The 57,671-nt window shown below is 41.3% G+C and carries 40 protein-coding genes (1 of these 40 running past the window's edge); 5 read left to right on the top strand and 35 right to left on the bottom strand.

Annotation, left to right across the window (positions count from 1 at the left end; translation table 11 throughout):
• Positions 1-73 precede the first annotated feature (73 nt).
• From RE317_RS13725 to RE317_RS13820, 20 genes are all read right to left on the bottom strand, one after another.
• Positions 74-946 (bottom strand): YjbH domain-containing protein, encoded by an 873-nt coding sequence (locus RE317_RS13725; protein ID WP_032945074.1) that lies wholly within the window; start codon positions 944-946, stop codon positions 74-76.
• A gap of 11 nt (positions 947-957) precedes the next feature.
• Entirely contained in the window at positions 958-2,085 is a 1,128-nt protein-coding gene (locus RE317_RS13730; protein ID WP_032945033.1) for a glycosyltransferase, read from the bottom strand.
• A 243-nt stretch (positions 2,086-2,328) separates the two neighbouring features.
• Positions 2,329-2,919 carry a hypothetical protein gene (locus RE317_RS13735; protein WP_165859761.1) on the bottom strand — a complete coding sequence of 197 codons (591 nt, stop codon included), beginning with the start codon at positions 2,917-2,919 and terminating at the stop codon, positions 2,329-2,331.
• A 121-nt stretch (positions 2,920-3,040) separates the two neighbouring features.
• The gene (locus RE317_RS13740) at positions 3,041-4,243 is read right to left on the bottom strand and encodes a glycosyltransferase family 4 protein (RefSeq protein WP_032945030.1); all 1,203 of its coding nucleotides are present in this window, start codon (positions 4,241-4,243) and stop codon (positions 3,041-3,043) included.
• Entirely contained in the window at positions 4,233-4,985 is a 753-nt protein-coding gene (locus RE317_RS13745) for a glycosyltransferase family 2 protein (protein ID WP_050484596.1), read from the bottom strand. The genes RE317_RS13740 and RE317_RS13745 overlap by 11 nt, the downstream gene beginning before the upstream one ends.
• A 16-nt stretch (positions 4,986-5,001) precedes the next feature.
• Positions 5,002-6,090, bottom strand: a complete 1,089-nt coding sequence (locus tag RE317_RS13750; protein ID WP_032945027.1) for an EpsG family protein — start codon at positions 6,088-6,090, stop codon at positions 5,002-5,004.
• Positions 6,091-6,174: 84 nt separating this feature from the next.
• The gene (locus RE317_RS13755; protein WP_117874034.1) at positions 6,175-7,389 is read right to left on the bottom strand and encodes a glycosyltransferase; all 1,215 of its coding nucleotides are present in this window, start codon (positions 7,387-7,389) and stop codon (positions 6,175-6,177) included.
• Positions 7,386-8,540: a polysaccharide pyruvyl transferase family protein gene (locus RE317_RS13760; protein ID WP_080704544.1), complete on the bottom strand. Its 1,155-nt coding sequence runs from the start codon at positions 8,538-8,540 to the stop codon at positions 7,386-7,388. The genes RE317_RS13755 and RE317_RS13760 overlap by 4 nt, the downstream gene beginning before the upstream one ends.
• 6 nt (positions 8,541-8,546) lie before the next feature.
• Positions 8,547-10,271, bottom strand: a complete 1,725-nt coding sequence (locus RE317_RS13765) for a thiamine pyrophosphate-binding protein (RefSeq protein ID WP_032945024.1) — start codon at positions 10,269-10,271, stop codon at positions 8,547-8,549.
• Positions 10,272-10,280: 9 nt separating this feature from the next.
• Positions 10,281-11,147, bottom strand: a complete 867-nt coding sequence (locus tag RE317_RS13770; RefSeq protein ID WP_032945021.1) for an SDR family NAD(P)-dependent oxidoreductase — start codon at positions 11,145-11,147, stop codon at positions 10,281-10,283.
• On the bottom strand, positions 11,144-12,067 hold the full coding sequence (locus RE317_RS13775; protein ID WP_050484593.1) for a glycosyltransferase family A protein: 924 nt from the start codon (positions 12,065-12,067) through the stop codon (positions 11,144-11,146). Before RE317_RS13775 ends, RE317_RS13770 begins: the two co-directional genes overlap by 4 nt.
• Positions 12,064-13,569 carry a lipopolysaccharide biosynthesis protein gene (locus RE317_RS13780; protein WP_050484592.1) on the bottom strand — a complete coding sequence of 502 codons (1,506 nt, stop codon included), beginning with the start codon at positions 13,567-13,569 and terminating at the stop codon, positions 12,064-12,066. The genes RE317_RS13775 and RE317_RS13780 overlap by 4 nt, the downstream gene beginning before the upstream one ends.
• Positions 13,570-13,800: 231 nt before the next feature.
• A complete protein-coding gene (locus RE317_RS13785; RefSeq protein WP_007844007.1) occupies positions 13,801-14,634 on the bottom strand; it encodes a transcriptional regulator in 834 nt (277 codons plus the stop codon).
• A 479-nt stretch (positions 14,635-15,113) separates the two neighbouring features.
• Positions 15,114-16,316: a site-specific integrase gene (locus RE317_RS13790; RefSeq protein ID WP_032945019.1), complete on the bottom strand. Its 1,203-nt coding sequence runs from the start codon at positions 16,314-16,316 to the stop codon at positions 15,114-15,116.
• A gap of 83 nt (positions 16,317-16,399) precedes the next feature.
• Positions 16,400-18,265, bottom strand: coding sequence for an ABC-F family ATP-binding cassette domain-containing protein (locus tag RE317_RS13795; RefSeq protein WP_008652200.1), 1,866 nt, complete (start codon positions 18,263-18,265; stop codon positions 16,400-16,402).
• Between the two features lie 7 nt (positions 18,266-18,272).
• Positions 18,273-19,106, bottom strand: coding sequence for a DUF3805 domain-containing protein (locus RE317_RS13800; RefSeq protein ID WP_005840339.1), 834 nt, complete (start codon positions 19,104-19,106; stop codon positions 18,273-18,275).
• Positions 19,107-19,148: 42 nt separating this feature from the next.
• Positions 19,149-19,526 (bottom strand): VOC family protein, encoded by a 378-nt coding sequence (locus tag RE317_RS13805; protein ID WP_005840337.1) that lies wholly within the window; start codon positions 19,524-19,526, stop codon positions 19,149-19,151.
• Positions 19,527-19,543: 17 nt separating this feature from the next.
• The gene (locus RE317_RS13810; RefSeq protein ID WP_005840331.1) at positions 19,544-20,335 is read right to left on the bottom strand and encodes an MBL fold metallo-hydrolase; all 792 of its coding nucleotides are present in this window, start codon (positions 20,333-20,335) and stop codon (positions 19,544-19,546) included.
• Positions 20,336-20,344: 9 nt separating this feature from the next.
• Positions 20,345-21,535, bottom strand: coding sequence for a hypothetical protein (locus tag RE317_RS13815; RefSeq protein ID WP_005840329.1), 1,191 nt, complete (start codon positions 21,533-21,535; stop codon positions 20,345-20,347).
• A gap of 162 nt (positions 21,536-21,697) precedes the next feature.
• On the bottom strand, positions 21,698-22,075 hold the full coding sequence (locus RE317_RS13820; RefSeq protein WP_005840327.1) for a RidA family protein: 378 nt from the start codon (positions 22,073-22,075) through the stop codon (positions 21,698-21,700).
• Positions 22,076-22,502: 427 nt separating this feature from the next.
• Here RE317_RS13820 and rho point away from each other — a divergent pair, with 427 nt between their 5' ends.
• From rho to RE317_RS13845, 5 genes are all read left to right on the top strand, one after another.
• Positions 22,503-24,512: a transcription termination factor Rho gene (rho, locus tag RE317_RS13825; RefSeq protein WP_032945017.1), complete on the top strand. Its 2,010-nt coding sequence runs from the start codon at positions 22,503-22,505 to the stop codon at positions 24,510-24,512.
• Between the two features lie 223 nt (positions 24,513-24,735).
• Positions 24,736-26,616, top strand: a complete 1,881-nt coding sequence (locus RE317_RS13830) for a right-handed parallel beta-helix repeat-containing protein (RefSeq protein ID WP_117892553.1) — start codon at positions 24,736-24,738, stop codon at positions 26,614-26,616.
• A gap of 10 nt (positions 26,617-26,626) precedes the next feature.
• Positions 26,627-28,873, top strand: a complete 2,247-nt coding sequence (locus RE317_RS13835; RefSeq protein ID WP_032945015.1) for an alpha-xylosidase — start codon at positions 26,627-26,629, stop codon at positions 28,871-28,873.
• A 5-nt stretch (positions 28,874-28,878) separates the two neighbouring features.
• Positions 28,879-30,681: a corrinoid protein gene (locus RE317_RS13840; RefSeq protein WP_005840318.1), complete on the top strand. Its 1,803-nt coding sequence runs from the start codon at positions 28,879-28,881 to the stop codon at positions 30,679-30,681.
• 33 nt (positions 30,682-30,714) lie between these two features.
• Positions 30,715-32,286, top strand: coding sequence for a sodium:solute symporter (locus RE317_RS13845; protein WP_032945013.1), 1,572 nt, complete (start codon positions 30,715-30,717; stop codon positions 32,284-32,286).
• Positions 32,287-32,577: 291 nt separating this feature from the next.
• Here the strand turns inward: RE317_RS13845 and RE317_RS13850 are convergent, their stop codons facing one another.
• The 15 genes from RE317_RS13850 to RE317_RS13920 all read right to left on the bottom strand — a co-directional run.
• The gene (locus RE317_RS13850) at positions 32,578-33,264 is read right to left on the bottom strand and encodes a vitamin B12 dependent-methionine synthase activation domain-containing protein (protein WP_032945011.1); all 687 of its coding nucleotides are present in this window, start codon (positions 33,262-33,264) and stop codon (positions 32,578-32,580) included.
• Positions 33,257-34,267: a methylcobamide--CoM methyltransferase gene (locus tag RE317_RS13855; protein ID WP_032945008.1), complete on the bottom strand. Its 1,011-nt coding sequence runs from the start codon at positions 34,265-34,267 to the stop codon at positions 33,257-33,259. The genes RE317_RS13850 and RE317_RS13855 overlap by 8 nt, the downstream gene beginning before the upstream one ends.
• Before the next feature lie 149 nt (positions 34,268-34,416).
• On the bottom strand, positions 34,417-35,697 hold the full coding sequence (locus RE317_RS13860) for a histidine-type phosphatase (protein ID WP_080704547.1): 1,281 nt from the start codon (positions 35,695-35,697) through the stop codon (positions 34,417-34,419).
• 14 nt (positions 35,698-35,711) lie between these two features.
• Positions 35,712-37,487 carry a RagB/SusD family nutrient uptake outer membrane protein gene (locus RE317_RS13865; RefSeq protein WP_032945002.1) on the bottom strand — a complete coding sequence of 592 codons (1,776 nt, stop codon included), beginning with the start codon at positions 37,485-37,487 and terminating at the stop codon, positions 35,712-35,714.
• A gap of 23 nt (positions 37,488-37,510) precedes the next feature.
• Positions 37,511-40,660 carry a TonB-dependent receptor gene (locus tag RE317_RS13870; RefSeq protein WP_154577220.1) on the bottom strand — a complete coding sequence of 1,050 codons (3,150 nt, stop codon included), beginning with the start codon at positions 40,658-40,660 and terminating at the stop codon, positions 37,511-37,513.
• 554 nt (positions 40,661-41,214) lie between these two features.
• Complete coding sequence (locus RE317_RS13875; RefSeq protein WP_008652217.1) at positions 41,215-43,011, bottom strand: RagB/SusD family nutrient uptake outer membrane protein; 1,797 nt, start codon at positions 43,009-43,011, stop codon at positions 41,215-41,217.
• Positions 43,012-43,034: 23 nt separating this feature from the next.
• Positions 43,035-46,148 carry a TonB-dependent receptor gene (locus RE317_RS13880; RefSeq protein ID WP_258968747.1) on the bottom strand — a complete coding sequence of 1,038 codons (3,114 nt, stop codon included), beginning with the start codon at positions 46,146-46,148 and terminating at the stop codon, positions 43,035-43,037.
• A gap of 22 nt (positions 46,149-46,170) precedes the next feature.
• Positions 46,171-46,455 (bottom strand): hypothetical protein, encoded by a 285-nt coding sequence (locus tag RE317_RS13885; protein WP_032938975.1) that lies wholly within the window; start codon positions 46,453-46,455, stop codon positions 46,171-46,173.
• Positions 46,456-46,503: 48 nt separating this feature from the next.
• Positions 46,504-47,058 (bottom strand): RNA polymerase sigma factor, encoded by a 555-nt coding sequence (locus RE317_RS13890; protein ID WP_005844675.1) that lies wholly within the window; start codon positions 47,056-47,058, stop codon positions 46,504-46,506.
• Positions 47,059-47,244: 186 nt separating this feature from the next.
• On the bottom strand, positions 47,245-50,331 hold the full coding sequence (locus RE317_RS13895) for a DUF6298 domain-containing protein (RefSeq protein ID WP_005844678.1): 3,087 nt from the start codon (positions 50,329-50,331) through the stop codon (positions 47,245-47,247).
• 1 nt (position 50,332) lies between these two features.
• On the bottom strand, positions 50,333-52,015 hold the full coding sequence (locus tag RE317_RS13900; RefSeq protein ID WP_016270407.1) for a hypothetical protein: 1,683 nt from the start codon (positions 52,013-52,015) through the stop codon (positions 50,333-50,335).
• A 199-nt stretch (positions 52,016-52,214) separates the two neighbouring features.
• Complete coding sequence (locus tag RE317_RS13905; RefSeq protein WP_005844681.1) at positions 52,215-52,883, bottom strand: DUF3826 domain-containing protein; 669 nt, start codon at positions 52,881-52,883, stop codon at positions 52,215-52,217.
• Between the two features lie 24 nt (positions 52,884-52,907).
• A complete protein-coding gene (locus RE317_RS13910) occupies positions 52,908-54,641 on the bottom strand; it encodes a polysaccharide lyase (protein ID WP_032945000.1) in 1,734 nt (577 codons plus the stop codon).
• A gap of 168 nt (positions 54,642-54,809) precedes the next feature.
• The gene (locus tag RE317_RS13915; RefSeq protein WP_008667374.1) at positions 54,810-56,819 is read right to left on the bottom strand and encodes a RagB/SusD family nutrient uptake outer membrane protein; all 2,010 of its coding nucleotides are present in this window, start codon (positions 56,817-56,819) and stop codon (positions 54,810-54,812) included.
• Positions 56,820-56,839: 20 nt separating this feature from the next.
• Positions 56,840-57,671: the 3' end of a TonB-dependent receptor gene (locus tag RE317_RS13920; protein WP_303266275.1), read on the bottom strand. 2,624 nt of this gene lie beyond the right edge of the window; the window shows 832 of its 3,456 coding nt (coding positions 2,625-3,456); the start codon falls outside the window, past its right edge; its stop codon occupies positions 56,840-56,842.

Consider the following 57,671-nt stretch of genomic DNA (forward strand, 5'->3'; position numbering starts at 1 on the left):
AAGATGATTTTATGGTTTCTGACCGCAAAGAAACGAATTCTATCTGGAAATTCCTATGAATGAGCGCTTTTTATTATTTTAAATGGATTTTGAAGACTAAGCCACCGGAAAAGTACTTGCAACGGTTCAGTTCTACTACGGCGTTGATGTAGTCTTTCCAGAAGCTGTACTCCATACCAAGATTTACCTGGTACTTCGCCCCGTCAGGGTCAAAAGTCAAATCCTCCTTCACATCCGTATAACCGGGAACCACTTCTGCCATTAAATTAACACCATTAATGGCTTTATGCACCCAAGAATCACTGTCCTTCAAATGAAACCGGAAATTCGCACCCATAGCCGGATTATTCAACTTGTTATCAAAACGGTTGCTGTATATCCATGACAGGTGTGCACCTAATGTACCCACATTCTCAAAATAAAAATGTTTGGTTATGGCCAGATAATAGCGGTTAAGAAAACCATTACCATAATTTAATTCTGAAGGTTTGGACAGCGATCCTCCATTCCATGAATCACCTATCACATCATTCGCCCCGAGAACTATCTGGGGGGTCCATTCTTTCCACCAGCCTTCTTTCCACACTCTAAGCCGAAAATGAAAGGAACGGTCCTGATTAATAAATTTACCATACGTAGAAGGAACCCAATAGCCCGAACGATTACCATAGTCCGTGGGTACTGCCTTATGCCCCATACATAAGTACCCGGCTTCCAACCAAGGGAAAATAGTTATGTTTATGTAGTAATTCCATGTATCATACCACCAACGGGGAACGGTAGCGTGATGGTTCAGCCAGTTACCACCTGCCATAAAGGTTTTGTCACGCTGCATGTCGGCAGTGGGCATATTCATCAGACCTGTGGTGCCGTAGTTGATTTGCGCATCTGCATATACTGTCCCGATGAATATAAACAGGCTTAATAAGAATCCACTTTTAATCATTGTTTTTATCATCATAATTCTTGATACACTTTTTCCATAGCATCCACCATATGTCCTATTAAAAAATTTTCTGCAACACGCTTATGTGCAGCCCTAGAATATTCTTTTTGCAAACTTGTATCTCTTACCAATTTATCTAGAGCTTCCGCATAAACTTGATTCAAGTTCCCCTTTTGCGAAACTTCTATACCAGTAATTCCATTAAGATTAACCCAATTTACGCCACTCCCCTCAATTGTAAAAGTAACAGCTGGAGTATAACAATACATAGCCTCGGCCAATGCTACACCAAATGCTTCATTCTTTGTGACAGAAGGAAAAGCAAACACACTGGCCGCATACAGATAACAACGCAAATCATCCTCAGACAACCTACCAACAAAATGAATACGTGCCGAGTTACGTTTCTTAGCTAATGCTTTCAATCTCTTTGTCAAAGGACCTTTACCACCGATAACAATGACACAATCGGATTTCATATATCGTTCCGCCTCTATCAAATGCGGCAAACCTTTATATTTAGTATGCCTGCCCATAAAGAAAACAATAGGTTTACCATTATATAGGGCCCTTATTTCCTGAATACGTTCCTTATCTCCTATTCGAAGTTCAAATAACTTTTCATCAATTGCATTCGGTACTATACGTATTTTTTCTTTCACTTTTTGTAAAGGCTTAGAACCATCCCTATACTGCGGACTCGTCACTACAATACAATCCGCTCGTTTAATAATCCATTTTTCCCAAGGACGTACCGCCCAGTATAGATACCACTGACGTATAATATCCATATGCCAATGCAACACCAACTTAACATCCTTCGGCATTACTAATCGCAACAATATAGCTGGGAAAGGATTCGCCCAATGAAATTGTATTACATCTGGTTTTTCTGTTAAAATAGCCCATCGCAATCCATTTTTATACGACAATGACAATGCCTGACGAGCAATGTTTACAAAAGTTGCAATACGATATATACGATGACCATTTATTTCATCTACAGCATTCTCCCGTTGATTATTAAAACAGACCACGCTTGTAATGTGTTTTGGCATCCTTTCCACAAGATATTTACAGATACCCTCTACGCCTCCTAAATAAGGAAAGTAATATTTTGAAATATGTAGTATATGCATAACTCTATTTCTTAGAAACTTAAGTATATATAAGATGTAACATACTAATGATCTATAGCATTTTCAAAGCCAATAATAAAAATAGTCTTAACGCGTCTTTACCCTTATTCCATGCTTCTAGGAAAAATGTACAAACATTACTTTTACATTTCCCAATAAAGCCTTTTTAACTACAAAAGATAAAACCCACATCCCCAAAAAGAGACCTGATATATACGTTTTAAAAACAATATGGCAAAACCATTAAGTAATCTGCTTTTTATAAATTCTCGACATCATTTCTCTCCCTTTCAGTTTTAATACTGCTTCATCAAACGAATAGTCTAAATGAATTACAGGTGGAGAAACATAAGCCCCTTTGTTTTTTAATGACTTAGATACACAAGTAGCAGCACCAACTGTTATAGCATTACCTATAAAAACATTAGGCAGGATAGTACATCGTGCACCAATATAACAGTTTGAACCAATATGTACTTCTCCATCCACTCTCACATACCCCATACCCGTTTCTTCGAAATAAAAGCTATGTGTCCATATTTGAGTATCGGCACCTGCCAGCATGGAGTTTTCTCCTATCGTAATGCTACTTGTTAAATCCAATAAATGAGAGACTCCTATCCTAGCATTCCTTCTTAAATGAAGGCAAACTGATTCATATAAAACTGCAATACTAGATATCTTATTGAGATTATGAATACTGGATTTTTCATCCATCAAAACATCAAATCCTCCTTTAATAAAATTCAAATGACCTATTCGGCTTTCCTTCTTCATTACTAGTGAATCAACAATAATCAAGTTAAAATGACCAATTGTAGCTTCTACATCCATATCTATATAACGACATAAAACAAGAGAAAAACCTACCCTTTTCATCTTAATATGAAGAATTTTAAAAATAAAAAAGGGAAACAACAAGAAAAACAAGCACCTAAAAACTCTCATACTTTTATTAATCTCCATAAATATCAATCAACCCTTTAATATGACTTTCCATCGAATAATCATTTAGATGAAACGTATTTATAATATTCTTTTGCATTTCATTCAAATCAATTTCTTCCAATCTTTTAATAGCAGTAACAAACGAATCATAATCACCTGTTTTAAAAACAAATCCTGTTTTCCCATTTTCTATTTGTTCAGAAGCGGCACAGCGATCTGGAACAATACAAGGAATACCATATGATTTCATTTCTATAATAGTCAAAGGAGCACCTTCATACCAAAATGAAGGAAATAGCAAGCATTTTGACTGAAGAATGTATTTTTTCTTTTCCTCCCCTGACGCCCATCCTACAAAATCAATTTGTGGATATTCTGCCTGATACTTTTCCTTCAAATAACCATCACCAACCACCAGTCCTTTTAAATGCAAATCAACCATTGCTTTACAAAACAGATCCAATCCCTTTTCAGAAGACAAACGTCCCATAAAAAGATACGCTGCATCTTTCTTCAATTCGCATTTCGTATCAGACAATTCTAATGGATTATTCAAACGTGTAACTGGATAAATCTTTTTTTTCGGCATATGACATAAACATAATTCATGGGTCAAGGCTGAAATAGATATGAAATGTATATCATTCTTCCAAAAATAGAAATTCTGAATTTTCTGCCGACATACTCTCCACATTTTCTGTGAAAAAGAACGAGCATCACAATTACACAAAACACATCTCCAAGAAAGAGGGTTTCTTTCACAAATAGAGCGCTGGGGATAAACAAAAAAACCACCATTAGGACAAAAGGAAAAATAATCATGCATAGTAACTACTATCTTAGCATGATGTTTCCTTGTCACCGCAAATAATGATGCAGAAAGAACTTTCGTCCATGAATGAAAATGAATAATAGTCTTCTGTAAATCCAAAGATGACAATAATTTATCAAACTCCTTATACGCTTTTTGGTTCCAAAGACCTTGAATTATCGCCTCAAGCCGATTCGAATTATTCAATATATCGTACTGATTCAAACAAAACACTTTCACACCCGTCGCTTCTAAGCAAGCATCAACAGGAGCAACACCAGCAAAAAAGAATACCCGTTTACCTCTGCGAGACAATTCACAAGCAGTCCGAATTGCCACACTACCAGCACCACCATTTATAAAGGCAAAGTCATTAACTATTATAATATTACTTACCATAAAAAAACTTCAGATAAAATACCTTTATTATTTTCTTGATGCCAATAAGTCCCATAACCAATCTAGGAAAAAGAACTGCATGATTATCTCTTAAAATAGACAAGTGTTCTTTATCCATAATTCTGTAAGAAGTCCCCGTAGCACCTTCCATTGAAAAATAAGCAATATAAGAGTCAATCTTCCGAAAACGGTACCCTGACAAATAGGCCTTCTGAACCAAAGAAAAGTCAGCTTTCAAAGGATACTTTAAATTAAATCCTTTTAAATCCAAAATCATTTTCCGCTTCATTATCATCCCTTGATGACAACCCAACATTTCATACCTTACTCGAGAACAACATTTTGATTTTGTGTACCGGAGTATTCCATCAAAGTACCGATCTATTGTATTACCATAAATAATATCATATTCAAAATCATTCTCACCTAAAAAGAAAGAACGTAGTCCATCGGGCAACAATTCATCATCCGCCCCTAACACATAAATCCATTCACCCTTTGCTATAAGAACTCCTTTGTTCAAGGCATCATAAATACCCAAATCTTGCTCCGATATATACACAATATTTTTGCATACATATTCACGGACTATGTCCAATGTATTATCTTTTGAGCATCCATCAACTACAATACATTCCACGTTTGTATAGCTTTGACTATAAACACTATCTAACGCTCTGCGAAGATATTTTCCTGCATTATATGTTGCTATAATGACAGATACTAACGGATAATAACCCATGATTTTATCAAAAAAATTAAATTCCTACTATAATAGATTTATAAGGAATAGTGTCAACAGCACCATGCTGACATTCCACATAATAAAAGTAAAAAAACAACAAAACATATATTGACATACAAATTCTCCTTCCATTATTTTTCTTAGACTGTCTAAATATCCATGGCATAAGTACCATTATAACAATCATTTGATAATAAGCTATACGAAAGGCAACTTCAAAGAAAGCTGACATTATAAAAAAAAACAAACAATATAAGAGGGTCAAACGGAGCATCTTTACTACACTATCCCATTCTCCTTCTTTTTTTGATTTACATACATACAAACACCCGAAACAGAAGAACAGCAAAAAGAGACTTGTCCGAGGAATATCCACTCCTGAATTGATATATAAGTCCGCTAATTCCATTTTTACTAATCCTGTTTGACTCAAATAAAGGAGTATAGAAATAGAATTCGTCAAAAGAAATAAGATAGCAGCTATATTAATCAAAAATGAAAACCTAATGTCTTTTATCCAATACATCACCCCCACCCCCAAAAAGACAAAAGCAGAATTATGGAAAAGATAAGCAATTAAACACAACAATAAAAACTGCCAGTATTTTGCATCAAAAAAATAAGTCATAGAATACAAGCATATACAAAGAGCAATAGACTGCCGCATCATAGACAGTCCTAACCAATAGAAATAGAGCATATACGAAAAGACTAACAATGGTGCAATAATTTTTTTACGAAAATGAATCGCAGTCATCCCTAACAATACCATCTTCAATAATTCTGTTATAAAAAAGAAAAAGTTTATATTAGAAGTTATACTGCCACATACATAATTCAACAATAAATAACCATACTCCGGATTGGAAACAGACTCTATATACAAAGGAAAAGAACGTGAATAAACCGCTTTATAAAACCACTCTATTCCATAAGTCTGCAAATCCCTACCTACCGTTTCATCACGTAATCCCCCCACTAACGAAGGAAACAAAACAAACAACAAGAACAATACAGCAAATAGATATTTATTCTTGACAGAAAGATTTGCAAGATAAAATAATAAAGTAGTTATTAAAGCTACCGATAAATAGAATATCATGTCTATAGCTTATTATTATCAAACAAGTGATTTAGCATAATCATTTTTAGACAATCCATTATATATCAACCAACCATACCTTCATCACTTATATCTTTCATAAGACGCTACATCACGAACAAAATCAAACGCCTTCTTCTGCATATTCTGATATTCTTCTACAGAAGATTCACAAACATACCGAATACCTTCCGCTAAAGAACCCGAATCCTTCAATTCAGCCAGATAACCATTCTCCTTGTGCCGAATCTGTTCTGGTACCCCTCCCACATTAAAACCGACACAGGGTAGTCCGCAAGCCATTGCTTCCATAATGACATTAGGGTAATTATCAGCAAGGGAGGCAGAAACAAAAACATCAGCCGCATTATATACAAGAATCAAAGAATATTCATCATGCAAAAAACCAGTAAACCGACAAGATATTTTCAAATCTTCCTTTACATGCGAATTTTCCTCACCAAAAATCAGAGCTTCATAAGATGCAGAAGATAATTGATTTAATGCTTCTCGCATATATCTCCATCCCTTGTACTCATCATCCACACCAGCAGCTCCGAAAAGAACTAATTTATGTTCCTTCCCCACACCTAAGAATTCTCGTGCTGCTTGTCGATTACCTGGATGAAACTTTTTCAGATCGAACACATTAGGAAAAACCGTTACTTTATGATTTTTCCATAAAGCACTTTCCATCACGCACTTACCCAACCATGCAGAAGGAGTATAAGCTTCTAAATTGGCATATACCGACCAACGTTTCATTCGAACCTTAAATTGACGAAAAGCTAAATCAAGACCCAACGGATGAGTCCGAAGGAAAGGACAATTCTTACATTCCGTCTTATATTGCTCACAATCCATTGCATGATGACAACCTCCTGTTACAGGATTCATATCATGCATATACCACCGAACTGGTTTCCCTAGTTTCAAAACTCGTTCTATCTCACGAGTAGAGAGCATAGACCCCGCAACCCAATGAATATAAATCAAGTCTGCCTCTTTTATCAGAGGATGTTTAGCTACTGACACAGATAAAAAAGGAAAGCTAAACACGGCCCATGGATGAAATGGCATTAAAAGAAACCTCATTATTTGATTAATAAGCACTGATTTAATTTTAGCCCACTTACCATTTGCTATGATGCTATGAACATAAGGTACGGACTTTTTCTCATGAACTAATACTAGCATCTCTGCATCCAACCCTGCCTCACGCATCGCCTCACAATGTCGAAAAGCAGCTATTGCCGCCCCCCCTCGAGAATCTGTAGCATTTATATGTACAATTTTCATTTTGTCTGTTCATTCATAATTTTGGAAAAAAGTTCTTTTAGCCCGTCATAATATTTCGTCTTGAAATATGGAAGAATATGATAACTCAATTTCTTTGCAAGCACTTTCTGGCAAAGACTATAAGCATCATCCAAATCTTTTGCTACGTATACGTAGTCATCATAAACTCCCTTGAACCAATCAGCGCCAGTTGTCACCTTATGATCCGTCGTTTTCAAAATAATAACAGGTGTACCTGCACAAAGAGAAAAAATAGTACCATGATAACGGTCAGTAATAGTAACCTCATAATTCGAATAAGACTCAATTTCCGCCCAAACATATCTTTCCAAATCGCTACGAATTTTCATAAAATTTTCCTTGATAGTCGTATCCTTTTGGATGACACGAGTTATCATCCTAATTTTGTCACGAAATGTATCCAAATCTTCATAGCTATAAAGTTTTTCATCATCATTACGAGTACAAAGGCATACCCCAGAACGAGGATTGTCATACTGTCTTAGTCCTATAAGTGTAGTCACAATATCAGGAAATATCTTCACTGAAACTTTCGAGAATAATTCCTTTGCCTTCTCATATGACACTAAATCACGAGCCAAAAATAGCATACGACTAGCTTTATTATGATTCTCAGAGAAACGAAATGCATTTTCTTCATGCTGAAAAAAAACTGTCTGAGGCATCATCAGAATCTTAGCATCAGGCATAGCATCAATAACCAAAAAATGCATCAAAGGATGATTACCACCTAAATCCTGTGTGCAATAACCACTTTGAAAAATAATGATATCCCTATCTTTCACAAAGTATCTCTTCAAAAAATCAAAAAATTCCACTCTCTTATCACAAACTGCATCAGATTCCACTTTAAAAAGATAATACTCAGGATAATTTTCTTTAATCCATTTCAAAATACAATAATGCTGTGCTAAATCCCCCAAATTTGAATGAGCAGTAATCCCCAAATAATAAATACAAGGAAGATTAGGATTCTCGCCTTTACAGGAAATAACAGTTTCTCTGAAATTTTGAAAATCAACCAACATATGCTTATGTTTCCGTAAATATATAATTTTACTCTTTATTGGCCGAACAAACCATCCCAAATATCTTTTAAGGAAAAGATAATACGCACTTCTTTTATTCATATTTTTTTAAGTGATAATTATTTTCTTCAAAACGTCAGTCCCTTTTTCACCCAGAACATTTTTTATCAATGCTTTAATATTGTCTGTCTTAGAGCTAATTCTGTTTGATGCCAAAATCAAATCATTAGCCTTCTTCTCATTATCCACATAAGTAAATACTTCAAGAATAATAGGTTTGTCGCTACGAGAAATTAAGTTAACCTTACATTTTTCAAAACTACTTTCATCTGTAGCTGAAAAATAAATAAAACCGCAATTTTCTGCCCATCCCTTTGCGCTTCCATTATGACCATTTGCAGAAATAAAATCAGCCACATGCACATCTTCCTTCCAAGCATCTGTCATAATTTTAAATTCTGCACCACCACCATTATTAATCAATATAATACGCACATTCTTTTTAATATGGCGTATTCCCAAAGCATTCATATCATAAAAAAAGGCCAAATCACCAGTTATGATAAAACAAAGTTCATCCGTATTCATGCTTTCTCCAATTAACATAGAATTACACCCATCTATACCAAAAGCCGCAACATTGGCATATCCCTGTATACTAGGATCTAATGGGAAATAATTCCAGCACCGAAGACTGTTCAATATAGCATAATTGACTATGCTACATGAAGGAATTTCTTTGTAAAGTTGCTGCGCTACATAAAGGTTAGAAAACGGTAACTGAATATTCCTATTAAGCATTTCTTCCAATTGTATCCATTTTTCATAATATGAATGTCCACACAGATGCACACCTGCCAATCTATTGAAAAAGAAATAATCAGGACACTCAAACACCTTAGTTAACCGAGAATATGTATCTACTAAAGCACCATCTTCTGCAACCCGCCAATGCTCCATATCACTAAGACCATTTAGTGCTCCATAAAGTGGATAATCCCCTGTTTGCCCACCTATAGTAATTAAAATATCAGGATGAAGTTTCTTCATTCCTCCACAAGCCACCAAAAGATTACCTTGAATCGAATATTTCCCATGATAATTAGATAGATGATTTACATAAACCACTACATTATAATTCTCACAAAATGCCTCAATAGCCTTCCTCTGTTTTTCATCGAACGGACGGTGCTCTCCCACTACTATTAAAATTTTTTTTCCCTGCAATTCAATCTCACTCCAATCATCCCATGCCATATAACGTTGAAGAGGACGTACATTAGGAAGCTGCTCATCAATAAATTTCCCTTGTAGTGCATCCACTATGCGGATATTCAGCTGAACTGGACCTGGCCTACGATGAGTAATTTCCATAATCGCTTCACGAGCAGCATGATAACACTGGCTACGGGTATTTTCATCAGTAACAGGCGGTAAATCAAAACTTCGTTTTACCGAATCACGCGGAAGAGAACACTGATCAGGTGCCTGCATATAGTCTTGGTATTGAAAGCGTTCTAGTTTTGCTGTCGTTATAGCAAGTACAGGGACATGTTTATAAAATGCCTCGGTTAGTCCTGGAATATAATTACGAGTGGCTTGCGCACTGGTACATGAAGTAGCTATTACCTCTCCTGTTTGGAGATAAAGACCAATAGCAAAATACATAGCACTCCGTTCATCTGGCACAGAATAACAATGAAAAAAAGTGTCATCTTGTACAGCTTGCGAAATAGGAATATTCGTTCCTCCCGGACTAATAACAATATGGTGAATGCCATATTGTTTAAGCATTGCTATAACAATCCTTACATTTTCTTGAATAGTATACATATCTCTTGATTAAAATGAATATGGCACATCGTCATACGTAAGTATTCCAGCACCACCAGTCATATATATAATATCACCCATTATTGCTCGTCCCATAGATGAAACAAGGATTACTGCCATATTAGCAACTTCTTCAGGCATAATATATCTGCCAAGTGGTAAACGCTCCAATACCATATTATCGTTCTGATTATCTTTCATTAACATCGGTGTGGCAGTAGGTCCAGGAGCAATACCATTGACAGTAATACCATCCTTAGCCAACGCTTTAGCCAATCCCAAAGTAAGGCCTCTTATTCCCCATTTGCTGAGAGTATAAGCAGAATTAGCAGGACGAAGACTTGATGCTGAAGCCACATTTAAAATATTACCTTTAATCCCATTATCTACCATATATTTTCCGAATACCTGCGACAGAAAAAACGTACCCTTCAAATTAGTATCGAGCACGCTATCATATTCTTCCTCTGTAGTATAAGGCATCCCTTTAAAATTCACTCCCGCATTGTTAACCAAAATGTCAATAGGTTGTCCATTCACCGCATCCTGCATTTGTGTAAATACAAGTCCAAATGATGCTACATTCGTATTATCCAAAACAAATCCTACTGTTTTTGTGTTATATCTACTCAATTTACTTACTGCATTATCCAAACGCCCTTTAGAACGTCCTGTTATAATCACATTACATCCTGACTTGACAAAAGCTTCAGCTATAGCATAACCTATGCCACTAGTTCCTCCTGTTATTATAGCATAACGCCCCTTTAACAATTCATTTTGAGTAACACTCATTAAATCTATTTTCACATAGCTAACAGAAAAACGATTTAATAATAACTTAAGTTTCTTTTTGATAGTTGGCAAAGGATTCATAGGCTGCAATTAATCAATATTTTTATTTTTGCAAAAAAATATTTAATGATAAATCTAAAATATTCTATAGGTTTGTGATGACGTTTAGCTGTATTAGCCATTATCAAATAATATCGCTGATGCGTCATAGCAGAATACCATATTTTTGTTTGATTATCCATACTACTGATATTATTTATTGTATGAATTATTAACTCTACACTATCATACCAACGTTTTATTTGATGGCTATAATTGGCATATGCACCTCTACTATGAGAACCATTTCTAACTAATATATTATATATATGTTTTTGTATAGTATAACATCGATTTTTATATAGTACAGGTAATAATAATTGATAATTCTGTCCTCCGTCTTTATTTGTAAAAATAGACCTGTCAGTTAACTCTGAAAACAGTTTAGCTGTTCTTATCATATGACTACCTGCAGGTGCCCATATATTATTGTTCCAATAATAAAAGTCCTCAAATAAATCTTCTTTTGATTTGTTTTGTATTGCAATAGGAGTTTTTGTCATAGTAATCTCATCAACATAGTTAGCCATTACCCTTACACAGCTATACTCTGGATGATTATTCAAGACATAAACCATACTAGTAATTGTAGTATCATCATCAAACCAATCATCCGCATCAGGCCAAAGCAAATATTCCCCTCTAACATATTTCAAACCATTATTGATTGTCGTAGACAAACCTTGGTTTATTTGTTCATAAATATGAAAATCGTATTTTTTATCCTTGAACTTATCCACATACGATTGTAATACTTGTGAAGTGTGATCTGTTGATCCATCATCGATCGCTATAACTTCTACATTACTATAATTTTGTAATAAAATAGAATCTAACAGTCTAAAAATAAGAAATTCAACATTATAACAAGGTATTATAATACTAACTAATGGCTTTTTCATTTTTTCATTCTTTTTATTTTCGCAATAAATATTTTTCTTTCAATATGAGTAAATCCAATATAATACTCTGATATGCCTATATATATAATGGATAGAAAAAAAAGAAGCAACATTGTATCTACAGATTTGTCCAAATAAATCCCTAATAGGAAGAGAGGTACCAAAGAAAATAAAACCTTTATGGCTGGTTTCAACGTAACATACCAGTATTCTTCCATATTAAAGCAACATAATCTTTTCAATATATATATTTGTAACAATAAAAGAAAAAAATTCGATAAAATAATATATATCGTCACAGTATATGGTGGAAAGTTCATTGAAAATAGCCAATAACAAATAGGCAAACAAGAAAAGTTAATTAAGCTAAACCATAATTGATAATTCTTTATGCTTCCTGAAGCTTGAATAGTTGAATCAAATCCTGTACTTATACACCAAAATAGATTACTAATTATTAGTAAAATAGAAAAAATGGATGTATACTGTGGTACATTTCCAAGCCATAAATCTAAAACTGTATCCATACATAAGATACAAGGTACTGCTGGAAAAAGAATAATAAAAAATGAATATTTAGATAATTGATATACCAATGATAAAGACTGAGATGAATTCCCTATACTATAACTCTTAATGATTTGTGGAACTGCTGCCTGTCCTAAATTCCGGACAAACATCATAACATATCCATTAACTTGAACAGCAAGACCATAAGCTGCATTGACTATTGTTGTAAAAAACACATTAAGCACTATAGAAACTCCCTGCCCTTGAGCAATAGTGCTTCCAGCTCCTAACATCGTCCAACTAGCAAAAGAAAAGATATGCTTATAAATTTTAAAATTTAAATTTAACTTCCATTTTGTTAAAAAAGGTTCTTTCATTTTACAATAAAGGATCGTAGAAATAGGAGCAATACTTGTATAAATGAATGCTATAACAGCAAATAGCCTCAAGCGGTTTCCCATATAAAATGTGAGAATAATAACTAAAAATAACTTCAAGAAAGTCCGAGCTATTTCCATAATAGATGTAAACAAGAATTTCTCCCGTGCAATTATTAAGCCAGTACTTGGAATTGCCAAAAGACTTACTGCTGACGTTATTACTGACCAATGTAATAAATAAAGAGCATCTGGTATTTTATCTACTTCCACATTCAAATAATGATTTACATAATGCACCCCAATAGTTTCGCCCAAAAGTAACAAAAAGATAGCCAAAAAAATATGTATCAACCTTATTGTATTATATATCAGTTGTGGTTCTCCTTTATCTCCTTTTCCTAATTCTACTGTAATAAAACGATAAGAAGTTGTCGTCATAACAGTACTTAAAAAATTCATTATAGTAACAACTCCACCTATAACTACATAAAGTCCATAATCATCTATACCTAAAGCTTTTAAGATGAAACGAGACGAATACAATCCAACTACAGTAGTGACTATTAGTTTTATATACAATATAATTGTATTTTTTATTATCTTATTATTCATTGAAGAATTTGATATAAGCAAGGTACAAACAACATATATCGTTTTAAAAAAAACTTAAAAATAGATCCTCATGTAAAAATAAAAACTCATTATCCAACTTAGAGTGGACTCAACATATAGATACTGCTCTGATATCTATATACGAAATAACAAATATTAGTTATTAACAATTTATAAGGAGAAGCAGAATAACTAAAAAATAATTTCTTTACCATTTAGATTATAGAAAAATCACTCCACCTTCTCAAACGGAAAAGCCTGAAGATAACTAATAGCCACCGTCATATTACCAAAAGCAAACACCAGCTTTGTATTCCGATGCAGACGCATGATACACCCCTCCTTCCCTTGAAAAACACCACCCGTAATACGTATCTTCTGCTTTTTCTGAATATACTCTTCAAGAGGCTTATCCATCAGTTCAATGTTATAAGGCATGGATTCATACAGATAAATAAATTCTTCCATCTGTCTATGGGGAATAACAGCCACGCTATAGGAATTGCGGTCTTTTGCAAGATACTGCCGGGGGAACAGATGGGCAAGGATGAGATTCAATTCATCCAACGGGGCACATACAAACAGATAACCATCACCCGTGATTTCCTTTTCATCCGTCAAAGCGTTCAACTTCTGTACAGAGCCTGTCGCGAACGCCTCCTTTACGGCAAAGGCGGACTCCCGACGGGCCGCATATTCTTCCTTGCTATAAGGACACCGTTCAAAACGTCTTTTATGGTCAGCAGAGGTATATGAAAACACTTTGAAGCAGAAATATCTTTCTTCCTTTATGCCAGACCGGGTATTAATCATCACAGCCCTCCTGCCGGTAAAGATTTCGATATAGCGTTTCAGCTCTCTGTTGCGCAGGAACATATAATACCACTTGTGGTCAGGATATTCTTTTTCTTCCCCCGTCTGTGACGTGGTTATCAGATCTGACCCCTGGTCTGGGCAGGAAGCGATTGAACTGCATGGCAGTAACCTAGGCGCTTTACCCGTTATGTTTTGATTCTGCGGAAAGGAGTATTCAGTACCCAAATCCGCATCATTACAGATTTGCATCAAAACATAAATTATTTATCATTTGTACTTCTAAAATGAAGGCTTGTTGAAGCTTCATTTTTGGGGTTCTCTTAGTAAGAGATCCCCATTTGGCTGCAAAAGTAGCTATAATTCCCAAGAAATGGAAATCTTTTGTTGTTTTAAAATGCTTTTAACAAGAAATGTATGAGAATTGTTCGTAAAATGTTATGAATTGCGATGTGTATGTTTCACATTATCAGCAAATTAAAGAGGGATGGGGATCTCTTACTAAGAGAACCCCATTTTTTATAAAACGAATCATGCTATCAAACAGCTGATTTTCAGATTTATCACACTTGTTCATGATAAAAAATAAATTATCCTAAATTAGATATCACACGAAGTCACACAGTATTTCTCTATTGTACAGCCAGCCCGCATGATATTCTACATCGCTGTTTCGCCAGCAATGTAGAATTATTTTTTCTTGAACAAAATATCCTGAGATACAAATAAAGTTACAACCCTTTTAAAATAATCTGATTGGCTCTGTCTATCTGTGAAGTGGAGATGGATGCCAGATAAATATGAGTGGTCTTTTCATTATCGTGCCCCAGCCCTTCGCGGATGATGTCTGTAGACACCTTCCTGTCCTGCGCTATGCTGGCCCAGCTATGGCGCGCCACATAGAAAGTCAACGGCGCCTTTAATTCCAACCGCAAGCCTATTTTATTCAAACCCCGTCCTATTTGCTTGGCCCTCAGTTTATATTGCTTGCGGTCATTTATGTCACAATACCGCAAAATAGGCAGCAGGTACTCGGAAGTGTCATCCTTGTATTTATCCACAATCTCCTGCATCAACTCCTCCCACAGAATAGTCAGCCGTTGCCCGGTCTTTTTCCGGCTGTATGTCAGAATTCCATTCTGGAGGTTGCTCTTCTTCAAGTGTGCCATATCAATAAACGACATGCCCCGGGTATAGAAACTGAAAAGGAAAATATCCCTTGCCAGCTCCAACTGGGGTTCGAATGACAAATCAAGTTCCTTGATCATTTTGATGATTTTAAAGGGAACAGCCCGTTTTACGGTCTTGTCTATGCCGGTATAGACATGTTTGAAAGGTTTCTTGTCGGTGGTATAGCCTTGCTCTACAGCCAGATTATACACACTCCGCCAGATTCTCATATAATAGGAAGTACTGTTCTTTACCAAGCCCTTCTCTTTCAGATAGGCTTCATACATCTCCATCAGCTCCGAATCAAAGGCTTCAAAACTCAGATCTTCATTCTTTCTGAATTGGATAAAGCTGTTCATTGTCGAGGTATAGCCTTCTGCCGTCCGTCCCCTTTTCTGCCGCTCCAGTTTATTGATACATCGTTGCATGAAGTTGAACACACTCTCTACAGAAGGGATTTTCCGGAAAGAAGCCACGATATCATCAATGGTGTATTCCACACCGGTCCGCTCCAGATCATTGATAATACCTTGTAACCGCGTCATCTCCCAATTCGTCTGGTCACGTATCAGCAGAAGACGCGCTTTACATTCAGACTGTGTTGAAATAAGCAGACTTCCGGTGGAGTCGTCCCACTCGGAAGGCATGATCCGGTAAGAAGTCTTGATGAGCCGTGTCAGTCTGTAATGAATAATTTGATAACTTAATACGCCCTTTTTTCCTTTTATGCTCGATGGGCGGAATTTCAATTTAATGGATGCCATATTTCTTTTCTATATTATGGTTTTGTTATTCAAAACGAATATAGCAATATGGCATCAGGTACATTGTTGCACCTCCGGTTATTCTATCCTTCTATCTCGCTCAGTTCCAACCAGCGCATGGTCTTTTCATCAATCAAATCATTCAGTTCCGGCAATCGTTTGGATTTCTCCGTCAGTTCCTCCACTCCCAGCGTACCGCTGCAAAGGGCGGCTTCTATATCGGCCTTCTCCTGCTCCAGCCCGGCTATTTCTTGTTCCAGCTGCTCGAACTCTTTCTTTTCCTTGAAAGACATTTTCCGCTTGTCATTCAGGCGCACGCGGGCGGTCTTTTCCTCCTTCGGCTTCTCCGCCTCTTTCTCGCGCTGCTCTTTCGCCTCGCGCCAGTCACGATAATCGGAGTAGTTACCCGGAAAATCACGAATGTCTCCCTGTCCCTTGAATACCAGCAAGTGATCTACCACCTTGTCCATAAAATAGCGGTCGTGGCTTACTACGATTACACAGCCCTTGAAGTTCTGCAAATATTCTTCCAAAACCTGAAGGGTGATGATATCGAGATCGTTGGTAGGCTCATCCAGCACCAGGAAGTTGGGATTACGCATCAGCACCGTACATAGGTACAGGCGGCGGCGTTCTCCCCCACTCAGTTTATATACATAACTATGCTGTGTTTCGGGGGTAAACAGAAAATGTTGCAGAAACTGGGATGCAGTCAGCTTCTTTCCATTTCCCAATTCGATGACTTCGGCAATATCCTGCACCACGTCGATGACCTTCATTTGCTCATCAAACTTCAGACCGTCCTGAGAATAGTATCCGAAACGGACTGTCTCACCGATATCCAGTGTTCCACTGTCCGGCTTCTGTTCGCCCATCAGTATTTTAATGAACGTGGACTTTCCCGTACCATTGTTTCCCACGATGCCCATCTTCTCATAACGGGCAAAGATATACGAGAAATCTTCCAGAATCTTCAAATCACCGAAACGCTTGTACAGATGATCCGCCTCAAAAATCTTGGAGCCGATGTAAGAGGCTTTCATATCCAGTTTCACATTGCCGTCGTTGAAACGCTGCTTCGCCACTTTCTCCAGTTCGTAGAAAGCTTCTTCCCGATAACGCGCTTTATGTCCGCGTGCCTGGGGCATACGGCGCATCCACTCCAGCTCTGTGCGGTACAAGTTATTGGCGCGGGCTATTTCGGCATTGGTAGCCTCGATACGCTCCTGCCTCTTTTCCAAGTAATAGCTGTAGTTCCCTTTATATGAATAGACCTGCTGATTGTCTATCTCGATAATTTCAGAGCAGACGCGGTCCAGGAAATAACGGTCGTGCGTCACCATGAGCAGACTGATGTTTCCCCGGCCGAGATACCCCTCCAGCCACTCCGTCATATCCAGATCAAGATGGTTGGTAGGCTCGTCCAAAATCAGGAAATCGGGCTCGGTTATCAGCACATTCGCCAAAGCCACCCGTTTCAACTGACCTCCGGAAAGATGTTTGATCTGCTGGCTGAAGTCCCGGATTTTTAATTGAGAAAGGATTTGTTTCGCCTTCCGTTCATAATCCCATGCCTTTTCGTGCTCCATCCGTGCCAACAACTCTTCCAGTCCCGGATTGCCTTCGGTTTCCATGCAGCTTTCATATTCTTTGATGAGTTCCACCGTGCTGTTTCCGTGATAGAAACAGGCTTCGAGCACGGTCAGGTCTTCGGGATAATGTGGGTCTTGCTCCAAATAGCCCACCCGCAAATCACGACGAAAGACGATGCTTCCTTCATCATATCCCTCCTTACCGGCTATTATATTAAGTAAGGTAGTCTTGCCTGTACCGTTCTTTGCTATCAGACCGATGCGTTGTCCTTCGGCCACTCCAAATGAAATCTTCCGGAACAATACCAAGTCACCGAATGACTTGGTAAGCCCGTCTACTTGCATATATGGGGTCATTATTTGTCTATTTATTTAAATCATCCAACACTGCCTCCGCCTCTCGCTTAATTTTCCTGAATTCGGATTTCAAGTCGCAGGGAAGTCCCTTTTTAGCTTGTCCCCACACCAGTGCGGCAGGGTCCAGCACCATATCCGAACACATAAACTGCAAGGCGGGATATTCTTTCTGTCCCTCAATGACAGTCACCCATTCCATACCTTCCATCTCATTCACCAGAATGGCTCCGAAGGCAATACCGAAATTCTCCCACGCCATACGCTGCTGGGTCTGGAAACGTCCGCTGTCCATTACCTGCTGTATACTGTCAATATCGCTCTCCGACGCAGTGAAATCCTTGGTGAGTTGCTTTTTAATCGTGGTAGAAGCCCACTCAAAGGCGGTGTTCACCTCCCCGATTTCCAAGACACGGATCGGAATGATCTCACGCGGGTGACTTACACCTTCTTTGCGGATCTGCAAAGACCGGATGATTTCTTCTGCCGGATGCTTGTCACCTCCTTTGGACACGGTAAAAGAACATTCGAAAGAAAGATCCCCCTCTCCTGTCACCCAGATATGAGTGGTGTACCAGGCGCCTTCTTCCTGAAAAGTTTCCGCGCTGTAAGCACAATCCCACTTGCCCACTTTCACCAGGGTGGAAGAAGTATTTTCTTTCAATTCGTATGCGATGCACTGCGGACCATAGTCAGCCGCTTCATCCTTATAGGCCGATATGCGGAAATTACCTGTCCACCGGTCAGGATTATAGAATAAAAAACTCTCTTCTGTATCTTCAAACTCGTGCCAGCCCATCGGGTATTCCAATGAGAACCAGCCACCGGGAGAAATGTATTTCATAGTCTCTATCTTTTTAATTCATTACTAACGGAAACGATCGTCTTACTTTACCGGCAATATCTCAATCCAGTAATCATCAGGATCATTGATGAAATACAAGCCCATAGCGGTGTTCTCGAAGCAAACGCATCCCATTTCCTTATGGAATTTACGGACTTCGTCATAATCACCTTCCACACGCAGACACAGATGGCTTTCGTTCTCACCCAACTCGTATGGCTGGGTATGGTCACGCAACCAGGTCAGTTCCAACAAGAAATTGCTGTGGTCATCGGCCATATACACCAGCACGAAGGAACCGTCCGAAGCTTCCTTACGATGAGACTCATGCAAACCTAACGCTGTTTCATAAAACTTGATACTCTTGTCCAGATCAGTTACATTGATATTGAAATGATCAAATCTTCCTTTTACTTTCATATTGTGTTATTCTTTTGTTATTCAATCTCTATTTTTTGTCCGCGATGTGTCAATGACACAAAACGCACTCCATGCGCTTCGGCAAAGTCGCGGAAAGCATTTGCCTTGGCATACTCCGGTGTGAAATGCATGGGTACAAAGATATGAGTTTTTATCTTTGTTACAAACTGTCCGGCACCCCGCATGTATTCTTTTCCCAAACGGGGGTCAACGGGAAACATCGCCACATCCACTTCGGGCGTATAGGCGTAAAGATCATCCAGCTCATGCAGGAAATTCTTCTCAGCTCCCTTCCACTCCGCCTCGGTGCTCTCGTCCATCCAATGCCAGTTATTCAAATCACCGGCATGAAAAATCTTTTTTCCACTTGCCTGAAGCAAAAACGATACTCCCACATCCGTGGAACCGAAAGCACGCACGCTCAATGTTTCATCCTTATATTCCTCTCCTTTTTTCAGCCAGACGGCATCTTCTTTCTGCGCCCTGCGATGACGCAAAATGTCTTTCGAGAAAATATAGATAATATCCGGCCGCTGTTCACGCCATTGCAATACCTCTTTATTAAAATGATCCGGATGAAAATGACTGGCCAGCACATACAGTTTTCCGGGTCTCCGCAATAATTCGCTGTGTACGGTTCCTTCCGGCATTCCCGCCTCTTGATTGCTGAAAGTCCCATCCATCAACCGGTTCAAATCCGCCTGCGCCTGTCCATCCTCCGAATCACGGTAATAATCCATGATTACAGTAAAGCCATCGCCTGACAAGGCGAATCCGCTATGATATATATAAGTAAGTTCCATATCCATACAACAAATTTATTTACCGATAGGTTGCACCTGCGCACGGGTCTTTTTATCAATCTCCAGAAACATATAATTCACTTTACCCGAATGTATCAGGGAGTCATTCTCCCGGTATTTCCTCGTAGCGTATTCCTTTGATTTCTCGTAGGTCAGTTTCGACATCTGGTTCTGGGATTTGCCCACCATGGTAGAATCCAGCTTCTCATCCGGAAAGAAATCATCCAGATTCACATCCCCTATCATCGTGGTTTCCAGAAAATTCATATTCTTATGTGATTTGTCTGTGTAATAACCCACAAACATATGTCCCGGAATACGCACCAGGATAGGATTGATATTGATGGCTTTCATCAGTGAGGCCAGCAACACGCTGCCATCCACACAGTTTATCTGCGAGGATTCCAGCGCATCGTCCAAGGTACGGACGCGCTGTGTATAAACCACATTGGACGAAAGACTGGTATTGGTGGTGGAGCTATACTTAAAGTTCCGCTTTTGCAACACATTCCACAATGCATAGACCTGTTTGTCCACATTCTCCGACTGGTGTGCATTACCTTGATACCCAAGAAAACGATTGACGATACGTGTATCCAAGGCTTCACGCAATAATTTGTCAATCTGAGGATGCTCCTCGTTAACGTAGGCCGCAAAAAACTCTCCCGTATCGTGAAACTTCATTTTATCGTCCACATATCCTAAAGGGCACTCATTGATACTGCGCATCGAGATGGTTTTCAAACGCTGTGGAAGTTCTTTCTTATTCAATTCCGCCTTGACGGAGATGCTAACGGGCACTGCCTGATTATTATCACGCAAAGCCTGATAGTTCCATATAATATCCGGGAAAACCAGATATTCTTTCCCCGCCTTGGGTAAAATAAACTCAGATACAGACTGAGAGAAAAAAGGAGTCTCGGCCACTTCTATACGCAATTTGCTATTGGCATAACTGTTCTTCAGCCGGATGGCGATACACGACTTGGGATTTCCGATATAATCGGAATCGGCAGGTACGATTAAACTGGCATCTGTGGTTGCGGTAGAAAGAATGGTTGCAGGGAAAATATTACCACCCAGCTGGTCGGTAATCTCGAACCCGGATTTAAAAGGCTCATACCGATAAATAAAGACTGAAAATGCCATTACCAGTATAGCAGATAATATTAATGTGGACCATTGCCACTTGTTCAGTTGTTTCATATTCCACTTTTCTACGCTATCTGTTAATCAGTTGTTTTTATGATTCCCCATCCACCATCATTCACTACAGACTACACTGATTGACACAGGTTCCATATCAAGCAATTGCTTTTCAATAGAAATAATCTGCATCAATCCGTGCAATCGGTGGCGAAAAGCTCGTTATCTCACTGCGATACTCTCTATCTCCACAAGCGCTCCTTTCGGCAAAGCCTTAACAGCTACAGCAGAACGGGCAGGGAAATCTCCTTCGAAATACTTGGCATAAACAGCGTTCATTTCAGCAAACAAAGACATATCTGCCAAAAATACGGTTGTTTTTACGATATTAGCGGTAGTCAGACCGGCTTCTGCCAATACATTCTTGATATTCTCAAAAACCTGGGTAGTTTGTTCAGTCACTCCTCCCGGAACAAATTCACCGGTAGCAGGATCAACGGGAATCTGACCTGACAGGAATACCATACCATTCACTTCAACAGCTTGACTGTAAGGACCTATAGCAGCAGGAGCCTTTTCTGTAAAAATCACTTTTTTCATCTTTTCTCTATTTATAATTAAGTAAAAATCAAATTTGACGGGCTAAATTAGTATTTTTTTTGCTATTTCATGCAGACTCTGCTGAACAATCTGACCTATTTTTACGTTCATTTAACATCAGGGTTTTCACAGACAGAAAGGATGTTTCCCCACGTCGTTTTTTTTATTAATTTCATTAAATTCGGCAAAAAATCTTCTGTAATATGCATGAGATTAAAAAAAAATATCTACTTTTGTCCTCGGTAAATACGTCAGTTCCCTATCCGGGAAAGTCTGTTTACTTCCTGATAACAATCAAAACAACATCAATCCCATAATCGTAATTATGAGTGCATTTCCCCCTTCTAACACATTTTTGTGTAGATTGCGCTCCTTAATTATACCATTAAAAGATTATAAAGAAATATATTACTAATAACTATACTCTATGTATAACATTATTCAATTAAACGACAAAGACTTGTCGGAATTACAATCGATTGCCAAAGAGTTGGGTATCAAGAAAACAGACTCTCTAAAAAAAGAAGATCTGGTTTATAAAATTCTGGACGAGCAAGCCATAGTCGGAGCAACCCAAAAAGTAGCGGCAGAAAAAGCCAATGAAAGTCAACCCCGTAAAAGATCACGTATCAACGTTAAAAAAGACGGTGACAAGGTCTATACTGCAACCAAGGACAAGGCACAGAAACTGGAAGCCAATACCCCGCAGCCTGCCGCCGCAGCTGCCGAAACAGTAAAAGAGACTGCTCCTGTAGCGGTAACACCACAAACAGAAGCCGTGACCGAAACAAGCGCGGAAGAAAAAACACCTAAAAAAAGAGGACGCAAACCGGGTAGTAAGAAAGTAACAGCCAAGACAGAAGAACAACCTGCAACGAAAACGAAAGAAACTGCAAAAGAGGAAGTGAAAGCTGAAGCACCGGCGAAACCGACACCCAAAAAAGCAAAAAAAGAAGAAACACCGGCTATTCCCGAAGAAAAAGAAGTGATTCTTCCCGAACTGGAATTCGGCAGTGAAACCGATGATTTTATTCCCATCGAGGATCTTCCTTCAGAAAAAATAGAACTTCCTACTGAGTTGTTCGGCAAATTTGAGGCTACCAAAGTAGAAACACCGGCTCCGGTACAGACACCTGCCCCCAAATTCCAACCACGCCAGCAGCGCGATCAAAATCAGAAGTACAACAATCCGCGCAACAATAATTACAACAATCCTCGTCAGGCAAACAATAATAACAATACGACGGCTGAGGGAGAAGCGTCTGCCAGCATTCCTCAACAACCGGAACGCAAACAGGTGGAAAAGCCTTACGAATTTGAAGGTATCCTGACCGGTACCGGGGTATTGGAAATCATGCCCGACGGATACGGTTTCCTCCGTTCATCCGATTACAACTATCTTTCCTCACCCGATGATATTTACGTTTCACAATCGCAAATAAAACTGTTCGGTTTGAAGACCGGTGACGTAGTGGAAGGCTCTATCCGTCCGCCCAAAGAAGGAGAAAAATATTTCCCGTTGGTAAAGGTGGAAAAGATAAACGGTCTGGATCCCGGATTGGTACGTGACCGCGTTCCGTTTGATCACCTGACCCCGCTGTTCCCCGATGAAAAGTTCAAACTTTGCAAAGGGGGATATAGTGATAACCTTTCAGCCCGTGTGGTAGATATGTTCTCACCTATCGGTAAAGGACAGCGTGCTTTGATTGTGGCGCAGCCCAAAACCGGTAAGACGATCCTGATGAAAGACATCGCTAACGCAATCGCAGCCAACCATCCGGAAACGTACATGATCATGCTGCTTATTGACGAACGTCCCGAAGAAGTGACAGATATGGCGCGCAGCGTAAATGCCGAAGTGATCGCTTCTACATTTGACGAACCGGCAGAACGTCACGTAAAGATTGCAGGTATCGTACTGGAAAAAGCGAAACGCATGGTAGAATGCGGTCACGATGTGGTAATCTTCCTCGACTCTATCACCCGACTGGCACGTGCATACAATACCGTCTCTCCCGCTTCCGGCAAAGTATTGTCCGGTGGTGTGGATGCAAATGCCCTGCATAAGCCCAAACGTTTCTTCGGTGCTGCCCGTAACATTGAAAACGGTGGTTCGCTGACCATTATCGCAACCGCACTGATTGACACCGGTTCCAAGATGGATGAAGTAATCTTCGAAGAATTCAAGGGTACAGGTAACATGGAACTCCAGCTGGACCGCAACTTGAGCAACAAACGTATCTTCCCGGCAGTAAACATCGTGGCATCAAGCACCCGCCGCGACGACTTGCTGCTCGACAAGACTACTTTGGACCGTATGTGGATTCTTCGCAAGTATCTGGCAGATATGAATCCTATCGAAGCCATGGATTTCGTAAAGAGTCGTTTGGAAAATACCAAAGACAACGAAGAATTCCTGATGAGCATGAACTCATAAAAAATAAATCTCTTTTATTAAATGACGCAGGCTATACCTTTTCATTAAGGTATGGCCTGTTTTTTATTATACTTCAATCAATATATCAATGCATCAATTTGCTAATATGCCCATGACCACGCAGAGTAGAATGCAGCAAATTGACACATTGGCAAATTATCCAATGGGTACAAAACCTGATTCCTTCCGTCTGATTAAAAAGACCTTTAAATCCGGAGAACCCATGAAAACAAAAATAATCTGCTTTATCGCATTTGTCAGTTATACCTTTTATTTAACCGCAGGAGATATTTATGTTTCTCCCTACGGTAACGACAATGCTGCCGGTACACGCCAATCTCCCCTCCAGACTCTGGAACAAGCCATCAAGCAAGCGCGCGAATGGAGAAGATTGCAATCACCCGAAACAACCGGAGGCATAAATATCCTATTGGAGGAAGGAATATACCCACAATATAAAAGCCTGTTCATCCGCCCCGAAGATAGCGGGACAACAGACTCTCCCACCCGTATCACCGCTGTTCCCAATGCCCGTGTAGTCTTAAGTGGCGGAGTTCCTGTGACAGATTGGGAACAAGGATGCAAAGATACCAGAATACCAGAAACACTTAGAAATAAAATATGGGTAGCGGAAGCGCCCCGTATGGGAAACAGGATATTGGAAACCCGGCAAATGTGGGTCAACGGAACAAAAGCACAGCGGGCCGCACAGTTTCCCGACGGAGTAATGGAACGCATGATTGATTTTAACCCTGAGGAAGAGACGATCACCATTCCCACTCCACAAACAGCAGGGTTGAATGCCGCTTCACAAGTAGAGATGATCGTTCACCAACGTTGGGCCATCGCCATACTGAGAGTGAAGGAAATGATTACTGAAGGGGCAAATACAATCGTCCGTTTTCATGATCCCGAAAGCCGGTTGGAGTTTGCCCATCCCTGGCCTCAACCTGTCATTGACGGAGAAAAAGGAAACTCCACCTTTTGTCTGGTCAATGCTCTGGAACTATTGGACCAGCCCGGAGAATGGTATCAGGATTACCCTTCCGGACGCATCTATTATTACCCGCGTCCTCACGAAGACATGACGAAGGCGCAAGTCATTATTCCGGCTTTAGAGACTTTACTGACTATAAGCGGAACTTTGGAACGCCCGGTAAGGAATATACATTTTCAAAATATATCTTTCGAACATACTTCATGGATGCGCCCCTCTTATCAAGGGCACGTTACATTGCAAGGAGGCTTCCATCTGCTGGATGCTTACAAGCTACCCATACCGGGGCTGCCCGAAAAAGCGGAACTGGAAAACCAGGCATGGATAGGCAGACCCGAAGCTGCAATACAGATAAAATGCGGCAATAACATAAACTTCAACCACTGCACATTCCAGCATTTAGCAGCCACCGGAGTAGATTATGAACGCGCCGTATCGACTTCCATTGTCGAGAATTGCCATTTCACCGATATTGGTGGCACAGCCTTACTGGTGGGCACCTTTCCCGATGAAGGATTTGAAACCCATGTGCCTTATACACCTTTTCATGAACAGGAATTATGTACGGGAATCACCATACGGAACAACCTGATTGAGGAAGTGACCAATGAAGATTGGGGAGGTGTAGGCATCGGAGCCGGATATGTAAAGAATATCCATATCGTACATAATGAAGTCTGCCACGTCAATTACTCAGGTATCTGTGTGGGCTGGGGATGGACCCTGCAGGAAAGCGGAATGAGCGGCAATCGGATTGAAGCCAATTACGTCCACCACTTTGCCCGGAGGCTGTATGATGCAGGAGGACTTTATACCCTCTCCAACCAACCGGGCTCCGTGATGCGCAATAACCGGATTGAACATTTAATTGACGCGCCCTACGCTACCAACGACCGTGCGTTTTACATCTACTTTGATGAAGCGACGGATGGCTATACCGTAGAAAACAACTGGTGTCCGTCCGAACGTTTCGACTCCAACCGTCCGGGACCTCATAATGTGTGGAAGAAGAATGGTCCGCAAGTAGATGAAAGTATAAAGCAAAAGGCAGGGAGGGTCGCTGTAGGTGGGGTGTCACAACCAAGAATCATTATAAAAACAAAATAACAAAAAGAGAATGAAACCAACCAATTACCACTTATTCGATTTTCTGGACTTTGATCCCGATCTGTCAAGAGACGAATCATTATGGAAAGCATACAAGCCCACCTCTGTCTATGAAAAAGACGGGGATATCTGTATAAACGTCCCTTTTCAAAAGCAAGTGCTCTCTAACGATATGGCACCCGATACGGCATCGCCCCGTGAAGAATATACGCTGGTCATCCGTCAGTACACCTCAGGTATCACCCGACTCTTTATCGGATTCGGTGAAGAAAGCATGACGGATCAGTCGGAAATGCTCCAATTCAGTGACCGGGTAAAGAAACTCCCTTTGCAAGTGACACAAACAGAAGGGGAATGGTTGATCACGACCCAAGACGGAATCCAACGGGCACTTATCCATGTAAAGCCCCCGGTACTGGACCGTTGGAGCGAACTGCTGCCCGATCCTCAAGAGACCTTGGATCTTCGCCTTTACCCCGACGGCAAACGTGAAATCCGACTGGCTGCCTACGACCACTTCTCCCCTCCCCGTTACGATGCGTTGCCACTGGCTTTCTGCAAACGAAACGGAGTGAAGGAACGTGCCACCCTTTCCTTTGAATCAAAACCCGATGAATGTTTTGCCGGAACAGGGGAACGCTTTGCCAAAATGGACTTAAGCGGACAAACGTTCTTCTTAAAGAACCAGGACGGACAAGGTGTGAACAACCGCCGTACCTATAAGAATATTCCTTTCTACCTCTCCAGCCGGATGTATGGAACATTCTATCACACCTGTGCCCACAGCAAACTGTCACTGGCCGGGCAATCCACCCGCTCGGTACAGTTCCTAAGCGACCAGGCCATGCTGGATGTCTTCGTCATAGCAGGCGACACGATGGAAGAAATCCTCCGGGGTTATCGGGATCTGACCGGATATCCTTCCATGCCTCCCCTCTGGAGTTTCGGCATCTGGATGAGCCGCATGACCTACTTCAGCGCTGATGAAGTAAATGAGATATGCGACCGGATGCGTGCCGAACATTACCCCTGCGATGTCATCCATCTGGATACCGGCTGGTTCAAGACCGACTGGCTGTGCGAATGGAAATTCAACGAAGAACGCTTTCCCGATCCCAAAGGGTTCATCCAAGGACTGAAGAAAAAAGGATATCGCGTGTCCTTATGGCAACTCCCCTACGTGGCGGAGAACGCCGAACAGATAGACGAAGCACGCAAAAACGATTATATAGCTCCGCTGACAAAGAAACAAGATTCGGAAGGTTCCAATTTCTCCGCTTTGGACTATGCCGGAACCATTGACTTCACTTATCCCCAAGCAACCGAATGGTATAAAGGACTGCTGAAGAATCTGCTGGATATGGGCGTGACCTGTATCAAAACCGATTTTGGAGAAAACATCCACATGGATGCTCTCTATAAAGGCATGAAACCCGAATTGCTGAACAACCTGTATGCATTGCTTTATCAGAAAGCCGCTTATGAAATCACAAAAGACGTAACCGGTGACGGCATCGTATGGGCACGCTCGGCATGGGCGGGATGCCAACGCTATCCCCTGCATTGGGGAGGCGACTCATGCAGTTCATGGGATGGGATGGCAGGCTCACTGAAAGGCGGCTTGCATTTCGGGCTTTCCGGCTTCGCCTTCTGGAGTCATGATGTCCCCGGATTCCACACATTGCCCAACTTCATGAACTCTATAGTGGACGATGATGTATATATGCGCTGGACACAATTCGGTGTATTCTCCTCCCACATCCGTTATCACGGAACAAACAAACGCGAGCCGTGGCATTATCCCGCTATCGCACCCATGATAAAAAAGTGGTGGAAGTTGCGCTATACGCTTATACCTTATATTGTAGAACAAAGCCGGAAGGCCATCGCAAGCGGAGCACCTCTCTTGCAAGCTCTGATTTTTCATCACCCCGAAGACAAACTGTGCTGGCACATCGACGATGAATACTATTTTGGTAACGACTTCCTGGTAGCCCCGGTCATGAACAGCGAGAACCGCCGGGATGTCTATCTGCCCGAAGGAAAATGGGTGAATTTCTTCACAGGCGAACGCTTGGAAGGGGGACGCTGGCTGAAGAATCTGGATATCCCCTTGGACGAAATGCCCGTATATGTACGTCAAGGAGCGACCATCCCCGTTTATCCGGATGAAGTGGAATGCACGGACGATATGGATTTAAGCAAAAGCATCGGTCTGCACATAGACCCTCATTTTAAAGGAATATTTAAAAACTGACGAATATGGAAACTTGGAAAACGAATTTAGACGAGACAAAGAAACGATATATAGATTGGTGGAACCATAAAGGAATCATACTGAACATGTGGGAGCACTTTCAGGAAGATGTGAAACCTCATGCGGATATCCCTGCGCCCTCCCCGGCAAAAGACCTGAATCAGAAATGGTTCGATCCGCAATGGCGTGCAGAATACCTGGACTGGTACGTGGCACACAGCAGTCTGAAAGCAGATATCCTGCCAGTAGCCAATACCCAGTTAGGCCCCGGTTCATTGGCAGCCATCTTGGGCGGCGTGTTCGAAGGAGGGGAAGATACCATTTGGATTCATCCCGATCCCGATTTCAACGATGAGATTGTTTTCAATCCCGAGCATCCCAACTGGATCTTGCATAAAGAATTGCTGAAAGCATGCAAGGCGAAAGCAAACGGTCACTATTACGTAGGAATGCCCGACTTGATGGAAGGGCTGGACGTACTGGCCGCCTTGAAAGGTACAGACAAAGTTTTGCTGGATACCGTGATGCAGCCCGAAGTGCTGGAACAGCAAATGCAACAAATCAATGATATCTATTTCAAAGTCTTTGATGAACTTTACGACATCATCCGTGAAGGGGACGAAATGGCTTTCTGCTATTTTTCTTCATGGGCTCCCGGTAAAATGAGCAAATTACAAAGCGATATTTCTACCATGATCAGCGAAGATGATTATCGTCGTTTTGTACAACCCTTTATCCGCGAACAATGTCAAAAAATAGACTATACCTTGTATCATCTGGACGGTGTGGGCGCCATGCACCATCTGCCCGCCCTTCTTGAAATTGAGGAACTGAATGCCATTCAATGGACTCCGGGCGTAGGTGAGCCACAAGGAGGATCACCCAAATGGTACGACCTTTACAAGAAGATCCTTGCCGGAGGCAAGAGCATCATGGCTTGTTGGGTAACCTTGGACGAACTGAAACCCTTGCTGGACAATATCGGTGCGGACGGTGTGCATCTGGAAATGGATTTCCATAACGAGAGAGAAGTGGAACAAGCGATGCGCATTGTCGAAGAATACTCCTCTTCTTCCTCTGACGTATCCAAAGAAGACCTTTCGAAAGAAGAAGCCGCTGCAACAAAACAAGAAACAATCGTCGTCAAAGACTCTGCGGCAGCCGGGAATGAAGCCTTGAAACCTTTGTTCAATGCCATTGTGGACGGAAAGCTGGAACCGGCCGTAGAAGTAACCAAGAAAGCCATCGCCGAAGGAGTACAGCCCCAGGAAATTATCAACAACTACATGATAAAGGCTATGGGCGAAGTGGGACAACGCTTCCAGGACGGAAAAGCGTTCGTTCCCCAACTGCTGATGGCAGGACGCGCCATGAAGGGAGCTTTGGAACTTCTGAAGCCTTTACTGCAAGGGAGTGCCTCGACCACCATAGGCAAGGTAGTCATCGGGACCGTGAAAGGCGACTTGCATGATATCGGCAAGAACCTGGTGGCTTCCATGCTGGAAGGTTGCGGCTTTGAGGTAATCAACATAGGCATAGATGTATCTTGCGACAAATTTGTGGAAGAAGTCAAGAAAAACAAGGCAGACATCCTGTGCATGAGTGCCTTGCTGACAACAACCATGACTTATATGCAAGAGGTGATCAACGCTTTGGAAGCAGCCGGTATCCGTCATCAGGTAAAAGTAATGATAGGCGGCGCTCCGGTAAGCCAGGGATTTGCCGATGAAATAGGTGCGGACGGGTATAGCGACAATGCCAATACGGCCGTAGCGGTAGCCAAAGAACTGATGGGACTTCATCAATAAACGGAATATTCATCTTAATCTGATACATGAATTATGCACGCTAATTATTTAGATACGTTAGATTGGGGCATTCTTATTGCCTACTTTCTGATTCTTATAGGCATCGGTATATGGGCCAGCCTGAAACGCAAAAAAGGCAGCAGCCTTTTTCTTGCCGAGCGTTCCCTGAAGTGGCATCACATCGGTTTCTCCATGTGGGGAACCAATGTGGGCCCTTCCATGCTGATAGCCTCCGCCAGTGCCGGATTTACCACCGGTATCGTTTCAGGTAATTATGCCTGGTATGCGTTTGTTTTCATCTGCTTGCTGGCTTTTGTCTTTGCCCCTCGTTACTTAGGAGCACGTATCACCACCTTGCCGGAGTTCATGGGGCGGCGTTTCGGACAGTCCACCCGCAACATTCTTGCCTGGTACACCATTGTGACAATCCTTATCTCGTGGCTTGCCCTGACCTTATTCGCCGGAGGTATCCTTATCCGTCAGGTTTTCGATATTCCCATGTGGCAGTCAGCATTGATCCTGCTCGTTATCTCCGCATTCTTCACCATGGCCGGAGGGCTGAAAGCGGTAGCCTATACCAATGTATTCCAAATGCTTCTGCTTATTTTCGTATCGGCCACGCTTACTATAGCAGGTCTTTACAAAGTGGGTGGCGTCAGCGCATTGGCCGAAGCGGTTCCGGCCGATTACTGGAACCTGTTCCGCCCGAATGACGATCCCGCCTTCCCGTGGCTGCCCATTATTCTGGGGTATCCCATCATGGGAGTCTGGTTCTGGTGCACAGACCAATCCATGGTACAGCCTGTATTGGCTGCTAAGAATCTGAAAGAAGGCCAAATGGGTGCCAACTTCACCGGCTGGTTGAAGATACTGGATGTTCCTCTCTATATCCTTCCGGGTATCATCTGTCTGGCACTCTACCCGGGCTTGAAGAACCCCGATGAAGCCTACATGACTATGGTCACTAACTTATTTCCTGTAGGCATGGTGGGGTTGGTACTGGCCGTATTGACCGCCGCACTGATCAGCACTGTCGGCTCTGCCCTGAATGCGCTGAGTACAGTCTTCACGATGGATATCTATGTCAAGAAATTCAGACCGCTTGCCAGCCAGAAAGAGATCATCCGTACAGGGCATGTGGTTACAATGGCGGGAGCACTGATTTCGGTGATCATCACCATTGCCATAGACAGTATCAAAGGATTGAATCTGTTTAATGTATTCCAATCGGTACTGGGATTTATCGCACCGCCTATGGCGGCTGTTTTCCTGTTCGGCATCTTCTGGAAACGAACTACCACGATGGCTGCCAACATGGCATTGACATTTGGTACGGCGTTCAGCATGGGAGTGGGCATTCTCTATTTATGGGTATTTCCTGCAGAAAAATATACAGCATGGCCTCACTTCATGATGCTGTCTTTCTACCTGTTCGTTGTCATCAGCGCAGGCATGATTTTGGTATCCTTATTGGATAAACGCCGGCAAGAATGTACATTAAACATGAAGAAAGTCATGGAGAAACCGGCCAAATCGGTTATCCTTACATGGACGCTACTGACTATTATCATGATCGGGCTTTATCTATTCTTCAATGGGCATTAAAAGAAGGTGCAGAAGGCTGAAAAGATTGTATTTTTATATGCCTACGTTTGGTATTCCACTCGGGTAGTGAGGCAGTCCCACCCCGGTGAAATTGCAGTTCCACCTCGGTGGGACTGGAGTTTCACCAGGGTGGAACATCAGATGAAAGTAGTTGTTACAGCAGATGGGGACAGCTGTTATAACCTGTCTTGATAGGACAGGAGATTCATTAAGATTGCAACAAATTGTAAAATCAATGAGATTAATAACAACATCTAGCCATTTGGGACTCTGATTTTTGTAGCCATCCTATTATCCCCGCTGCTTCCGCCTGTAACATCTATCGTACGTACAGAGACCGCAAGTATATTCCAGCTTACGGACATCCTCCCCCAGCCCTATTACTCCACTGACCGATTTTATAGGAAGCATCAAACTGGAATCTGTCAACCGGATGCCGCAAGGTTCCGCCGAAGGGAATAAGGGAAATAATTTCTTTTGTTCCGACACATGCCAGCCGCAATATCCGGGACTGAAACGGTTGGTATGCCTCCACCCTCTGTCGCGGATGTATTCATCCAACGCAATTTCCATACAATCCGCAGTCTTCTCGGCTATGACACTTCCTATGGCATCCGCTATATAAACCTTTACCATATCCCCCTCTTGCAGCAACGTATGCTGGAACCTTTCAAAACCGGTTCCGGCAGTCGCGGCAAAGAAAGCGAAGGATTCCGAACCACGCAGCTGCCGGGTGATTATTTTACCTATACTGAAACACGTATCGCCGACAGAAAGCGAGTCTTTCGATTCATCCAACTCTCCACCGGATATGAAAAAACAAAAACGGGGAGAAGTTACTGCCTCCACCCGTCCAAGCACCCCACGGACTTCTTTTTCTACCGCTTCGTCGGGCACAGCATCTGCATACCCCATTGCCTCATAGAGTTCGGACAATGAGATAGACAGATCAGCAAAAGAAAGTTCTTTTTCAAGCATTATTGAATTCATTTAATGCGGCAAAGAATGCATCAATATTTTCAGATGGCGTATGAGGCGGTGTGTCACATCCGCTGGAGAGCACGAAGTTGGGATAGGACTGGGTAGCCTCCAACAGGTCGAGTGTGGCTTTCTTCATCACCTCCGGAGTAGCCGCCTTGAACAAGCTCACCGGATCAAGATTTCCCATTGCAAGAGCATCGGCAGGTACTTCTTTCAGAGCTTCGACCATATCTATTTTATTTCCAAAATGATAAGCGGCAGCTCCTGTAGCTACCATTGCCTTGGTACAATGACCGGTATTTCCACAATTATGCAGAATGACCGTGAAGTGATCGTCCTGCACTTTCTCTACGATCTCCTTAATGAAAACAGACGAGTATTGCGTGCAGTCCTCATCAGACAAGAGTCCGGCAGCCGGTTCGGCCATCACTACCCCATTCACTCCTGTGGCCTTCAATGCCATGCAGTAACGGAGAATGAAATCCGAACATTTCTTCAACAGCGAATTGGCCGCTTCCGGATTGATATAAATAAGCATCATGATTTCAGACATGTCATACAAACGTCCTGCCAATGAGTAAGGACCGATGCAACCGGCAAAGACAGGTCTGTCTGTAATGGTCTTGGCTGCCAGCATATTCGCTTTCAAGTACTGGGGAACTCTTCCTTTATTCAAGGCAGGAATTTCCAGTTTGTCAATAGCTTCCTCATCATTGAGAAGACGCCCCACCACACTGGGAACCTCATTTTCGGGGAAGACAATCTCCGCTCCGAAAGCCTCGGCTTCTACCGTCAAATCCATAATCACGGTTGCGGCGGCTGTAGGATATTTCTCACTCAATGCCTTGATGGCGTTGTAATGCACTTGTCCGTCAGTAACCGCATCGCGCACCGTTTTCCCTATCATCTCTATGCCCGGATGGGTCATGATGGGCATAGCCACCACCTCTTTCTTTTGGATAATTTCGTTTATCCACTCTTTCATATTCAGTTTACTCATGGTCTTTTATTCTTTATTTATTCTGTTATTGCAAAAGTAAGTCTTTTCTTTGATAATCTGCTGTTCCCTTTGCTCTTTCTCATTCAAAAAAACGGTATAAATCCCGTTACAATACTACAGGGATTTACACCGTTTTTCATCTTATAGACTTATGGCAATTTATGCAAAAGATGACGATAGTATGTTTCAACATCTTTCCAATGGTAGAAAGGAGCAATATCCGTTTCTACAGGGATGGTAACTTCTTTCTCGCAATGCATGAACTTCACCAGTATATCGTCAGAAGCTTTTTTTCTGAAGAAAACCAACTGGACGTTTGCCGCCATCGGAGTGACCTTGAAATTACACCATGCCTGATAGAATTTATCGGGATCCGTTTCGGCTTTCCACATATCGCCCAATTGAAGCAACGCTACCAAGGGAATGATATTTCCATCGTGCCCAAAACGTAATGTCGCCGCATGGGTCCCGGATCTGATCGCCTCATCGGCCGAATCCAATATATTTTCAAGCAATGACCGGGCACTGGCCGTCATTATTCCACCATTGGCAGGCGCAGGTCCGTCACATACATAATTATGATAATTGCAAACTTGCCAAAGATCAAATAATTCATCTTTCTGAAATACATCATAAAGACTCACCTCTATCTCTACATTCTGCAAATCTGAAGCAATCCAATAAAGTCCCCACATCAATTCGCCGGGATTCACATTCTTACGGATATAGTCAGGACTATTAAATAAGGAAGTAACCAGACGATCGGGACGGGTATGACTTTCTTTGAACTTTCTATATTCCTCATACCAAGGTCCCTGATGAGAAACAAACTTCACGGCTTCCGGCGTATGATAATTCATATATTTCATATACCTGGCACAAGCTTCGCGCCGGATCTGCAATGCCGGATTGAGTTCTTTCAACCGTTCACAAAAGGCATCCATACTCAATACACATCGCAACACCACGGTAGAGCGTGCAGACAGAGCAGGAGATCCCTTGAATACCTCGGGATAGTTCCGAAACATTCTTTCGGCTATTCCCCGGTGTTGCCTCACACCCAAAGGAGTCAAATCTCCCCCATGTCCCTCGGCATCTTCCCACACCAACGCCATTCTTTTGCGGACATCTTCTCCCAAAGCGGTCAAAGCTCCGGCTTGATGCGCTTTCTCGAAAATATCAACCACTGTCTTATAATCCTGTTCCGATTGAATCCATCTGGAACCGTGTCGTGCATAATGACTGATATAGAACGGTTTATACCCTTTAGGCGGAGGAGTCGCGATAGCTTCCTTTACAGGATAAGCATAGTACACTCCTCCCGTCCGGGCTATATCTTCCAATATAGCCTCACGGGTGGACTGGGCAAAACCATTCAGGTGAACGCCACACAGACAGAGGAACAGGACACTATATTTAAAAAGCACCAGTGTTTTCATATTCATTAATTATATCCCTCATTCTGACCAAATTCATCCGGGTTCAAGATGGAGTCCAGGAACATCTGAGGAATAGGACGCCATGCGTGATGCGGTTGGATCAAAGGAATATCCGGATTATGAGCTTTCACATATTCTACCAATTTTCCGGTTCTTTTCAAATCAAACCAGCGCATGAATTCGCCGCAATACTCACGTGCTCTTTCTTCCAAAATAAAGTCGATCGTCATCTTGTCCACTCCTACCTCCATTTCAGCTTCCTTGCCCGGTACAGCCGCACGTCTGCGTATGTCATTGATACGTGCTTTAGCTATCTCCTTATTTCCTCCGGACTTCATGATCTCACATTCGGCAACAATGAAATACATTTCGGGCAAACGCATGGTAATCACATCATTTGCACCTACCTGCGAATTGGTAGGCAATCCTTTGTTTTCAAAATTCGCATCTTCGTACTTCAGCAAGGTCGGGAAGTGAATGTTAAAGTTGGCACTCTTGCTGACACTTCCATCGGCTGCATAGGTATCATCGATATCGACGACAGCGTATGGCAAGTTACGTTTGTCGGCAATCTTCTTCTTGGTGAAAAGCAGCGCTGTTTCTCCCGGCTGAATAACCTGACCAATCATAGATGACGGTTTTTCAAAATAGTCCAACTGATCCTTAGTCCAGGCATAAGCTTTGGGTGTATTCAGTTTATACTCTTCACGGAACCAGGCATTGTAACGGGCATCTATATTCTCATTATACAATTCCAACAAATAACGGGTAGGCATCATCGCCATACTGCCCGACTTGGCATTCTTATCATTTCCATATTCGTAATCCTGCACCATACCTGCTCTTGCCGAATAACTGGCATGGAAATACATATGCATACGGTTCGGGTTTTTAGCCTGCATATTCAATGAGGACTCGGTAGAGTGGGTCACAACGAACATAGCCTCTTTATTCGTTTTATTATTATCCGGATCAAAGACTTCGTCAGGCGTATCATACAAAGATACTTTCAACGCATTCTGATTATCAATCACATATTGAGCCGCATCCTCAGCGATTTTATAATATTTGTCTTTGTCTGCCTGACTGTCACAATAGGAAACCCGTGTCAGTGCGATGCGCGCTAATAAACCATAAGCCGCTTTTGAGGTCGCACGACCTACATCTTTAACAGGATAAGGATCAACGGGCAGATTATCCACCGCATTCTGTGCATCGGCCAGCATTAAATCATACAAATCTTCATAGCTGCTGCGATAACAGTTCATTGAAAGACTTTCGGCAGAAGTTTCTTTGGTTCTAAGATCCACGTTACCGTAAATTTCAACCAAATGCCAATAAGCGTAAGCACGCATGAAACTTAATTCACCAAAACGGATATCTCTCAGTTTCTTGTCTTTGAATTCCACTTGGTCAATCCGTTCCAAACCGGCATTACAGTCGTTTATAATTTCATACAGACGATTCCACGTATTCTTAATCTGACCAACCGAAGCTGTCAATTCTTCATATTTGGACATCTGACGGCCATAACCGCAATTGGCAATATTGATCCAAAGGTCGCCACCACCGTTCAGTAATAACACAAAATCTTCACGTCCATAAAACTGACCGCCCCAAAAAGCATAAGCCGAATTGACAAGGGCCTCAAAACCGGCCTGTTCTTTGTACACATTATCCGGGGTACTTCCGGCAGGATTGTATTCCTCCAAATCACATGATTGCATGCCCAACAACAGGGCGGCACATGCTGCAAATAGATATTTCTTATTGTATTTCATGATAGTTATTTCTTTTTTATCTGTTAGAAATCAAGATTCAAACCAAATATAAACTGACGCTGCAACGGAGCTTTAGCCGATCCTCCGCGTTCTGCATCGTAATCCTGAATCAAATGATTCTTGGCAAAAGAGAAGAGGTTATTGGCAGTGACATATGCACGAAGTTTGGACACACCCAATTTGGAAGTCAACGATTTGGGGAATGTATAACCCAGTGATACAGTCTTGATCTTCCAATAAGAACCGTCAATGTAATTCAAAGACTCGTATCCCAGATAGTTATAGAAATTGGTCTGAGCCGGACGCGGAAAATCATTTGACGGGTTTTCCGGTGTCCAATAGTTCAAATATGCGGGGAAGTTTCCTTTTCCCTGAGGATCGTAAGCACCTGCCAGTTCATAGTCAATCATCTGTCCCCAACGAGCTATAATATATACATTCAGATCGAAATTCTTATAACTAAAGTTATTATTGAGTCCTCCCGTCCATTTTGGAGACTGGCTGCCGAGATAAGTCCTGTCATTATCATCAATAATAAAGTTGCCATCCAAATCCTGCAATTTTATATCACCCGGCTTAAAAGACTGTGTCTTCTTTGCATCTTTAAAATATTTGGCAGCTTCCTCTGCTTCATTTTCCTGCCATATTCCCTGATTGATAAAATAATGATAGGAACGCAAAGGACGGCCAATCAGCAAACTACTGGTAATGGATGATTCGGCGCCAATGATATCCTTACCATCAATCAAATCGGTAATTTCCTCATGATTGGCAGCAAAGGTAAGGGTGGAGTTCCACTTAAAGTTTTTGTTATCCACATTGACGGTATTTACCGATACTTCAATACCACGGTTCATGGTTGCACCGATATTTTGATACATCTTGAACGGAGTTGCGTTACTACCACCCATGGAAGTAGGCAAAGTACGGGGCAACAGGATATCAGTAGTCTTTGTCTGGTATAAATCGACAACAGCCGAAATACGGTTATTGAACAAACCGATATCAAAACCTAGATCCCAGGTATTGGACATCTCCCAGCCTACATTCTCATTACCCACATATTCATTGTATATATAATAGGTATAGCCATTATCCTGGAAAGCAGAGTTTGTTTTCGGAGTCAAGCCCGACTGAGTTCCGTAAGCCATGATACCCGAGTTACCTGTCTTACCCCAACTTAAGCGCAACTTCAAGTTGCTAAGGGCTTCCACATTCTTCAAGAATGCTTCATCACTAATGCGCCATGCAGCAGCTACTGAAGGGAAACTTGCCCATTTATTGCCTTTAGACAAACGTGAGTCACCATCCCAACGATTGGAAACCGTCAACATATAGCGGCCTTTATAACTATAGTTGAAGCGCAAAGCATACGAGAAAGTCTGATGCTGTATATAATCCGATCCGATTACATAAGAGCTTTTATCATTGGCTCCCAGATTATGCCATAAATAAGAATCAACCAACTGGCCTTCACCTTGTGCATTCACCGATGTATATTTGGATTGTGTCCACGAAGTCAATGCAGTGGCACCAAAAGTATGATCTTTGACGGTTTTGTTATAACTGATAATATTATCCCAATTCACAAAACTCTTTTCGGAAGATTTGATTTTGGACAGTGACGTTGAATTCTGTCCCAAACGGTCAATAGAACCGGCCCCTTCAAAATCCTGCTTACGATAAAAAGCATAATTGGTTCCTAAATTAGAACGGAAAGTCAATCCTTCAATAGGGGTAAAATCCAGATACCCATTGGCTATCAAATTGGTTTTCAGCACATGATGTCTTGCAGCCACTTCAGATGCCTCATCCACCAACGGACTCACCTGTCCATTCTTTCCTAATGGATATTCCACCACTTTACCGTCTTCATCGTATGCTTTACCAAGAGGTGCATTAGTAGCAGCACGCCATAACACATTCTCGGCACGCTCATCCTGTGCATAATGAGTGATCTGTGTGGTCGCTCCTACTTTCACGGTCTTGCCCAACTTGTGCTCAATGTTCATACGCAAGTTGTACTTATCCATTTTATCATTTTTGAAAGAACCCTTTTCCTGATAATATCCGGCAGACAACATCGCGGTTGTCTTTTCCGTACCGCCCGAAGCTGTAACCTGATGGCTTTGAACAAGCCCTGTATGAAGCACCTCATCTATCCAGTCAGTCCACTCACCGTTCTGAATGGCCTGCCATTCCTCCACAGTGAAAAGTTTCTGGTCATCGGCGGTAGAATTCCACTGACCACCGGTACGAGCTGCTTCACGACGCACCTGCATATAGTCTTCACCACTCAGCATATCAGGATATTGCGCCCAACCGTTGACACCAAAATAACCGTTGTAAGAGAATTTGGTCTTACCTTGCGCACCTTTCTTGGTGGTGATAATGATTACCCCATTAGCACCTTGCGAACCATAAATTGCCGTAGAAGAAGCATCTTTCAGCACTTCGATAGATTCAATATCAGCCGGAGCAATATCCGAGAAATCACCTCCCTGCATACCATCAATGATAAACAGCGGAGCATTGGCAACATTGTTACCAAACTCATCTTTCACATCGGACAGTGAACGCTGTCCACGGATATTAATGGTTACACCCGAAGTAGCCTTACCTGAATTACGTACAATATCCAAACCCGGAACCTGCCCCTGCAATGCTTCCATGGCATTAGATGCCGGTGATTTTACAATATCAGCCGCCTTCACTGAAGCAATAGAACCTGTAAGGTCACGTTTCTTCATCACGCCATAACCCACAACGACCACTTCATCCAAAGCCTGCGTATCGGCCTCCATTTTAATGTTCAGCTGATTGCTTTTTCCTACCGTTATATCCTGCGTTTTATATCCTATATAAGATATGACGAGAATATGCTTACCTGAAGGAACTTCCAAAGAATAATTACCGTCAAAGTCGGTAATCGTACCCACCGTTGTACCTTTCACCAGTACGGATACACCAATTAACGGCTCCCCTGTGTCATCTATGATTTTACCTGTAACAGTACGTCCTTGCTGGACAGACTGAACCAATTCACCGGCAACAGGGTCACTTGCATTTGCATAAGAAAATGCAGACGGCATACATAATGCTGCCGATAACCCTAAAATAATGGGAGTACGTCTGATATTACTTTCCCAATTTTGTTTCGGACTTTTTTTCATGCTTTTTATTTCTATTATAATAGTCAACAAAAGTTTATTTTATTATATCTATTTAAATGACGCATGTAAAAAGCCCCTGTACCCAAACTCAATCATAAAAATACGTTAAAACAAAAGTATAATTTCTTTCATTTAGTATTTATTTTTAACTGAATCGCAAACTTAAATTTATAAATACCTGATTTTAGCCGATAAGATTCTAATACAGGTAGCCCCACGAATTATCTCCCTCCAACTCCCATTCGTGCACAATTTATATCTACCGTAGTGTTACTGTGAGGCTTCAATTCAAAGCCATGCTCCGATTATTTATAAGATCTACTGATTATAAGCAATCTCAATCGGTTATTTAAGGTTTCATAAACTAAAAGGAACCATACAAATACCTCTATACAAATCAATATAAATAGAATATAATCAATTTCATCATAGTAATTATAATAGGTAGTAACAAATCGATATGCGACTACCAATCCAATGGAATGAAAAAAAATTGTCTTGCCTCTTTACAAATAGAGACAAGACAATTATTCTACTATAAAAGTTTTAATTTATTAATATCCAGGATTTTGATATTCAGCACCATTAGATATAGTTGCAGTAAATGTTGTAGAGATAGGTCGTAATGCATAATTAGGATTAAAGAACTGAGCCAAGTCCGGATGTGTTTCCTCCAAATAATTTGAACTCTTAAACATGCCGGTACGTTTCAAATCATAAAATCTACAATATTCGCCACAAAGCTCACGTCCTCTCTCATCTAAAACAGTACGAACTGTAGCTGTACCTGTCAATGCCTTTGCCCCTGCACGAGCACGTACCTTATTAATGTATCCCATTGCATTCGCACCACCATTGATATAAATATCAGCTTCTGCAGCTATCAGGTAAACTTCTGCCATACGCATCATAAAAGTCGCATTTAAATTGCCATTGCGTTTTTTAGAAGCATTGGCCACATAGTAATTGCTACTATTATGCTTATTCAATGATGGATAAAAATAACGGAACTGATTTTCCATACCATTATATTGCATATTTACATTATGTTTTTGATCATTGTACACATCATCATAAGCAATCATTAAATAATTCGAGGTATGTCTATTTGCTTTTTCCTCAGCATAATCCTCATCCTGAGGCATTACAAATTTAATCGCCAAATCTCCCTTCTTTAATTCAGTACCAACTATAGATTCATCTTTATCATACATATTAGCCGCACTAGTATCCCAAATATAATTCTTATTCGCATTCCATTCAGTAGTAAATGACTCATGGAATCTAGGATCAAGTGTTCCGTCCTCCTGCACATAAAGGTTTAAAAGATGTTGAGTAGGCATAAAAATGCCAGAAATACATCCTTCCCAAGTTAAACGAGTTTCTTGATTATCTTCACGTGCTCCGAATTTATTCACATTACACAAGAAATATTCATCATTACGATTTAATTTATAGTTACCGTTACTAGAACCATGACCATCAGAACCAGCATACCAACGATGCTTCCACAAAGCTTCTTTATTTTCCCAATTATTCGATTCTTTAAAAACTTCTTCATAGGTCGGATACATATAAGCATTATATTTTGCACCACCTGATTCACAATCAGCAATCAATTCTTTAGCCGAATCCAAAGCCTTTTGCAAATATTCTGTCGAACCATATTCATAAGTTTGCAAACAGGCCTTTGCCAAAAATCCCAAAGCTGCCTTTTTGGTTGGAACCGTAGTAGTGGCATGTGTACCAACTGCCAACCATTCTACAGCATATTCTAAATCAGGAATAATAACTTCTTTATAAATAGTCAGCGGATCTGTACGTTCCGGAGCATAATTCAAAGTTGTCTCAGGTTCAGTCAACATAGTGACCCCACCAAATTGCTCTACCGCATTAAAATAATAGATTGCACGCAAGAAACGGGCTTCTGCAACTTTAGCATTTCGTTCCGCTTCCGTTTTATATGGTGCATAACCAGCCAATGCAATTGCTTCATTACAAGAGCCTACTCCATCATAAGTACCATTCCACCAATTATTTGTATAAGTGGTATTAGGAGATGCTCCTGCAAAGAACCAAAACCATTGGGTGTATGAAGTTGATTGATTAGCCTGATAGGTCCAAAGGTCTGAATCACCTTCGGTCAAACTCATCCAACTATCCGTACCATAGAAATATCTTTCCATAGCAAAATAACACTGGTTAACCAACGTTTCATACCCTTCAATAGAAGTAGCAAGATTTTCCTTGGTAAAGCCTGCCGGATTATTTTCTTCCAACGAACAAGAGCTGAAAGATACAGCAGCTAAAGCCACTGAATATAAAGTAAGTTTTCTGAATATATTTTTCATTGTAAATATCTCCTATATAAAAGTTAGAAAGTTAAATTAACTCCGAATACAAACTGTCTAAAAGTAGGGAATGCATCCGAACCGTTTGTTTCTGGATCTGTACCCTTCAACTGTTTATCCTTTACATAAATAAACGGATTGTATGCAGTTGCATAGATACGGCATTTTTCCATCAAAGCCTTACGTGAGATATTAACTGGAAAAGTATATCCTAAAGTGATATTTTTCACTTTTATGAATGAACCATCACGCACTCTTAAAGCTGAGATGACCGTACTTTGTTCCGATCCTGTACCTGGAGCAGGATAATAAGCTCCCTGGTTATTTTCCGTCCAATAATCCGCTCCAGCCAACTGATTTGTTGTTACACTTTGTTCTGCCGTATAATAACCCAACAAATCACTATTAATAGTTTGACCATAACGAGCCATTGCAAATACAGACAAATCAAAATTTTTATAAGTAAATGTATTATTCAAGCCAACAATCCAATCCGGATTAGTGTGTCCCAACACTTGACGGTCATTTGTACTATATTTGTGTACTCCACCATCACCATCTTTTTCCAAAGTTTCAATCTGAATAAAACCGGGTTTAACACCATAAGCCTCCAAAATATCCTGAGGAGTATTTGTACCCCAAATTCCGGTATATTTATAGCCATAGATGGACTTTATAGAATGCCCTACAAACAAATTTTCAGAAATTAAATCACCGTCAGGCAATTTTTCTATTTTCTCTTTACTCCATGTTACAGATAGTGTGGTATTCCAACTAAAATCTTTGGTTTTTATATTATGTGAATTAATGGTGACTTCCACACCTTGATTACTAGTTTCAGCAATATTCTGCCAAATAGATAATGGGGATCCCCAACCGGTCAAACCACTAGTAATAGGCAAAGTACGTTTAAAGAGCAAACCTTTTGTTGTTGTTTTAAACCATTCGATAGAACCATCAACGCGATTGTTTAATATGCCATAGTCCAAACCAACATTCCAGTTATAAGACTTTTCCCAACCCAAATCCTTGCTACCATAAGTACCTGTATACTGAGTAAAAGAAGAGTTTTGACCATTTAAAGTAAGTCCATTACCGGTATAAACATAGGCTTGTGTAGTTGTACCATAAGCATCCACCCCGCCCGAATTACCTGTAATACCATATCCTACACGCAGTTTTAAATTATTCAACCAATTTTTTGCCACATTCATAAAAGGTTCGTCAGAGATACGCCATGCAATTGCTCCAGCAGGGAAACTATCCCACTTATGCCCTGCTGAGAACTGAGACACACCATCCCAACGATTTGAGAATGTAAACAAATACTTACCTTTATAAGAATAATTGAAACGAACAGCAAATGACATTTTCTGTGTTTGAGCAAAATCAGACTCAACATGCTGCGATGCGCCGGATGCTAATCGCCAAAATGACCAACGATCTACCATTTGACCACTAGCTGCAGCTAAGCTACTATCATTTTGATTCTTATTCCAAGAAGTAATAACAGAACCACCTATATTATGATCTTTTGCAATAGTAGTATTATAAGAAAGAATATTCTCCCATGTATAATTCCATGCGTTCTTATTAGTAATAGCAGCATGAGGTGAACCTGCATAACTAGGTCTATTAGCATTACATTGATCTCCCCAATATTGTCCTTGACGAGAATCACTGAGCGTACCATTAATACGGCTTGTAAAAGTAAAATCTTTTATTGGACTCAGTTCCAAATAACCACTAACATTCAAATAAGTGGAACGAGTATTATTCACATATTGATCTTCAATAAAATCACCTAATGGAGAATATTGTCCTGTAATATATTCATGATTTATTTTCCCATTTTGATCATAAGCATCTCCCAAAGGAAATGATGAAAGACCTTTTGTAAAGGTATTTCTCACTCCTTGATTTCTATCTTGATAAGTTAGATTAGAAGTAAAGCCCATTTTAGCCCAAGAGAAAATTTCTTGATCAATATTCAATCGCAATGAATATTTATTAAGATTGTCATTACTCAATAAACCCTCTTCTCTATTATAAGAAGTTGAAGCAAATATCTTAGTCTTCTCACTACCCCCTGAAACAGAAAGACTATATTTTTGGGTTGTAGCTGTATTACCTGAGGCTTCATCAATCCAATCAATCCACTTTCCAGCATTATAAGCATCCGTATAATCTTGATTACCAAATAAAGCAGACATATCAGAAGGGTAATCTCCATTCTTATACTTATAAGCTTCTCTTTGATAATTCACCCATTCATCTCCAACCATACCATGCTTATAATTAGGTGAACCACTGAAACCATAATATGCATCAAAGTTTACAGTAGCTTTTCCTTCCTTCCCACGTTTTGTTGTTATAATGACTACGCCATTAGCTCCTGCTGAACCATAAATAGCAGTAGAAGAGGCATCTTTTAATACATCCACACTCTCAATATCAGAAGGGTTCACCTGGCTATAACTCCCAGGAATACCATCAATAATGAATAACGGTTCATTACTACCATAAATAGAACGAGAGCCACGCAACAAAATAGAAACATCTTCACCAACCTGCCCGCTAGACTTCACAATATCCATACCTGCAATTTTTCCTTGTAAAGCCTCCATCACATTACTAGTAGGAGCAACTGTCACATCTTCATTTTTCATGGAAGCCACCGCACCAGTCAAATCACGTTTCTTCACAGTACCATAACCTATTACCACAACTTCATCCAAAGCCTGTGTATCAGGTTCCATTTTTATATTTATCAGACTATTATTCCCAATAGTAATTTCTTTAGTCTTATAACCTATATAGGAAATCTCCAATATATTCTTTCCACTAGGCACTTCAAGTGTATAATTACCATCAAAATCAGTAACGGTTCCTATAGTCGTACCCTTTACCAACACAGAAACTCCAATCATAGACTCTCCTGTTTCATCCAAGATTTGTCCTTTGATTGTTTTTCCTTGCATAACAGATAGAACAGATTCACGATCCATTCCATTATCAACATTTGCATACGAAAAAGCAGCCGGCATACATAATGCAGCTGATAATCCTAACACAACAGGTGTTCGTCTGATTCCGTAACCCAACGGCTTAGGACATTTCTTTATGTCTTTTCTCATTTTTCTATGGTTAACAAATTAATTAATAATCCATATTATTTATCTCTAATGTAGTAAAAATACGATGTTTTAGTTTTCTTTCTTCAGATAAAGTCATTACTTCCATTGCTTCATCAGAAACCAATAATACATTCTTGGCCTCTTCAAATACTTTCAGCAGTTCTGCGTGCTCCTTTAAAAGCTTATCCCAATGAAAAGCTGATTCAGGAGCATCATCCAGAACATACTTGATAAAGTCGTCATCCTTCAAAAAGTCTTCTACCTTGCTATACATCTTTTTTGTATCCACGTTACAATCATTTTTCATTATGACGGATAGTGGTTCAAAGTTGTACTCACCTGAAAACTTAAAATATTATCCTACCAATTCCCTTAATCTTGTAATACCTCTATGCATCAAATTTCGTACCGACTGGTAATTCATATCCATAATGGTACAAATATCTTCATATTTCTTCTCTTCTATATAATATAAGGTAAGTGCCTCACGTTGGCGCGGAGATAATTGAGCCAACAAATGTTTTACTTTTATATTTTCAAAACAACTTTTTTCCTTTTCCAAATATTGATGTTCTACATCATCACCTGCTGCAACGGGATTCAGTTCCTCAACAGCCGTTTCCGACATGAACATCCGTCTGCGAAGTTCATCACATAACTTGTTTTTCAAGGAAATGAGGAGGTATGATTTGAAGTTGTCAATGATACCCAATTCAGCCTTCTTTGTATACAATTTTACAAAGACATCATGAATGCAGTCCTTCAACAATTCTTTGTCAGTAGTTAACTTACATCCATAATTAAATAGAAGATTAATATGCATATCATATAATGTAGAGAATGCACTTACATCTCCCGATTGGAAAGCGGTTACCAAGCAAGCTGTCTTATCATTTAAGTTTTGTTCCATCACAGTATACTAATTATAGGTTGTTTTGATGATGATGCAAAACTAGGGAGGATACGCTACTTTTTTAGGTAATATTTGATTATTGGACCGAAAAAACAGATAACCTGCTGAAAAACATATATGCTAAATAATACAGATTTTCATTAAAAAGGAGAACCAAAATAAGTCCGGTTCTCCTTCCATGTACTAAATTCTATGAAACCAATAAATACAATCTTTGTTTTCCTCTGCTTTAAGCATATATATATCTTTAATATTCAATCGTTTAGCAATCACCGTTATTGCTCCGGTCTTCGGATCAACAGACTTCAATATGTATTTCCCAGGTGATAAATGAACAGGAATATCTGTTGCAGAATGGGAATAAATGATACTTCCAATACCAGATTTTACCAGTTTCTGATACTTATTTGTACCAGTATCCTCCATATCCATAGCAGCCGCATCAGTTAAAAAGCTTTCATCGGCAACCGGAACAACCGAGCAAGAGCCACTTGCCATGAAGACAGCCCAAGCCATATCCGGATAATTCTGCGCATAGTAAGTAACCGCTTTTTCCGGGAACTTCTTACGATATTCACTCACCGCCCGATAAGCTTCATCAAAAGTAACCTTACCTACTTTCATTTTACGGGCATGCTGACGGGGAGCCAGGTTCTTTCCACCTTCGGGAGCATAAAGACCATCCACTTTATAGTGCCAGTAACGAATATCAATAATGTCAACTAATTTCGCACGCTGCGTATCATTCAGAATGGCATCTTGAACATCCTTTGTCGCACTTAACGCCACGGTCGCTTTCTTACCGGTTTCTTTCTCCCACTCTCCTATCACATCCAGCCAGAATTGTACAAAATGCAACGGACCGGTAAACTCCGCACTGATCAGTTGTACCACATTTGCATCATCGGCAAAATTATCCAAGCATTGGCGAATATACTTTCTATGAAACTCACGACGTACCGGATGACTGATATCATAAAACATATCCGCTACAAAGATACGTTTGTCACCGGCAAAAGGAACAGGTTCAGGCATATCGGTCTGATTGATATTATTGGCCGACCGCCAAGGACAGTCTACCCAATGTGCTCCCGCCTCCAAGATATTATGCTGGAAGTAATTCTCATGGAAAAGCAAAAGACCTTTCTCCGCCCCTTTTTCGGCAAACTGCTTCAACCGGTTCCAATACCATGCATTGGGACGGTTCAAATCATACTTGCTCAATCCTTCCCAAGCAGTACCTTCTCCACTGCGGGCAAACGGTTGTTCGTAGAATGGCCCCCACACATCTCCATCACGACGACGGACACGCTCATGATCGTCACGACGACGCTCATACCACAAACCGTAATTATGATCTAAAACCAAAATCTGATTCTTCACCATATAATTCACCGTAGAATCAATTCTATCCGTCAGCCCAAGTCCTTCGCGTCCCGGCACGAAACGGGTAACATGTGGCTTGGCTTTAGACAAGAAGCTGGTCCTCAGTTTCCCATTCCACCAAGGAACCTCCTGCCTGCCGCCTACCAGTAACCGGCCATCCACCTGCATACGTCCATTAATAATGGCAAACAGATGATCCTCTTTTTCCTTATATATAGGTGTCTTGAACTTCAAATCTTCTAAAGATTTCAGTTTTCCGGAAGACACACTGGCTGTATAAGGTGCTTCCTCAATCCATTTTTGCATAGTAAGACGGGGAGTATAAGCTTCCTTTGCCATCTCCATTGCCGCTTCTACGGTAGGACTGCTGGTTGCGTTGGTAGCCCTGGGAAGAATACGTGCCTGGTCAGAACAATCTTTATTCAAACGTGCCGCCAACTGTGCATAAAACAAGCTGCGGGGATGTACGTGATTATTTGATTCCGCCCATTGGCCGTCACCCGAGAATTGCGCCCAACAACCGTATGCACGGTTTACCGCATCTCTTGCCGGTGAATAACACTCTATCCCGGCAGCTGTACATTGCCAGAAAAGACTGTTGCCTGTATTCCAACCGGCACCATTTTTATCCTGTCCCAAATTCTTAAACACCAAATCATGGCCATCAATGTTTACCACATCAAATAATAACCCGCAAGCCCAGGAATCAATAGAACCGCTGAATCCTAACGACTCTTCCGAATCACACTGTACAAAAGCATTCGGACCTGCCGCACAAAATCCGGCTGAGAAATCATGAATACCCTGTTTAGAATAACAACGCTGAAAAAGTGTCTGCTGCCCCATAGTATAAAATGTACTGCGACGCATTCCACCTATCTCTGAAACAGGTTCTGTGGATACACAATCTTCTACAGTTGTTTTAGAGCCGGTACGCTGTACAATCACAGCACTTCCTGCAAAGTGCTTAAAATTTACCCTGCGCACCCAACAGTTTTCGGCATTTTCTATAGATACCCCCGTCCAGCAATGATCCTCATCTTTAGGATACTTCTTATCATAGTCAGAAGCCAATGTCAGATTCTCCAAACCTGCTTCTGCGATTCTGCCCGGCCAACTATAACGTAACACTTTGACAGTTCCCCATTTATTATCCAAAGCCATTGTCAAAGGAGCATCCAAAGTCAATTGGTTTCCATCCGCCTTACTTACCGACCTATCCCAAACCAAATCCATCTCTCCTTCTTTCCAGCCCAAAGCGGAAATACCTCCGCCAAAAATATCACAACCGACAGAAGCAATCCATTCTTTCGTAGAGGGGCGGACAATCCGGACCCGCTCTCCGGAAACCAGCTGTACATTATTGGTTACCTGAAAAGTACAAGTATTTACAGGAACGTATGATGTCAACACATCCAAGGTATCCGTAACAGCCAAATCATTCCGCCCTTCAATATAAAGCAAAGCTCCTCTGTCCACTCCCTTTTTCAACAATACGGTCTGTTCCCTGTCACTGCCGCGCAGCACGACTCCCGACACAGAAATACGCAAGCTCTCATTCAATTCAAAAGTTCCTTTATCCAGCAAAACAGCCCCACGAAAACCATTTTTATCCAAAGCCAATGAAGATACATAGTCAATGGCGCGCTGAATACGAGAGGAATTATCCCCAGGCTTCCATGAAACAAAAACGGCATTCGCCACATCAGGTATAGGGTATTCCGAGTTACGGTAACCGCAAGAAGAATAATCTAGAATACGGTTTCCGCGTTCATCAGTCACATAAGTCAGTTTTTCTTCCTTCACCTGTAAAGGAAAGGTTTGCGCAGAAATCCGCGCAAACCCCAAACTTAAAAATCCAAATAATAATAACTTATAATTCATTTTACATCAAACTTTTACGTTTTGCCAAAGTATCATGATTGTTCTTTATATCCGTCCAATCCACTTTCTTTGCAGGATCTATGCCATTAATGTATTTTTCAATATTGGTATACCCGTCGCCATTACAATCTTTCACCGCATCACCCGGATCATTAGGATTGAGTCCGTATCTCACCTCCCAGACATCCGGCATACCATCACCATCCGTATCAACCACAGGCGTACCTTTATATTCGGGCAAGCCACCTACCTGACGGGGATCTGTAATGATACCTTGTTTATAAGAGTCAACAGGAAGACGTCTTTTTACATAAGTACTAACGAATTCAGGAGCGTCTTTCACGTAAATAGCTTTCCCTGTCTTCACCGTCTTCATCACACGGGCATCCACCGCATCCCTTTTAGGGAAAGTAGCCCCGGCATTTTCCAATACATAATTATAGGCAGTTTTGGCATCCATAATAGTCACATGGGGCATTGAGAAAGGCTCGTTTACACGAATTTGATCTGTAAACTTCCCTGCGTCCGGCATATCGTACACCTGCACGCCGCCATCCCAATTATTCTTTGTCACACGCGCATTACCTTCCACTACATTTCCGGCTACATACGCTTTACCAAATGTATCCGGTTTCTTCTTGTCACGACTTGATTCGGGTTTCACAATCCGGTGGGCAATCGGCTTATCTTTCGGAGTGATAGGCCCCGGTTTAAAATAATTATTAATAATATTCAAACGGCTGGTTTCATCTCCCCCGTCAACAGAACGGTTCCACCAATTAAAAGTCACATTGTTTACCAGATTAAAATCCTCATTCATGCCAATGGAACAGTTACGGCTGATATTGGATGCGAACAAGTTACGGCAAAACATACTGTTATGCCCACCTATAGTCGCCCCGAAAGCATGATTGTAACAATCCAAAGCTTCCGAAAAAATAGAGTTCTGAATAGTTATGTTGACAGTAGGAAGCTTCAGACCATGCCCTGTGGAATCGCGATTGTATACATGGCGGTAAACAGACATGTTTTCATCCAGTCCCCAACTGGCAGAGCAGTGATCGATAATAACATTACCCACACAGTTACCTCCCAAAGCATCATCCCGGAAGAACACATCCTGCGCCCCCCGACGGAAACGCATATGGCGGATAATAATATCATGCGTATCAAGCAGGAAAGAGGCTCCTGTTACACAAACCCCATCCCCCGGAGCTGTCTGACCTGCAATAGTGATATACGGAGCACGGACGTTTATAGGGGTTTTCAGCCGGATAACGCCCGAAACATTGAATACAACAATACGCGCGCCACCGGTCTCACATGCCTCACGCAATGTTCCGGGCCCACTGTCGGCCAGCGAATTGACCACAATTACTTTTCCTCCACGTCCACCGGGAGTATAGGCCCCTCCCCCTTCTGCCCCGGGAAAGGCAGGTATGTTGCTCTTTATTAAATCCTCCGGTTTGGATGCCCATGGTTTATAAGGACGTCCTTGAACAGCCTCAGACATTACTACAGGTAATGCTTTCGCCCATGCCTCATCCGATTTCCGGTCTATTTCCTTTTGTTGTTCTTCTCCTCTGATTTTTACCGAATCAGGAATTACAGGATACTGTGCCGCCACAGGCAACACACATGCAGTCAATGCTGCCACTGCAAATAGTTTCTTTAGTTGATTCATTTGGTCGCTAAATTATTATTTTTTCTATAACTTCGTAACATAACACCCTGCTTTTAACATGATTCAAACACACATTGCGAGTATTTCTATATCAAAGACGGAACAGAAAGCCTGTTGTACTCTCTATCCGCACATAAAAAAAGAGCTTGACACCGTTTCACCGGGCAAGCTCCTTTTCCGCTTTTCAATAAACATTAATTTATATCTTTCCTCCACGTGCCTTGATACGTTCATACCAAGCCTTACGTTCTTTCACTAAATCATATCCCCGCTTAGAGAGGTAATTATTAATCCGGCCTTTGTATTTGCCGAAAGCAGCATGTTTCTTATTTGAATTTTCAGCATCCATGGCAAATTCACGGGCTTCAACAAGCCATGCCATAATCTGCGCTTTCTCTTCTTCTTTCAAGGTAGGAATCATGTCAACCGTAGCTTTATAAGTTACCATTACCACACCATAAGTCATGCCATCTTTCACTGCATCTATCTGCTTGGCATCCAAATAGAGCGAAAGATCGGCCGGGAAAGCGAAATGAGTACGGTAAAGCGCCGCATCCTTTTCAGCTTCGGCAGCTTTAACGGCTTCTTGTTTCGCATCGCCCGTCAGGGTTTCTTTTGCCAGCTTCACTTTGGCATCGCGCGTTTCGTATATGTCATTCAGTTTAAAATAACGGTTGGCTATGATAGTTGTCACTTCACGGGCGGCAACGGTATCTGTCAACTCCAGTTTATCTACAATCTTCTGCGAACGTTTCACAATAGATTCCACGTAAGCCGGATCGCGGCCTTCACGGTCCAAATCCACTGCTCCGGCGGTAATGACTACCGCCATGAGCAACAGAAACATTATACCTGACTTTTGTATCATATCCTGTCTTCTTTCCTCCGTTTATTACATCAACTTTCCTTTAGAAGCCAATGTATCATAATTGTTTCTCAAATCAGACCAGTCAATACAATTTCTAGTGCTGATACCATTAATATATTTCTCAATATTTGTATAGCCGTCACCGGTACAGTCCTTATTAGCATCCGAAGGATCATTAGGATTCAAGCCATTTGCCTTTTCCCATTCATCGGGCATACCGTCACCATCCGTATCCACATACGGAGTGCCTTTGTATTCCGGATATCCCCCCATCTGGCGGATATCGGTGATGATACCCTGTTTATAAGAATCTTTCGGCAAGCGGCGATATTTAAACTGTCCGTCTTCTCCCATTGATTTAGGAGCCAGCCCGGTCAAATCACCGTTAGCATCCTTGGCCATCTTCTTATCATAATAAGGAACGCCTGTTCTCACTTCCTCTACAATACGTTCATCCACAATATCACGGCAAGGAATGTTGGCACCTGCATTTTTCAGTACAAAATCGTATGCATCATGTGCAGAAGTAATGCGGATGTACGGCATTTCAAAAGGACGGTTGCTACGCATATTCTCCGTATATCCATCTGTATTCGGCTGAGTTTCAATCTGGATACCACCTGCCCAGTTGTCCTCTGTAATGGCAGGATAGCCTTCCATAATATTACCATCAGCATAAACACGGCCATACACTTTATGATCCAATTTGCTTCGTCCCGCTTCGGGTTTCAGGATGCGATGCCCCACAGGAGTATCTTTCGGAGTGGCCGGTCCCGGTTTATAATAGTTGTTTATCATATTGAACATAGCGGTATAATCGCCACCGTCCGAAGAGCGATGTACCCAGTTGAACACCACATTGTTTACAAAATTGAAAACACCATTCCAACCGACGGAAGGATTACGTCCCGAATTACTTGCCCACAGGTTACGCATAAATGCACAATTCTCACCACCTAAAGTGCTGCCGAATGCATGATTGTAAGTATCCAGCGCTTTTGCCGAGATAGTATTCTGTATGGTAACATTTACGGTAGGCAGTTTCAGATCTTTTGATTCATATTGTCCTTCGCTGGGGTCGTACATATGGCGATAGAAAGAAATGTTCTCATCCAATCCCCAAGTACAAGAGCAATGGTCAATCATGATATTTCCAATCGGGTTGCCTCCGAAAGAATCGTCACGATGCCATACCTTTGTTTCGCCGCGGCGGAAACGCATATGGCGTACCACTACATCATGCGTATTTACCCAAAAAGACTCTCCGGCAATACATACCCCGTCACCCGGAGCTGTCTGTCCTGCAATAGTGACATATGGAGCCCGGACGATAATGGGAGATTCCAATTTAATAATACCTGAAACATTGAAGACAATGATACGTGCTCCACCTGTCTCACAAGCCTCACGGAAAGAACCGGGACCACGGTCATTCAAATTAGTCACGGTAATCACCTTACCGCCACGACCGCCGAAACTGTACATACCTCCTCCTTCAGCACCGGGGAAAGCAGGAATTCGTGCCTGCGGCAAATCGTATGGACGGGAAGCCCACGAAATATACGGACGACCTTCTCTCGCTTCTTTCTGTACAACAGACAATGCTTTTGCCCAGGCTTCGTCAGAGCGGCGACGTTCTTCACTCATCATTTTCTGGTAGGCTTGCTTCGCTTCCTCAGTCAACTGGGGATACTGGGCCATTGCCACTGGAGCAATAAAAGTAGCCATACACAGTCCTAAAAACATTTTTCTTTTCATACTTTATTCTTAAAAAATTATATCTGTGCTATAAGTAAGTTGGAATTTATATTCCGTTCTCTTTTTCTTAACAATTATCTTTTTCAAGACGCACTTTTCGGGGATATGTACTCAAAAATGCTTGTATCTGTCATAATAAACTAGCAGATATAAAACTATCGTATTAAATTATTTCCTAGCATCCAATGTGCCTTCTGATTCATAATAATCCAACCATCCTTTTGATTGTTCCAACCACGGATTCATATTCAATACATTAGAGGGCAGACCGGACAGGTAATAGTTTTCCTGCCATGAAATTACTGCTTCCTGACCATTCACATTATCTACCGGAGTTTCTCTATCCTGTAAAACAAAGTGCTGGCTCCAGAACTCTCCCAACCTATTCATTTCGGCTTGTAAGTCTGCCGCATTATCCACATCTACAGGCTCAAAATCAGCAATGACAGAAACAAGAGGATCTGCCTTTCCGTCATAATCCTTCACTTGTAAATATTTACCCACACGGGCAGTACCATTTAACGGCTCAATACCCAAGGTAGTACAGGTGGTATTGTTATCACTTGCATCATCATTATACAGCATCCAACGCCATAAATCCCAATAACGCTTACCCTCATAAGCTAATTCCACCTGACGCTCACGCAGACAAGCCTTAATAGCTTCATTCTTATCGGTAATCGTTCCCAAGCCATAATTATTGGATGCAGGAATACCTACACGGGCACGAATTTCACCAATTGTTTTCACTGAATTACTTATATCCCCCGTAGCTGCATAACATTCTGCAAGGTTCAACAACAATTCAGCATAACGATATTCGTATACATCAGTGCCATCCCATTGATATGTGTTTGCACTATTTTCAGCCGGATCGGACATTTTACGTACTATCGCCGGACTGCTGCCTTCATTTTCCGTGTAATAATGCAACTGAGAACCATCTTCTTTCGTTTCACTCCAACGATAATTCCAAACTACGGCATCTGCATCCTGATCATATCCCCATTTCGCTCCGGAGAAAGTAAACGTATAATAGAAACGCGGATCACGATTCTTGAAGAATAAAGAACGGTCGTACCCGTTTATCGCCTCACCGTCATCATTTACAGCTTTGGAACCATCCGCCATCGGGAAAATATCCAACATACCCATAGGAACATGATAACCGGAACCACTGCCACCCATTGTTTTCAAACGGATTGTTTTCTGCCATCCACTATGTTCATCATTTTTAGAGGTAGAGCTAGCCAACAGTTTGACCATAATCACCTCCTTACATTCCTGATTGTCAAACTTGTAGAACATTTCATTCCAGTCTTTGGCGGAATTGCCATACAAACCATAACCTTCGCTGCTCAAGAAAGCCTGTGCTTCTAGAGTAATATCCAACGCATCTTTCCAGCGTTTACTGCCTGTATTATTCCAATCTGCATTAAAGATAGGGCTTGCAAATACCAGCGCCACGCGGCTTCTGTATGCCAATGCAGCTTCCTTGGTCAACCGTCCATACTGGTCACTTCCCCATTCTTTACGAGTGGGAAGCAGATTCGCAGCCTCTTTTAAATCACTCAAGATCTGGTTGACACATGTTTCCACACTTTCACGATTATAATCTTTAGCTCCCTCACGGTCGGCCGCCATAAGCACTTTATTTACCACAGGAACAGCTCCGTATACACGTACCAAATCAAACAACTGCATGGCACGGAAGAAATAAGCCTGTCCTTTCGCTTTTTTTATGGCAGCTTCCGACAAGTCCTGACCATATTTATCAACTCCTTCCAGAATTTCATTGCAACTGCGGATACGGCTATATGGATCATTCTTTATATTCGTAGCCAGATTACTGCCAAAATAAGTTTCACAGTCCGTAGCTTTTTTCAAACTTCTGGAAGCGTCAAATTTCTTCTCGATACCCCATTTCTCCTCCGTATAAGTTGAATAGTCATTCCAGTTACCGGACAAGCCGTATGACTGTGGAGGGGTCATACCCGACTTATAAAAATAGTTATAATACACATTCTGAATATATAAGTCCAAATTAGATTCGATGCCGAAAGTCTTTTCCGGTGAATAACTGTCATACGGATTCATATCCTGCAAGAACTGGTCACTGCAACTGCTAAATGCCAATCCGGCTGCCAATAACACAGTATATAATATGCGCTTTTTCATATCAATGATTCTTTTTAATTTTAGAATGATACATTTACTCCCAACGACCACGTTCTCAATGTAGGATACAATGAAGTTGTTCCACAATACATATTACGATAATGATCGGGATACGGGTTATAGAAATCCCATAGATTATTACCTGTCAGACTTAATTTAGCCGACTGGATCTTTAAAGGTGACAACCATGCCTTAGGCAGCGTATAACCGATACTTAAGTTACGGATATAGCAACGGAACGTACTGATAGACCAAAAATCAGACGGTGCAATTACTGATCCTGATATTCTGTTGTCTAAACCTAAATTAGGATATTTCCCCGTCGTATTATTTCTTTCATCAAACATATCTTTCCAGAATGAGTCCGGTGTCCAAAGCATATCCCCACTGGATGTTGTGATTTTATTGACGTCAATCTGGCGATAACCACCCCATGAAGTGGCAATCATCATATTAAAGCTGATACCTTTCCATTCCGCCCCCAGTTTGGTGGTAAAACCATATGTCTTTCCACTCTTATTCAGTTTGGCATAATCCTGGGTCTTGGCAATACGTCCGTCGGGCCCCGACTGCGTACCATCCTCATTCAATACGCCACCCAAATCCTGATAAGCCAACATACCCGGTTTTAACTGACTGGCATCTTTTACGCCCAAATATTCCGGAGAAGTGCCTGCGGCTTCTGCATTGGCCGATAAATAGTTCCAATAATTCTCAATATCATCACTGTTCCGTAAAATACCATCTCCGGAACTTGTACCTCTCCATACTTTATACCCGTATGTAGGGAATATAGTAGAAGCACCCTCTCTTACAGAATTTTCCTGTATATAACTCGGAGCAGACTGGGGC

It is taken from the genome of Phocaeicola sp. GP0067 (assembly GCF_031119655.1).
GTDB lineage: Bacteria > Bacteroidota > Bacteroidia > Bacteroidales > Bacteroidaceae > Phocaeicola > Phocaeicola vulgatus.

Bases quoted from the DNA above. Each gene is read 5' to 3' on its own strand.
- RE317_RS13725 (WP_032945074.1), bottom strand. From the start codon at position 946: ATGATTAAAAGTGGATTCTTATTAAGCCTGTTTATATTCATCGGGACA.
- RE317_RS13730 (WP_032945033.1), bottom strand. From the start codon at position 2,085: ATGCATATACTACATATTTCAAAATATTACTTTCCTTATTTAGGAGGC.
- RE317_RS13735 (WP_165859761.1), bottom strand. From the start codon at position 2,919: ATGGATGTAGAAGCTACAATTGGTCATTTTAACTTGATTATTGTTGAT.
- RE317_RS13740 (WP_032945030.1), bottom strand. From the start codon at position 4,243: ATGGTAAGTAATATTATAATAGTTAATGACTTTGCCTTTATAAATGGT.
- RE317_RS13745 (WP_050484596.1), bottom strand. From the start codon at position 4,985: ATGGGTTATTATCCGTTAGTATCTGTCATTATAGCAACATATAATGCA.
- RE317_RS13750 (WP_032945027.1), bottom strand. From the start codon at position 6,090: ATGATATTCTATTTATCGGTAGCTTTAATAACTACTTTATTATTTTAT.
- RE317_RS13755 (WP_117874034.1), bottom strand. From the start codon at position 7,389: ATGAAAATTGTACATATAAATGCTACAGATTCTCGAGGGGGGGCGGCA.
- RE317_RS13760 (WP_080704544.1), bottom strand. From the start codon at position 8,540: ATGAATAAAAGAAGTGCGTATTATCTTTTCCTTAAAAGATATTTGGGA.
- RE317_RS13765 (WP_032945024.1), bottom strand. From the start codon at position 10,271: ATGTATACTATTCAAGAAAATGTAAGGATTGTTATAGCAATGCTTAAA.
- RE317_RS13770 (WP_032945021.1), bottom strand. From the start codon at position 11,147: ATGAATCCTTTGCCAACTATCAAAAAGAAACTTAAGTTATTATTAAAT.
- RE317_RS13775 (WP_050484593.1), bottom strand. From the start codon at position 12,067: ATGAAAAAGCCATTAGTTAGTATTATAATACCTTGTTATAATGTTGAA.
- RE317_RS13780 (WP_050484592.1), bottom strand. From the start codon at position 13,569: ATGAATAATAAGATAATAAAAAATACAATTATATTGTATATAAAACTA.
- RE317_RS13785 (WP_007844007.1), bottom strand. From the start codon at position 14,634: ATGCAAATCTGTAATGATGCGGATTTGGGTACTGAATACTCCTTTCCG.
- RE317_RS13790 (WP_032945019.1), bottom strand. From the start codon at position 16,316: ATGGCATCCATTAAATTGAAATTCCGCCCATCGAGCATAAAAGGAAAA.
- RE317_RS13795 (WP_008652200.1), bottom strand. From the start codon at position 18,265: ATGACCCCATATATGCAAGTAGACGGGCTTACCAAGTCATTCGGTGAC.
- RE317_RS13800 (WP_005840339.1), bottom strand. From the start codon at position 19,106: ATGAAATACATTTCTCCCGGTGGCTGGTTCTCATTGGAATACCCGATG.
- RE317_RS13805 (WP_005840337.1), bottom strand. From the start codon at position 19,526: ATGAAAGTAAAAGGAAGATTTGATCATTTCAATATCAATGTAACTGAT.
- RE317_RS13810 (WP_005840331.1), bottom strand. From the start codon at position 20,335: ATGGATATGGAACTTACTTATATATATCATAGCGGATTCGCCTTGTCA.
- RE317_RS13815 (WP_005840329.1), bottom strand. From the start codon at position 21,535: ATGAAACAACTGAACAAGTGGCAATGGTCCACATTAATATTATCTGCT.
- RE317_RS13820 (WP_005840327.1), bottom strand. From the start codon at position 22,075: ATGAAAAAAGTGATTTTTACAGAAAAGGCTCCTGCTGCTATAGGTCCT.
- rho (WP_032945017.1), top strand. From the start codon at position 22,503: ATGTATAACATTATTCAATTAAACGACAAAGACTTGTCGGAATTACAA.
- RE317_RS13830 (WP_117892553.1), top strand. From the start codon at position 24,736: ATGAAAACAAAAATAATCTGCTTTATCGCATTTGTCAGTTATACCTTT.
- RE317_RS13835 (WP_032945015.1), top strand. From the start codon at position 26,627: ATGAAACCAACCAATTACCACTTATTCGATTTTCTGGACTTTGATCCC.
- RE317_RS13840 (WP_005840318.1), top strand. From the start codon at position 28,879: ATGGAAACTTGGAAAACGAATTTAGACGAGACAAAGAAACGATATATA.
- RE317_RS13845 (WP_032945013.1), top strand. From the start codon at position 30,715: ATGCACGCTAATTATTTAGATACGTTAGATTGGGGCATTCTTATTGCC.
- RE317_RS13850 (WP_032945011.1), bottom strand. From the start codon at position 33,264: ATGCTTGAAAAAGAACTTTCTTTTGCTGATCTGTCTATCTCATTGTCC.
- RE317_RS13855 (WP_032945008.1), bottom strand. From the start codon at position 34,267: ATGAGTAAACTGAATATGAAAGAGTGGATAAACGAAATTATCCAAAAG.
- RE317_RS13865 (WP_032945002.1), bottom strand. From the start codon at position 37,487: ATGAAATACAATAAGAAATATCTATTTGCAGCATGTGCCGCCCTGTTG.
- RE317_RS13870 (WP_154577220.1), bottom strand. From the start codon at position 40,660: ATGAAAAAAAGTCCGAAACAAAATTGGGAAAGTAATATCAGACGTACT.
- RE317_RS13875 (WP_008652217.1), bottom strand. From the start codon at position 43,011: ATGAAAAATATATTCAGAAAACTTACTTTATATTCAGTGGCTTTAGCT.
- RE317_RS13880 (WP_258968747.1), bottom strand. From the start codon at position 46,148: ATGAGAAAAGACATAAAGAAATGTCCTAAGCCGTTGGGTTACGGAATC.
- RE317_RS13885 (WP_032938975.1), bottom strand. From the start codon at position 46,455: ATGAAAAATGATTGTAACGTGGATACAAAAAAGATGTATAGCAAGGTA.
- RE317_RS13890 (WP_005844675.1), bottom strand. From the start codon at position 47,058: ATGGAACAAAACTTAAATGATAAGACAGCTTGCTTGGTAACCGCTTTC.
- RE317_RS13895 (WP_005844678.1), bottom strand. From the start codon at position 50,331: ATGAATTATAAGTTATTATTATTTGGATTTTTAAGTTTGGGGTTTGCG.
- RE317_RS13900 (WP_016270407.1), bottom strand. From the start codon at position 52,015: ATGAATCAACTAAAGAAACTATTTGCAGTGGCAGCATTGACTGCATGT.
- RE317_RS13905 (WP_005844681.1), bottom strand. From the start codon at position 52,883: ATGATACAAAAGTCAGGTATAATGTTTCTGTTGCTCATGGCGGTAGTC.
- RE317_RS13910 (WP_032945000.1), bottom strand. From the start codon at position 54,641: ATGAAAAGAAAAATGTTTTTAGGACTGTGTATGGCTACTTTTATTGCT.
- RE317_RS13915 (WP_008667374.1), bottom strand. From the start codon at position 56,819: ATGAAAAAGCGCATATTATATACTGTGTTATTGGCAGCCGGATTGGCA.